At 65.0% G+C, this 57,450-nt stretch carries 51 protein-coding genes (2 of these 51 cut by a window edge); 28 read left to right on the plus strand and 23 right to left on the minus strand.

What is annotated here, in order from left to right; genetic code table 11:
- From RAD10_RS29820 to fabZ, 11 genes are all read left to right on the plus strand, one after another.
- Positions 1-897, plus strand: partial view of a 30S ribosomal protein S2 gene (locus RAD10_RS29820; protein WP_018320203.1) — the 3' portion only. It extends 99 nt beyond the left edge of the window; the window shows 897 of its 996 coding nt (coding positions 100-996); the start codon falls outside the window, past its left edge; the stop codon is at positions 895-897.
- Between the two features lie 132 nt (positions 898-1,029).
- Positions 1,030-1,953 (plus strand): translation elongation factor Ts, encoded by a 924-nt coding sequence (gene tsf / locus RAD10_RS29825; RefSeq protein WP_028141513.1) that lies wholly within the window; start codon positions 1,030-1,032, stop codon positions 1,951-1,953.
- Between the two features lie 60 nt (positions 1,954-2,013).
- On the plus strand, positions 2,014-2,730 hold the full coding sequence (gene pyrH / locus RAD10_RS29830) for a UMP kinase (RefSeq protein ID WP_028141514.1): 717 nt from the start codon (positions 2,014-2,016) through the stop codon (positions 2,728-2,730).
- Between the two features lie 70 nt (positions 2,731-2,800).
- A complete protein-coding gene (gene frr, locus RAD10_RS29835) occupies positions 2,801-3,364 on the plus strand; it encodes a ribosome recycling factor (protein WP_028141515.1) in 564 nt (187 codons plus the stop codon).
- Positions 3,365-3,465: 101 nt separating this feature from the next.
- On the plus strand, positions 3,466-4,224 hold the full coding sequence (locus RAD10_RS29840; protein WP_130366456.1) for an isoprenyl transferase: 759 nt from the start codon (positions 3,466-3,468) through the stop codon (positions 4,222-4,224).
- Positions 4,221-5,063: a phosphatidate cytidylyltransferase gene (locus RAD10_RS29845; RefSeq protein WP_461620301.1), complete on the plus strand. Its 843-nt coding sequence runs from the start codon at positions 4,221-4,223 to the stop codon at positions 5,061-5,063. Before RAD10_RS29840 ends, RAD10_RS29845 begins: the two co-directional genes overlap by 4 nt.
- A gap of 4 nt (positions 5,064-5,067) precedes the next feature.
- The gene (gene dxr / locus RAD10_RS29850; RefSeq protein WP_461620302.1) at positions 5,068-6,291 is read left to right on the plus strand and encodes a 1-deoxy-D-xylulose-5-phosphate reductoisomerase; all 1,224 of its coding nucleotides are present in this window, start codon (positions 5,068-5,070) and stop codon (positions 6,289-6,291) included.
- Positions 6,292-6,335: 44 nt separating this feature from the next.
- Entirely contained in the window at positions 6,336-7,487 is a 1,152-nt protein-coding gene (gene rseP, locus RAD10_RS29855) for an RIP metalloprotease RseP (RefSeq protein WP_038949774.1), read from the plus strand.
- Between the two features lie 177 nt (positions 7,488-7,664).
- Positions 7,665-10,202 (plus strand): outer membrane protein assembly factor BamA, encoded by a 2,538-nt coding sequence (gene bamA, locus RAD10_RS29860; RefSeq protein ID WP_461620303.1) that lies wholly within the window; start codon positions 7,665-7,667, stop codon positions 10,200-10,202.
- Positions 10,203-10,327: 125 nt separating this feature from the next.
- Positions 10,328-11,395, plus strand: a complete 1,068-nt coding sequence (lpxD, locus tag RAD10_RS29865) for a UDP-3-O-(3-hydroxymyristoyl)glucosamine N-acyltransferase (RefSeq protein ID WP_461620304.1) — start codon at positions 10,328-10,330, stop codon at positions 11,393-11,395.
- Positions 11,392-11,853, plus strand: coding sequence for a 3-hydroxyacyl-ACP dehydratase FabZ (gene fabZ, locus RAD10_RS29870; protein WP_091965774.1), 462 nt, complete (start codon positions 11,392-11,394; stop codon positions 11,851-11,853). The genes lpxD and fabZ overlap by 4 nt, the downstream gene beginning before the upstream one ends.
- A gap of 27 nt (positions 11,854-11,880) precedes the next feature.
- On the opposite strand, the gene RAD10_RS29875 is transcribed toward fabZ, so the two are convergent.
- Positions 11,881-12,204 carry a KTSC domain-containing protein gene (locus tag RAD10_RS29875; RefSeq protein ID WP_461620305.1) on the minus strand — a complete coding sequence of 108 codons (324 nt, stop codon included), beginning with the start codon at positions 12,202-12,204 and terminating at the stop codon, positions 11,881-11,883.
- Positions 12,205-12,379: 175 nt separating this feature from the next.
- Between RAD10_RS29875 and lpxA the strand changes: the two genes are divergently transcribed.
- From lpxA to lpxB, 3 genes are read left to right on the plus strand one after another with little or no spacing between them, the layout of a single operon-like run.
- A complete protein-coding gene (gene lpxA / locus RAD10_RS29880) occupies positions 12,380-13,171 on the plus strand; it encodes an acyl-ACP--UDP-N-acetylglucosamine O-acyltransferase (RefSeq protein WP_461620306.1) in 792 nt (263 codons plus the stop codon).
- A 19-nt stretch (positions 13,172-13,190) separates the two neighbouring features.
- A complete protein-coding gene (locus RAD10_RS29885; RefSeq protein ID WP_461620356.1) occupies positions 13,191-14,048 on the plus strand; it encodes an LpxI family protein in 858 nt (285 codons plus the stop codon).
- Positions 14,045-15,223, plus strand: a complete 1,179-nt coding sequence (gene lpxB / locus RAD10_RS29890; RefSeq protein ID WP_461620307.1) for a lipid-A-disaccharide synthase — start codon at positions 14,045-14,047, stop codon at positions 15,221-15,223. The genes RAD10_RS29885 and lpxB overlap by 4 nt, the downstream gene beginning before the upstream one ends.
- Positions 15,224-15,360: 137 nt before the next feature.
- Here lpxB and RAD10_RS29895 read toward each other — a convergent pair whose 3' ends face one another.
- The 8 genes from RAD10_RS29895 to gltX all read right to left on the minus strand — a co-directional run bounded on the left by RAD10_RS29895 (position 15,361) and on the right by gltX (position 24,693).
- Positions 15,361-16,128, minus strand: a complete 768-nt coding sequence (locus tag RAD10_RS29895) for an SDR family NAD(P)-dependent oxidoreductase (RefSeq protein ID WP_461620308.1) — start codon at positions 16,126-16,128, stop codon at positions 15,361-15,363.
- A complete protein-coding gene (locus RAD10_RS29900; RefSeq protein WP_461620309.1) occupies positions 16,125-17,234 on the minus strand; it encodes an ABC transporter ATP-binding protein in 1,110 nt (369 codons plus the stop codon). The genes RAD10_RS29895 and RAD10_RS29900 overlap by 4 nt, the downstream gene beginning before the upstream one ends.
- Before the next feature lie 10 nt (positions 17,235-17,244).
- Positions 17,245-18,102: a carbohydrate ABC transporter permease gene (locus tag RAD10_RS29905; RefSeq protein WP_179738723.1), complete on the minus strand. Its 858-nt coding sequence runs from the start codon at positions 18,100-18,102 to the stop codon at positions 17,245-17,247.
- On the minus strand, positions 18,095-19,018 hold the full coding sequence (locus RAD10_RS29910; RefSeq protein ID WP_461620310.1) for a carbohydrate ABC transporter permease: 924 nt from the start codon (positions 19,016-19,018) through the stop codon (positions 18,095-18,097). Before RAD10_RS29910 ends, RAD10_RS29905 begins: the two co-directional genes overlap by 8 nt.
- Positions 19,015-20,301 (minus strand): ABC transporter substrate-binding protein, encoded by a 1,287-nt coding sequence (locus tag RAD10_RS29915; protein WP_461620311.1) that lies wholly within the window; start codon positions 20,299-20,301, stop codon positions 19,015-19,017. Before RAD10_RS29915 ends, RAD10_RS29910 begins: the two co-directional genes overlap by 4 nt.
- A gap of 57 nt (positions 20,302-20,358) precedes the next feature.
- Entirely contained in the window at positions 20,359-21,537 is a 1,179-nt protein-coding gene (locus tag RAD10_RS29920; protein WP_461620312.1) for an ROK family transcriptional regulator, read from the minus strand.
- 277 nt (positions 21,538-21,814) lie between these two features.
- Positions 21,815-23,119: a citrate synthase gene (gene gltA / locus RAD10_RS29925; RefSeq protein ID WP_018320224.1), complete on the minus strand. Its 1,305-nt coding sequence runs from the start codon at positions 23,117-23,119 to the stop codon at positions 21,815-21,817.
- A gap of 146 nt (positions 23,120-23,265) precedes the next feature.
- Positions 23,266-24,693 (minus strand): glutamate--tRNA ligase, encoded by a 1,428-nt coding sequence (gene gltX / locus RAD10_RS29930; RefSeq protein WP_461620313.1) that lies wholly within the window; start codon positions 24,691-24,693, stop codon positions 23,266-23,268.
- Positions 24,694-24,860: 167 nt separating this feature from the next.
- Between gltX and RAD10_RS29935 the strand changes: the two genes are divergently transcribed.
- The 4 genes from RAD10_RS29935 (at position 24,861) to RAD10_RS29950 (ending at position 29,624) form a co-directional block, all read left to right on the plus strand.
- A complete protein-coding gene (locus RAD10_RS29935; RefSeq protein WP_461620314.1) occupies positions 24,861-26,537 on the plus strand; it encodes a glutamine--tRNA ligase/YqeY domain fusion protein in 1,677 nt (558 codons plus the stop codon).
- Positions 26,538-26,544: 7 nt separating this feature from the next.
- Positions 26,545-26,931: an SgcJ/EcaC family oxidoreductase gene (locus RAD10_RS29940; RefSeq protein WP_461620315.1), complete on the plus strand. Its 387-nt coding sequence runs from the start codon at positions 26,545-26,547 to the stop codon at positions 26,929-26,931.
- A gap of 86 nt (positions 26,932-27,017) precedes the next feature.
- Positions 27,018-27,251: a DUF2171 domain-containing protein gene (locus tag RAD10_RS29945; RefSeq protein ID WP_254119959.1), complete on the plus strand. Its 234-nt coding sequence runs from the start codon at positions 27,018-27,020 to the stop codon at positions 27,249-27,251.
- A 96-nt stretch (positions 27,252-27,347) separates the two neighbouring features.
- Entirely contained in the window at positions 27,348-29,624 is a 2,277-nt protein-coding gene (locus RAD10_RS29950) for a ComEC/Rec2 family competence protein (protein WP_461620316.1), read from the plus strand.
- A 9-nt stretch (positions 29,625-29,633) separates the two neighbouring features.
- Here the strand turns inward: RAD10_RS29950 and RAD10_RS29955 are convergent, their stop codons facing one another.
- From RAD10_RS29955 to RAD10_RS29985, 7 genes are all read right to left on the minus strand, one after another.
- Positions 29,634-30,575 (minus strand): GAF domain-containing protein, encoded by a 942-nt coding sequence (locus RAD10_RS29955; RefSeq protein WP_461620317.1) that lies wholly within the window; start codon positions 30,573-30,575, stop codon positions 29,634-29,636.
- A gap of 205 nt (positions 30,576-30,780) precedes the next feature.
- A complete protein-coding gene (locus tag RAD10_RS29960) occupies positions 30,781-31,215 on the minus strand; it encodes a hypothetical protein (RefSeq protein WP_461620318.1) in 435 nt (144 codons plus the stop codon).
- Between the two features lie 589 nt (positions 31,216-31,804).
- A complete protein-coding gene (gene lexA / locus RAD10_RS29965; RefSeq protein ID WP_091965799.1) occupies positions 31,805-32,506 on the minus strand; it encodes a transcriptional repressor LexA in 702 nt (233 codons plus the stop codon).
- A gap of 176 nt (positions 32,507-32,682) precedes the next feature.
- A complete protein-coding gene (locus tag RAD10_RS29970) occupies positions 32,683-33,894 on the minus strand; it encodes a molybdopterin molybdotransferase MoeA (protein ID WP_461620319.1) in 1,212 nt (403 codons plus the stop codon).
- A gap of 227 nt (positions 33,895-34,121) precedes the next feature.
- Positions 34,122-34,328 carry a hypothetical protein gene (locus tag RAD10_RS29975; protein ID WP_091965798.1) on the minus strand — a complete coding sequence of 69 codons (207 nt, stop codon included), beginning with the start codon at positions 34,326-34,328 and terminating at the stop codon, positions 34,122-34,124.
- Positions 34,329-34,496: 168 nt separating this feature from the next.
- Positions 34,497-35,120: an HAD-IA family hydrolase gene (locus RAD10_RS29980; protein WP_461620320.1), complete on the minus strand. Its 624-nt coding sequence runs from the start codon at positions 35,118-35,120 to the stop codon at positions 34,497-34,499.
- 13 nt (positions 35,121-35,133) lie between these two features.
- Complete coding sequence (locus tag RAD10_RS29985; RefSeq protein ID WP_461620321.1) at positions 35,134-36,267, minus strand: alpha-hydroxy acid oxidase; 1,134 nt, start codon at positions 36,265-36,267, stop codon at positions 35,134-35,136.
- A gap of 342 nt (positions 36,268-36,609) precedes the next feature.
- Between RAD10_RS29985 and RAD10_RS29990 the strand changes: the two genes are divergently transcribed.
- A complete protein-coding gene (locus tag RAD10_RS29990; RefSeq protein ID WP_461620322.1) occupies positions 36,610-37,947 on the plus strand; it encodes a S41 family peptidase in 1,338 nt (445 codons plus the stop codon).
- Positions 37,948-38,047: 100 nt separating this feature from the next.
- On the opposite strand, the gene RAD10_RS29995 is transcribed toward RAD10_RS29990, so the two are convergent.
- The gene (locus tag RAD10_RS29995; RefSeq protein WP_461620323.1) at positions 38,048-40,780 is read right to left on the minus strand and encodes a bifunctional diguanylate cyclase/phosphodiesterase; all 2,733 of its coding nucleotides are present in this window, start codon (positions 40,778-40,780) and stop codon (positions 38,048-38,050) included.
- Positions 40,781-41,091: 311 nt separating this feature from the next.
- Between RAD10_RS29995 and RAD10_RS30000 the strand changes: the two genes are divergently transcribed.
- Positions 41,092-41,256: a Flp family type IVb pilin gene (locus RAD10_RS30000; RefSeq protein WP_018320265.1), complete on the plus strand. Its 165-nt coding sequence runs from the start codon at positions 41,092-41,094 to the stop codon at positions 41,254-41,256.
- Here the strand turns inward: RAD10_RS30000 and RAD10_RS30005 are convergent.
- Both RAD10_RS30005 and RAD10_RS30010 read right to left on the minus strand, forming a co-directional pair.
- Positions 41,237-42,493 carry an MFS transporter gene (locus tag RAD10_RS30005; RefSeq protein WP_461620324.1) on the minus strand — a complete coding sequence of 419 codons (1,257 nt, stop codon included), beginning with the start codon at positions 42,491-42,493 and terminating at the stop codon, positions 41,237-41,239. The genes RAD10_RS30000 and RAD10_RS30005 overlap by 20 nt on opposite strands.
- Positions 42,490-43,905 (minus strand): amidase, encoded by a 1,416-nt coding sequence (locus RAD10_RS30010; RefSeq protein ID WP_461620325.1) that lies wholly within the window; start codon positions 43,903-43,905, stop codon positions 42,490-42,492. Before RAD10_RS30010 ends, RAD10_RS30005 begins: the two co-directional genes overlap by 4 nt.
- 139 nt (positions 43,906-44,044) lie before the next feature.
- On the opposite strand from RAD10_RS30010, the gene RAD10_RS30015 reads away from it, so the two are divergent.
- Positions 44,045-44,638: a CGNR zinc finger domain-containing protein gene (locus RAD10_RS30015; protein WP_461620326.1), complete on the plus strand. Its 594-nt coding sequence runs from the start codon at positions 44,045-44,047 to the stop codon at positions 44,636-44,638.
- A 14-nt stretch (positions 44,639-44,652) separates the two neighbouring features.
- On the opposite strand, the gene moaC is transcribed toward RAD10_RS30015, so the two are convergent.
- The 4 genes from moaC to RAD10_RS30035 are packed head-to-tail and all read right to left on the minus strand — an operon-like array spanning position 44,653 to position 48,913.
- Positions 44,653-45,153, minus strand: coding sequence for a cyclic pyranopterin monophosphate synthase MoaC (gene moaC / locus RAD10_RS30020; RefSeq protein WP_018320268.1), 501 nt, complete (start codon positions 45,151-45,153; stop codon positions 44,653-44,655).
- Position 45,154: 1 nt separating this feature from the next.
- Positions 45,155-45,976, minus strand: a complete 822-nt coding sequence (gene trpC, locus RAD10_RS30025) for an indole-3-glycerol phosphate synthase TrpC (RefSeq protein ID WP_461620327.1) — start codon at positions 45,974-45,976, stop codon at positions 45,155-45,157.
- A 7-nt stretch (positions 45,977-45,983) separates the two neighbouring features.
- Positions 45,984-46,997, minus strand: a complete 1,014-nt coding sequence (trpD, locus tag RAD10_RS30030) for an anthranilate phosphoribosyltransferase (protein ID WP_461620328.1) — start codon at positions 46,995-46,997, stop codon at positions 45,984-45,986.
- A gap of 14 nt (positions 46,998-47,011) precedes the next feature.
- The gene (locus tag RAD10_RS30035; protein ID WP_461620329.1) at positions 47,012-48,913 is read right to left on the minus strand and encodes a SurA N-terminal domain-containing protein; all 1,902 of its coding nucleotides are present in this window, start codon (positions 48,911-48,913) and stop codon (positions 47,012-47,014) included.
- A 223-nt stretch (positions 48,914-49,136) separates the two neighbouring features.
- Here RAD10_RS30035 and tpiA point away from each other — a divergent pair, with 223 nt between their 5' ends.
- The 7 genes from tpiA to RAD10_RS30070 form a co-directional block, all read left to right on the plus strand.
- A complete protein-coding gene (tpiA, locus tag RAD10_RS30040; protein WP_461620330.1) occupies positions 49,137-49,892 on the plus strand; it encodes a triose-phosphate isomerase in 756 nt (251 codons plus the stop codon).
- A 140-nt stretch (positions 49,893-50,032) separates the two neighbouring features.
- Positions 50,033-50,419 (plus strand): preprotein translocase subunit SecG, encoded by a 387-nt coding sequence (gene secG, locus RAD10_RS30045; protein ID WP_018320274.1) that lies wholly within the window; start codon positions 50,033-50,035, stop codon positions 50,417-50,419.
- Positions 50,420-50,585: 166 nt separating this feature from the next.
- Positions 50,586-52,217, plus strand: coding sequence for a CTP synthase (locus RAD10_RS30050; RefSeq protein ID WP_018320275.1), 1,632 nt, complete (start codon positions 50,586-50,588; stop codon positions 52,215-52,217).
- A gap of 79 nt (positions 52,218-52,296) precedes the next feature.
- Positions 52,297-52,623, plus strand: coding sequence for an NIPSNAP family protein (locus RAD10_RS30055; protein ID WP_461620331.1), 327 nt, complete (start codon positions 52,297-52,299; stop codon positions 52,621-52,623).
- A gap of 123 nt (positions 52,624-52,746) precedes the next feature.
- Entirely contained in the window at positions 52,747-53,595 is an 849-nt protein-coding gene (kdsA, locus tag RAD10_RS30060; RefSeq protein WP_461620332.1) for a 3-deoxy-8-phosphooctulonate synthase, read from the plus strand.
- Positions 53,595-54,800 (plus strand): MFS transporter, encoded by a 1,206-nt coding sequence (locus tag RAD10_RS30065; RefSeq protein ID WP_091965739.1) that lies wholly within the window; start codon positions 53,595-53,597, stop codon positions 54,798-54,800. The genes kdsA and RAD10_RS30065 overlap by 1 nt, the downstream gene beginning before the upstream one ends.
- A gap of 361 nt (positions 54,801-55,161) precedes the next feature.
- Positions 55,162-57,450, plus strand: the 5' portion of a protein-coding gene (locus RAD10_RS30070) for an autotransporter outer membrane beta-barrel domain-containing protein (protein WP_461620333.1). Its footprint extends 1,065 nt past the window's final position; the window shows 2,289 of its 3,354 coding nt (coding positions 1-2,289); it begins with the start codon at positions 55,162-55,164; the stop codon falls past the right edge of the window.

Here is a 57,450-nt window from a genome sequence, read left to right on the forward strand (position 1 = left end):
TTCGGCGCTCGCAACAACATTCACATCGTCGACCTCGCGCAGACCGTGCCGATGCTGCACAACGCCTTGCAGGCGGTCAGCGACACCGTCGCCAAGGGCGGCCGCATCCTGTTCGTCGGCACCAAGCGCCAGGCGCAGGACGGCGTCGCGGACGCTGCCAAGCGCTGCGCGCAGTATTTCGTCAATTCGCGCTGGCTCGGCGGCACGCTGACCAACTGGAAGACGATCTCGGCCTCGATCAAGCGCCTGCGTCACCTCGACGACGTGCTGTCGGGCGGCGATGCCAGCTCCTACACCAAGAAGGAGCGTCTGACGCTTCAGCGCGAGCGCGACAAGCTCGACCGCTCGCTCGGCGGCATCAAGGACATGGGCGGTCTGCCCGACCTGATCTTCGTGATCGACACCAACAAGGAAGACATCGCGATCCAGGAAGCCCAGCGGCTCAACATCCCGGTCGCCGCGATCGTCGACACCAATTCGGACCCGAAGGGCATCACCTATGTGGTGCCGGGCAATGACGACGCCGGCCGTGCGATCGCGCTCTATTGCGACCTGATCGCGCGTGCCGCGATCGATGGCATCTCCCGCGCTCAGGGCGATTCGGGCATCGACGTCGGCGCCTCGGCCCGTCCGCTCGCTGAAGAGCTGCCGGCGGCTTCGTCGAGCGGCTTCCAGGGTCTCGCAGGTCCGCGCGGCACCGCCGACGACCTCAAGAAGCTCCCGGGCGTGTCGGGTGCGATCGAGAAGAAGTTCAACGACCTCGGCATCTTCCACTTCTGGCAGCTCGCCGAGCTCGATCACGACACCGCGCACACGATCGGCGAAGAAGTCGGTCTGCCGAGCCGTGCGGACGCCTGGGTGGCCAAGGCCAAGGCGCTGACCGCGGAAGCGGAATAGTCAAGAGAGCGATGGGTTGGCCGGACAAGATCCGGCCACCATTTCAGTTGACGCGAATCCCTGAGATGGACCGCGGCGGGGCGCTTCGATGCCACGCCGCGGCGAACCAGCAGGCACAAAGGATTTTCAACGATGGCAACGATCACAGCTGCGATGGTCAAGGACCTGCGCGAGTCGACCGGCGCGGGCATGATGGACTGCAAGGCCGCGCTGACCGAAAACGACGGTAACATGGAAGCGGCGCAGGATTGGCTGCGCAAGAAGGGCCTGTCCAAGGCTGCCAAGAAGTCGGGCCGCGTCGCGGCCGAGGGCCTGATCGGCGCCCTGACCAAGGGCACCAAGGGTGTCGTGGTCGAGGTCAACTCCGAAACCGACTTCGTCGCGCGCAATGGCCAGTTCCAGGGCCTCGTCAAGATGGTCGCCCAGGTCGCATTCGACGCCGGCTCCGATGTCGAGAAGATCAAGGCCGCCAAGGTCGGCGACGTCACGGTCGAAGCCGCCATCAATGACGCGATCGCCACCATCGGCGAGAACATGACGCTGCGCCGCGCAGCTTCGCTCGAAGTGAGCCAGGGCGTGGTGTCGAACTACGTCCACGGCGCGGTCGTCGAGGGCGCCGGCAAGATGGGCGTGATCGTGGCGCTGGAATCGCCCGGTAAGGCCGACGAGCTCGCAACGCTCGGCCGCCAGATCGCGATGCACATTGCCGCCGCGAACCCGCTGGCGCTCGATCCGTCCGGCCTCGATCCGGCGGTCGTCAAGCGCGAGAAGGACGTGCTCGCCGACAAATATCGCCAGCAGGGCAAGCCGGAGAACGTGATCGAGAAGATCGTCGAGTCCGGCCTCAAGACCTACTACAAGGAAGTCTGCCTGCTCGAGCAGGCCTTCATCCACGACACCGGCAAGTCGGTGGCGCAGGCGTTGAAGGAAGCCGAAGGCAAGGTCGGCGGAGCCCTGAAGATCGCCGGCTTTGTGCGCTATGCTCTCGGTGAGGGAATCGAGAAGCAGGAAAGCGACTTCGCGGCCGAGGTCGCTGCGGCCAGCGGCAAGAAGTAAGCGCCGGAACGTTCCTTCCGGCGTGCCGCCGGAAGCGGCGCTCGGACAAGGAAAGTGCTCATGTCTGATCCGGTCTATCGTCGCGTCGTGATCAAGCTGTCCGGCGAATATCTCGCGGGACAGCAAGGCTTTGGCATCGATCAGCCGACCGTCGACCGGGTTGCGGACGATCTGATCGCGGCCCGCAAGCTCGGCACCGAGGTTGCGGTCGTGATCGGCGGCGGCAACATCGTGCGCGGCGTCGAGGTCTCCGCCCGCGGTGTGTCGCGCCCGACCGGCGACACCATGGGCATGCTCGCCACCATGATGAACTGCCTCGCGCTGGAAGCGGCGATCGAGCGCAAGGGTACGCCGGCGCGCACGCTGTCGGCCTTCGTCATGCCCGAGATTTCCGAGCTGTTCACCCGCACTGCGGCGCACAAATATCTCGCCGAGGGCCGGATCGTGCTGCTTGGCGGCGGGACCGGCAATCCGTTCTTCACCACCGATACGACCGCGGTGCTGCGCGCCGCCGAGATCGGCGCCCAGGCGGTCCTCAAGGCCACCAATGTCGACGGCGTCTACTCGGCTGATCCGAAGAAGGATCCGGCCGCCACGCGGTTTGACCGGCTGACCCATTCGCAGGCGATCGAGGGCGGCTACAAGGTGATGGATGCGACCGCCTTCGCGCTTGCTCGCGAGACGTCTCTGCCTATCATCGTATTCTCGATCGCGGAGCCGGGTTCGATCGGCGCGATTCTGCGTGGCGTCGGCCACGGAACCATTGTCGCCGGCTGACCGCTCATCTGTCGCGCGCCTTTAGGGAAGGTCGCGGGAGCGGTCGCCGGGATCTTGAAGGAGAAACGTGATGTCCACGGGTACTTTCGACCTCAACGAAGTGAAGCGCCGCATGCAGGGCGCCGTCCAGTCCCTCAAGCACGAGCTCGGCGGCCTGCGGACGGGGCGCGCCTCCGCCTCGATGCTCGATCCGGTGCAGGTCGACGCCTATGGCAGCCACATGCCGCTCAACCAGCTCGCCACCGTCAGCGTGCCGGAGCCGCGCCTGATCTCGGTGCAGGTCTGGGACAAGTCGATGGTCAAGGCGGTGGAGAAGGCGATCGTCGATTCCAACCTCGGTCTGTCGCCCGCGACCGAAGGCCAGGTGCTGCGCCTGCGCATCCCCGAGCTGAATGAGGAACGGCGCAAGGAACTGGTGAAGGTCGCGCATAAATATGCGGAAGCCGCCAAGGTCGCCGCGCGCCACGTCCGCCGCGATGGCCTCGACGTGCTCAAGAAGCTCGAGAAGAATCACGAAATGTCCGAGGACGACCAGAAGCGCCACGCCGACGAGGTGCAGAAGGCGACCGACGGTACGATCACCGAAATCGACCAGTTGCTGGCCGCCAAGGAAAAAGAAATCCTCACCGTCTGAAGCGCGATGAATTGTCATCGCGCTTCAGGTTATTGTAAGCGCATGATCTTTTCGGAAAACCGCTTCGCACTTTTCCGGATCATGCTTTAAGGCCACCTTCAATGTCCAACGCCGCCGCGCCCGCAACGGAAGGACCCGATCGGTCCGAGGCGCCCGCGCATGTCGCCATCATCATGGATGGCAACGGGCGTTGGGCGGCCGCGCGCGGTCTGCCGCGTGCGGAAGGGCATCGCCGCGGCGTCGAGGCCTTGCGTCGCGTCGTGCGTGCCTCGCACGAGCTCGGCATCCGCTACCTCACCATCTTCTCCTTCTCGTCGGAGAACTGGTCGCGGCCGGCGAGCGAGATCGGCGATCTCTTCGGTCTGCTGCGCCGCTTCATCCGCAACGATCTCGCCAGCCTGCATCGGGACGGCGTCAAGGTCCGCATCATCGGCGAGCGGGACGGCCTCGAGGGCGACATCTGCGCGCTGCTCAACGAGGCCGAGGAATTGACGCGCGACAACACGCGCCTCACGCTCGTCGTCGCCTTCAACTACGGCTCGCGGCAGGAGATCGCGAAGGCGGCGCAGAAGCTGGCGCGCGAGGTCGCGGAAGGTAAGCGCGATCCTGCCACGATCGACGCCGAGACGCTCGGGGCGCATCTCGATGCGCCCGACATTCCCGATCCCGATCTCATCATCCGCACCAGCGGCGAGCAGCGCCTGTCCAACTTCCTGATGTGGCAGGCCGCCTATAGCGAGCTCGTGTTCGTGCCGATCCACTGGCCCGATTTTGACAAGGCGGCGCTGGAAAGCGCGATCGCCGAATTCGCCAGGCGCGAGCGCCGTTTCGGCGGCCTGGTCGCGAAAACCGCCTCGTGAGCGAACAAGACGCCGCACCGGCGGGCGCCAAGCCCACCCCGAGCAATCTGGTGATGCGGGTCCTCGCAGCGCTGGTGCTGGCGCCGCTGACCATCGCGGTCGCTTATGCCGGCGGCTGGTTGTGGGCGCTGCTCGTCACCCTGGTGTCGATCGGGCTGTTCGCGGAATGGCTGACGGTTGTCGGCGCGGGCTCGGCGGCGCTGACCGGGGCAGGGACGATCGTCATCGCGATGATGGGGGCCGCCGTCGCTTTTGGCGGGCTGAAGACGTCCGTCATCGTCGGCCTCGTCGGCGGCGCGATCGTGACGCTGATCGCGCGCGGCAAGTTCATCTGGGCGGCGACCGGATTTGCTTATGCAGCGGCGGCGCTGCTGGCCTCGATCCTGGTGCGAAAGGATCTCGTCAACGGCTTCTCCGCGCTGATGTTCGTGCTGCTGGTGGTGTGGGCGACCGACATCGGCGGTTATTTTGCCGGTCGCAGCATCGGCGGGCCGAAGCTCTGGCCGCGCGTCAGCCCGAAAAAGACCTGGTCCGGGGCGCTGGGCGGCTTCGCCGCAAGCCTTCTGGTTGCGGTGGGCTTTGCGGCTTGCGGGTTCGGAAAGATGGGACCATTGCTGCTGGTCAGTGCCATCCTTTCGGTGGTGTCGGCATTGGGCGATCTGTTCGAATCCGCGGTGAAGCGGCGCTTCGGTGTCAAGGATTCCAGTCACTTAATTCCCGGCCATGGCGGACTTATGGACCGCCTGGACGGTTTTGTCGCCGCCATCCTGGCGGCATGGATTATCGGCTTTCTCCGCCATGGTGTGCATAGCGCCGGAAGCGGTCTTATGGTTTGGTGAGGATATGAGCGCGGTCCCATTGCGTAATAACAAGGCTGCGGCGTCCAGCGTCCGCAGCGTCACGGTTCTCGGCGCCACCGGCTCGATCGGCGACAGCACGATGGATCTGCTGCGCGCCTCGCCCGAGCGCTACCGCGTCGAGGCGTTGACGGCGAACAGCAATGTCGAAGCGCTGGCAAAGCTCGCGAAGGAATTTTCCGCGCGTTACGTCGCGATCGCCGACACCTCCAAGCTCGCCGAGCTCAAGGCCGCGTTGGCCGGGACCAGCACCGAATGCGGCGCCGGCGAAAGCGCGGTGATCGAGGCCGGCGCGCGTCCGGCCGATTGGGTGATGGCAGCGGTGAGCGGCGCTGCCGGATTGAAGCCGGCACTCGCCGCGGTCGATCGCGGCGCGCATGTGGCATTGGCCAACAAGGAATGTCTGGTCTGCGCCGGCGATTTCTTCATGCAGCGTGCGGCCAAGGCGGGCGCCTGCATCCTGCCGGCCGATTCCGAGCACAATGCGCTGTTCCAGGCCTTGGCGTCCGGGAATCGCGATGAACTGGTCCGCGTCATCATCACCGCGTCGGGCGGCCCGTTCCGCACCTGGAAGCCGGCCGACATCGAGCAGGCGACGCTCGAGCAGGCTCTGAAGCACCCGAACTGGAGCATGGGCCAGAAGATCACGATCGATTCGGCGTCGATGATGAACAAGGGGCTCGAGGTGATCGAGGCGTCCTATTTGTTCGCGCTGTCGCCTGACGAGATCGACGTCCTCGTGCATCCGCAGTCGATCATCCACGGCATGGTCGAGTTCTCCGACCGTTCGGTGATGGCCCAGCTCGGCGCGCCCGACATGCGCACGCCGATTGCGCATTGCCTCGGCTGGCCCGACCGCATCAAGGGGCCGGCGGCCAAGCTGGACCTCGCCAAGATCGGCCAGCTGACCTTCGAGGCACCGGACTTCGAGCGTTTCCCCGGACTACGGCTGGCTTTCGATTCGCTCCGGACCGGGAAGGGGGCGACCACCGTCTACAATGCGGCCAACGAGGTCGCGGTCGCCGCCTTCATTGCCGGCAAGATCCGGTTCGGCGCGATTGCGCGGCTGGTGGAGGCAACATTGGATGACTGGGTCCGCGGCGGGAACCAGGCGCCCCTGACGTCCGCCGATGATGCAATCTCCGTTGACCATGTTGCTCGAAAAAGAGCTGCCGCCCTATTGCCTCAAATTGCCTTAAAGGCATCCTAGATGGTTCGGGGCCAGGGCCTTGCGGCGCTGGATGAGGGAATTCGATGATCGACTTTTTTGTCCATAGTTTCAATACGTTGAGCCATGGGCTCCTTGGCTACGCGGTTCCCTTCCTGTTCGTCCTGACGATCGTCGTGTTCTTCCACGAACTTGGCCATTTCCTGGTCGCGCGCTGGGCGGGCGTTCGCGTGTTGACCTTCTCGCTCGGTTTCGGACCTGAGCTGGTCGGTTTCAATGACCGCCACGGCACCCGCTGGAAGATCTCGGCCATCCCGCTCGGCGGCTACGTCAAGTTCTTCGGCGATGAGAGCGAGGCCTCGACTCCCTCGGCCCAGACGCTCGCGGCCATGACGACCGAGGAGCGCGCCGGCAGCTTCCACCACAAGAAGGTCGGCCCGCGCGCGGCCATCGTCGCGGCCGGACCCATCGCCAATTTCATCCTGGGCGCGCTGATTTTCGCGGGAATGGCGCTGTATTACGGCAAGCCGAGCACGATCGCGCGGGTCGATGGCGTCGTCGCCGATGGCGCCGCGGCTGCGGCCGGGTTCAAGATCGGGGACGTCGTCGTCCAGATCGACGGCAAGCCGATCGAGAGCTTTGCCGACATGCAGCGAATCGTTGCGATGAATGCGGGTTCGGCCCTTGCCTTCCAGGTGAAGCGGGACGGCGCCATCGTCTCGCTGACTGCAACGCCGGCGCTGCTCGAGCGCAAGGATCCATTCGGCAACAGCCACCGTCTCGGTGTGCTCGGCGTGGAGCATAAATCTCAGGCCGGCGAGGCCTCGACCGCCCCGGTGGGCATCGGCGAGGCGCTCAAGATCGGGGTCGAGCAGGTCTGGTTCATCATCACCAGCACCTTCAAGTTCCTGGGCTCGCTGTTCGTCGGAAACGGCAATCCGAACGAGGTCAGCGGCGTTCTGGGCATCGCGAAGATGTCCGGGCAGGCGGCCAGCGCCGGGTTCCAGTTCGTGATCAATCTCTGCGCGGTGCTGTCGGTGTCGATCGGCCTGCTGAACCTGTTCCCGATCCCGCTGCTCGATGGCGGCCACCTGATGTTCTATGCGGCGGAGGTCGTCCGCGGCCGCCCCCTGTCGGAGCGGACTCAGGAGATGGGGTTCCGAATCGGGCTCGGTTTGGTGCTGATGTTGATGGTGTTTGCGACCTATAACGACATCCTGCGGATGGCGGCATCTTGATGGAGGCTTTTTTGTGGCGTTGCTGATGAGCAACGTCTTGGAATGAAATTGAAATTACGGCGCTTTCGGCCGTTTGCGGCGTCGGTGAAATTGGCTACAAGCGGCCTGAACTTGGGGAATCTTCCAGACCGGCGTTGGGGTTGGGTCTGGCTCGGAATGATAAGGGCGCGTTGCGCGATGAAGTTTGGACTGCGACTCCGGGGGGGCTTGCTCGCAACCCTGATCATGTTCGGCGCGCCGGTGATTGCCCCGGTCGGGGCTGTTTTTGTGTCTTCGTCTGCGCTCGCTCAGACCGTGCAGTCGATTTCCGTCGAAGGAAATCGCCGGGTCGAGGTGGAGACGATCCGCTCCTATTTCAAGCCGGGTCCGGGCGGGCGCCTGGATCAAGGCGCCATCGACGACGGCCTCAAGGCCTTGATCGAAACCGGCCTGTTCCAGGACGTGAGAATCAATCGCGGCGGCGGCGGCCAGATCGTCGTCTCCGTGGTGGAAAACCCGGTGATCGGCCGGATCGCCTTCGAGGGCAACAAGAAGATCAAGGACGAGCAGCTCACCACTGAAGTCCAGTCCAAGGCGCGTGGCACCTTCTCCCGCGCCATGGTGCAGTCCGACACGCTGCGAATCGCTGAAATCTATCGCCGCTCCGGCCGCTACGACGTGCGCGTCACGCCCGAGGTCATCGAGCAGCCGAACAACCGCGTCGACCTCATCTTTACGATCGAGGAGGGCGCCAAGACCGGCGTCAAGTCGATCGAGTTCGTCGGCAATGTCGCATTCTCGTCCTATCGCCTCAGGGACGTCATCAAGACCCGCGAATCGAACCTGCTGAGCTTCCTGGCCAGCGGTGACATCTATGATCCCGACCGCGTCGAAGCCGACCGCGACCTGATCCGCCGCTTCTATCTCAAGAACGGCTTCGCCGACGTCCAGGTGGTGGCCGCGCTCACCGAATACGATCCGGAGAAGAAGGGCTTCAACGTCACCTTCAAGATCGAGGAAGGATCGCAGTACCGGGTCGGCGCGCTCGACTTCCGCTCCAGCATTCCGAACTTCGATCCCTCGTCGATGCGCGCTTATTCGCGCGTCAATATCGGCTCGCTCTACAACGTCGAATCGGTCGAGAAGTCGGTCGAGGAGATGCAGATCGAGGCCTCGCGCCGCGGCTACGCCTTCGCCGTGGTCCGGCCCGGCGGCGACCGCAATTTCGAGGCGCACACCGTCTCCGTCGTGTTCAACATCGACGAAGGTCCGCGCACCTATATCGAGCGCATCAACCTGCGCGGCAACACGCGTACCCGCGATTACGTGATCCGCCGCGAGTTCGATATCTCCGAGGGCGACGCCTACAACCGCGCCCTGGTCGACCGTGCCGAGCGGCGCCTGAAGAACCTCGACTACTTCAAGAGCGTGAAGATCACGACGGAGCCCGGCTCGTCGAGCGATCGCGTCGTCCTGATCGTCGACATGGAAGAGAAATCGACCGGCGACTTCTCGATCTCGGGCGGTTACTCCACCACCGACGGCGCGCTGGCCGAAGTCTCGATCTCCGAGCGCAACCTGCTTGGCCGCGGTCTGTTCGCCAAGGCGTCGGTGACCTATGGACAATATGCACGCGGCTACTCGCTGTCGTTCGTCGAGCCGTATCTGCTCGACTACCGCGTCGCGCTCGGCCTCGACCTCTATCAGCGCCAGCAGCTGTCCAACAGCTACATCTCCTACGGCACCAAGACGCTCGGCTTCTCGCCGCGCCTCGGCTTCTCCTTGCGTGAAGATCTGGCGCTCCAGCTGCGCTACTCGGTCTATCAGCAGGAAATCTCGCTGCCGTACTATCTGGCGAACTGTAACAACAATCTCGGCACCTCGGCGTTCAACCCGAGCCCGGCCTTCGTCAATTCCAATGGCGGCGTTCCGGATCTGACCTCGACCAACGGTCTCGGCTGCTACAGCGACGGCGAAGCTTCGCTGCCGGTGCGCAAGGAGCTCGCCAACGGCAAGACTCTGACCTCGGCGCTCGGCTACACGCTGACCTACAACACGCTGGACAACAACAAGAACCCGTCCGACGGTCTGCTCGTCGACTTCCGTCAGGATTTCGCCGGTGTCGGCGGCGACGTCTCCTACCTGAAGTCCGTCATCGATGCGAAGTACTACACTCCGCTGGTGTCTGACATTGTCGGCCTGGTCCGCTTGCAGAGCGGCATGCTCAACAAGATCGGCAGCGATCTGCGCATGCTGGACCACTTCCAGATGGGCTCGAACCTCGTCCGCGGCTTCGCCCCGAATGGCATCGGCCCGCGCGATTTGAACCCCTTCGGTACGCAGGACGCGCTCGGTGGCACCAAGTACTGGGGTGCTTCGCTCGAACTGCAGATGCCGTTCTGGTTCCTGCCGAAGGAAGTGGGTCTGAAGGGCGCGGTCTATGCCGATGCCGGCGGCCTGTATGACTACAAGGGACCGACGACGTGGTCGGTGACCAACGAAATGACGACGCCGGGCAATTCGGGCTGTATCCCGTCGACCATCAATCCGCCGACCGCGGGAACCTGTACCGGCCTCGTCTATGACGACAGCAAGGTGGTCCGCTCGTCGGTTGGTGTCGGCCTGATCTGGCAGTCGCCGTTCGGTCCGCTGCGCTTCGATTACGCCGTGCCGCTCAGCAAGGGCAAGTACGATCGCACGCAGGAGTTCCGGTTCGGCGGCGGCACTACGTTCTAATTCGATCAGCACGGCACGATCCGGATCAGCGGAACCGGTTTCCGAAAGAGATCGTGCCAATCCAAGAGATGGAGCATGATGCGGCTCGACCGCTTCATGCCGAAGCCGGACCGCGACGGGGTGGAATGGCGCAGCCGACCTTCTTCACAAAGCCGCCTGCCTCAACGTTGGCTGACATTGCCACGCTGACCAAGGCGCAGCTGGTCGATCCCGCCAGGGGCGGCCACATCATCACGGGCCTTGCTTCGCTTGACGAAGCGGGCCCGATGCATCTGGCGTTCTTCGACAACCTCAAATACGCCGACGAGCTCAAGGCGACCAAGGCCGGCGCTTGCCTGGTGAGCCCGCGCTTCGAGCCCCAGGTGCCCGCGCACGTGGCCGTGCTGCGGGTGGCGCAGCCGTTCCGGGCCTTTGTCAGAATCGCCCGGGAATGGCACGGCGAAGCGCTGAGGCCCCAATCCTGGGTCGGCAATGACGGCATCGCGCCGTCGGCGATCATCGATCCCTCGGCCCGGCTCGAGGACGGCGTGATCGTCGATCCCCTGGCCGTGATCGGCCCGGATGTGGAGATCGGCAGCGGCACGGTGGTCGGCGTCGGGGCGGTGATCGGGCCTGGCGTCAAGATCGGCCGGGACTGCAATGTCGGCGCGCGCACCGCGATCCAGTGCGCCCTGATCGGCAACAATGTGCTGATCCATCCCGGCTGCTCGATCGGCCAGGACGGCTACGGCTTCATTTTCTTCGGCCCCGAGGGCCATCTGAAGGTGCCCCAGACCGGGCGGGTGCTGATCCAGAACGACGTCGAGGTCGGCGCCGGGACCACGATTGACCGCGGCAGCTTGCGCGACACCGTGATCGGCGAGGGTACGAAAATCGACAATCAGGTCCAGATCGGTCACAATGTCACGATCGGCCGGCATTGCCTGCTGGCCGCCCAGATCGGGCTCGCCGGCAGCCTGTCCATTGGCGACAACGTGGCACTCGGAGCGAAGGTTGGCATCAACAACCACCTCAAGATCGGGGATGGGGCCCAGGTGACCGCGATGAGCGGCGTCAAGGACGACATCCCGCCGGGCGGACGCTGGGGTGGTTTTTTCGCCAAGCCGACCAAACAATGGTTCAAGGAGATCATCGCGGTGGAGCGCTTGGTACGCGACAGCAGGGCTGATCCGAAGGATGAGGGACGGGAATGACGGAGGAATCACCTGTTAAGTTCGAGCTGGTGGACATCAATGCCATCCTCCAGACGCTGCCGCACCGCTTTCCGATGCTGCTGATCGACCGCGTGATCAACATCCGCGCCGACTATAGCGGCATCGGCATCAAGAACGTCACCTTCAACGAGCCGGCCTTCCAGGGGCATTTCCCGGAGCGACCGGTCTATCCCGGCGTCATGATGATCGAGGCGATGGCGCAGACCGCGGGCGTGATCGGCATCAAGTCGGTCGAAGGCACCGAGAAGCCGCGGGCGGTCTATTTCCTCACCATCGACAAGTGCAAATTCCGCAAGCCCGTGCTGCCGGGCGATACCATCGAGTATCACATGCGCTCGGTCGGCCGCCGCAAGGCCATGTGGTGGTTTCACGGCGACGCCAAGGTCAACGGGCAGGTGGTTGCGGAAGCCGATGTCGGCGCCATGCTGACGGACTGAGCGGCACGCGCGTCGCGCTGGGCGGGTTCACGCGCTGCAATCGTAGCGGCCACCGGGGGCCTCGCGCTTGATGTTTTGGTTGAAGAACTGACCCATGGACGGCGCGCCCAGGAGACGGTCGGCCGTCTCGGCCGCGACGCCGCAGTAGCGCGCATAGCTGCCGCCAGTCGCGACGACGAGGTCGCGCTGCGCGCGGTCGTAGCAGACACGCTGAAGCACCGTGCTGCGGCTGATGTCGCGGCATTCGAATGTCGCGAGCTCGATAGGGTGGCGTTCGCCGGTCTCGACCGTCTCGGACACGATCGGTGCGGCCGCGAGCTGTGCGAGCAGAAGTGCCAGGGCCCTGACCATGAAAGCTGAAGCTCCGCATGAAGTTGTTGAGGAGCCGGGACGACCGCCTCATCCGGTACTTGAAACAGGCAGAGATGATACGTCACTGGACAGATCGGGCATAGTCGCGCTAACCACCGGAAAACTGAGCGACTTCAATGCATAACCAGACCTTCTTGACGAGTAAGATTGCTTGATGAGCAAGATTGATCCCACCGCACGGGTCGCGGACGGCGCCGTGATCGGCGAGGGCACCGAGATCGGGCCGTATTGCATCATCGGCCCGAACGTCGTGATTGGCGCGAACTGCAAGCTGGTCGGACATGTGCACATCACCGCGCAGACGACCATCGGCGACGATTGCACCATCTATCCTTTTGCCTCCCTGGGCACGCCACCGCAGTCGCTCAGCTACCGGGGCGAGCTGACAAAGCTCCAGATCGGATCGAGCTGCACCATCCGGGAATCCGTGACGATGAACGCAGGCACGGTCGCCGGCGGTGGCATCACCACGGTCGGCGATCGCGGCTACTTCATGAATTGCAGCCACGTCGGCCATGACTGCCATGTCGGCAACGACGTGATCTTCGCGACCTCGGCGACGCTCGGCGGTCATTGCGAAATCGGCGACTTCGTCTTTATCGGTGGTCTGTCCGCGGTCCACCAGTTTACCCGCATCGGGCCGCAGGTCATGGTTGGCGGTGTGTGCGGTGTGCGCGACGACATCATCCCGTTCGGGCTGGTCAACGGCCAATATGCGGCGCTGGAAGGTCTCAACCTGATCGGCATGAAGCGGCGCAAGTTCACCAAGCAGCGACTGGCGACGGTGCGCGGGTTCTACCAAAAACTCTTCCACGGCCCCGGTACCTTCGCCGAGCGGTTAGAGGCGTCCAGGCCGCTCGCGGGCGAAGATCCGGCGATCGCCGAAATCCTCGACTTCATCGGCAAGGGCAAGCGCCCGCTTTGTCTTCCTGCCATTGCGAAGTGATTTCGGGATGGCCGCGGACATGACATCGGCGGCGTCGGACATCTCATCGCCGGTCGGCATCGTCGCCGGCGGCGGTGCGATGCCGTTTGCGGTCGCCGACTCGCTTGCCGCCCGCGGCATCACGCCGGTGCTGTTTCCGCTGCGCGGGGCCTGTGATCCCGCGCGGGTGGAGAAATTCCGCCATCGCTGGATCTCGGTCGGCCAGCTCGGTCGCGCAATGCGGCTGTTCCGCGAGGAGGGCTGCCGCGACCTGATCTTCATCGGCACATTGGTACGGCCCTCGCTCTCCGAGATCCGGTTCGACGTCAAGACGATGCGGCTGCTCGGCAATGTCATCCGCGCCTTTCGCGGCGGCGACGATCATCTCTTGTCCGGCGTCGGCCGCATCCTCGAGCAGGACGGCTTTCGCATGGTCGGCATCAAGGACCTCGCACCCGATCTCCTGATGCCCGAAGGCTGCATCAGTCGCGCCTGGCCCAGCGATGCCAGCAAGACCGACATCGCGCGCGGCCGCGCGGTGCTGACTGCGCTCGGTCCGTTCGACATCGGCCAGGCCGCGGTGGTGATCGACGGCCATGTGGTCGCGGTCGAGGACATCGAGGGCACCGATGCGCTGCTCGCGCGCGTCGCGCGGCTGCGCGAGGAGGGACGCATTCGCGCGGCCGCCGGCCGCGGCGTTCTGGTGAAGGCGCCGAAGAGCGGCCAGGATCTGCGCTTCGACCTGCCGACGATCGGCCCGCGGACCATCGAGGGCGTCGCGGCGGCCGGCCTTGCGGGCCTCGCTGTCATCGCCGGCAACACCATCGCCGCCGAGCCACAGGCGATGATCGGCCTCGCGGACGCCAAATATCTCTTCGTCATCGGTCTGCCGGCGTGATGCAGTCGCGCGATCCCAAACGCAAGATCTTCCTGATCGCCACGGAGGAATCCGGCGACCGGCTCGGCAGCGCCTTGATGAAGGTGCTGCGCCAGCGCCTCGGCGACGGCGTGCAGTTCGTCGGCGTCGGCGGCCGTACCATGGCGCGCGAAGGGCTGGAATCGCTGTTTCCGATCGAGGAGCTGTCGATCGTCGGATTTGCCGCGGTGGTGCAGCAATTGCCGAAAATCCTGCGGCTGATCCGCGAGACGGCTGACGCCGTGGCCGAGGCGGCGCCGGACGCGCTCGTCATCATCGACAGCCCCGATTTCACCCATCGCGTCGCCCGCCGCGTGCGCGCGAAGAATCCGGCGATCCCGGTCGTCGATTACGTCTCGCCGCAGCTCTGGGCGTGGCGGCCGGGGCGGGCGCGGACCATGCTCGGTTATGTCGACCATGTGCTCGGTCTGCTGCCGTTCGAGCCCGAGGAATACCGCAAGCTCGGCGGACCGCCATGCAGCTATGTCGGCCATCCCCTCATCGAGCAATTGCCCTCGCTGCGGCCGAACGCGGAGGAGCAGGCACGTCGCGACGGTGAGCCGCCGGTGCTTTTGGTGCTGCCCGGCAGCCGCCGCAGCGAGGTCAGGCACCATCTCGATGTCTTCGGCGGGGTGCTCGGCCGCTTGCAGGCGGAAGGCCGCGCCTTCGAACTGATACTGCCGACTATGCCGCATCTCGAAGCCACCATCCGCGAGGGGATCGCGAGCTGGCCGGTCAAGCCAAGGGTCGTGACCGGCGAGAACGAGAAGCGCGCCGTGTTCCGCATCGCGCGTGCGGCGCTGGCCAAATCCGGTACGGTGACTCTGGAGCTCGCACTGTCGGGTATTCCAATGGTGACGGCCTATCGCGTCAGTGCGATCGAGGCTTTCATCCTGCGCCGCGCGATCCGCGTCTCCTCGGTGATCCTTGCCAATCTCGTGATCGGCAAGGATGTCATTCCGGAGTACCTGCAGGAGGAGTGCACGCCGGAGAAACTGGCGCCGGCACTCGCCGAGGTGCTGACGGATTCGCCGCTGCGCAAGCAGCAGGTCGAGGCGTTCGCCCAGCTCGATACCATCATGTCGACCGGCAACAAATCGCCGAGCGTGCTTGCGGCCGACATCGTGCTCGAGACGATGCGCAAAGGACGGCGGTAACAGAGGTCTTGTAGGGTGGGCAAAGGCGCGTCGCGCCGTGCCCACGATTCGTCGCGATGAGAAGAATTCGTGGGCACGCTTCGCTTTGCCCACCCTACGAGACCGTGAACGTTGCGTCATTGTGGCCGGATCAAGTTCTACGCAAGTCCTGCATCCACCCGAAAGCACTGGCTGGTGATGCGCTGGCTTTCGTCGGAGGCGAGGAATAGCGCCATATTGGCGATGTCCTCGGGCGTCACTGCATCCGGAACGGCTTGGCGTGAGCGCATTTCGGCGATGACCTGCTCGTCCGGATACCACAGCCGGCGTTGACGTTCGGTGATCACCATGCCCGGCGCGATCGCGTTGACGCGGATGCGGTCGGGGCCGACCAGCCGGGCCAGCGAGTTGGTGAAACCGACGATCGCCGCCTTTGCCCCGGCGTAGACCGGCAGCGCCGGTGCACCGCGCATCCAGGCGATCGACGACATGTTGATGATCGAGCCGCCGCCGCGCGCCTGCATCTGCGGCACCACCGCTTGCGCAGCAAAGATGACGTGCTTGAGATTGACGCCGATCATCCAGTCGAACTCTGCCGGCGTCACCTCGGCCAGCAACTGGCGTTGATCATTGGCGGCATTGTTGACGAGCACTGCGGTATCGCCGAGCGATCGCTGCACCTGTGCCATGGCCGCGCGCAAGGCCTCGATGTCCAGGAGGTCGCAGGGCACGAACAACGGCGCGGTTTCGGATGCAGCGCTCACCTCCGCGACCAGCGCCCCGCCGGCTTCTTCATCCACATCGAGGAACGCAACGCGCGCCCCCTGGGCCGCGAAGGCGCGCACGAAGGCGGCCCCGATGCCGCTGGCGCCGCCGGTGATCAGTACGACGCGGTCCGCAAGTCCGGCATAGCTCGTCTTTGTCATGCGATCAGTCGCTCCGTCTCGGGGTCGAACAGGCAGATGCGGCGCGTATCCAGCGCGAAGGGGGCTGCCGTCCCCGGCGGGGGACGGATATCCGGCGTGATGCGCGCCAGCGCGGACTCGCCGCCGAGCCGCAGCAGCACGATGGTTTCGGCGCCGGTGGGCTCGACCATCTCCACCGGCGCGTGGACGACGATGGGCGCACCGCCGGAGAACACGCGGTTGCCCTCCGCGATGCATTCCGGCCTGATCCCGAACACCACCTCGCGGCCAAGATAGGGTGCCGCCGAATCGTATCCCTGCAGGCGGAGGCGAACTTCGTCCGGCCGACCCGCGCCAATCACGACCACGGGTCCGCCGGCGTCGGCCTCGAGCCGCGCCGGCATGGTGTTCATCGGCGGGGAGCCCATGAAGCGTGCGACGAACAGATTGGCGGGATAGCGGTACACGGTGTCAGGATCGGCAAACTGCTGCACCACGCCGCGATGCATCACAGCGATTCGCGTCGCCATCGTCATCGCCTCGATCTGGTCGTGGGTGACATAGATGATGGTCGCGCCGATGCGCTGGTGCAGCCGCTTGATCTCCATCCGCATCTCGACGCGCAGTTTTGCGTCGAGATTGGACAGCGGCTCGTCGAACAGGAAGAGCAGGGGATCGCGCACCAGGGCACGGCCCATCGCCACGCGCTGGCGCTGGCCGCCGGAGAGCTGCGATGGCTTGCGGCCCAGCAGCGCCTCGATCTGGAGCAGTTTGGCGACATTCGCGACCGCCTTGTCCTGCTCCGCCTTCGGCACGTGACGGCATTCCATGCCGAAGGTGATGTTCTGGCGCACGGTCATCGACGGGTAGAGCGCATAGGACTGGAACACCATGGCGATGTCGCGGTCCTTGGGCGGGACGTCATTGACCACGCGTCCACCGATTTCGACGGTCCCTGCGCTCGGATGATCGAGCCCGGCGACGATGTTGAGCAGCGTGGACTTGCCGCAGCCGGATGGCCCGACCAGCACCGTGAACTCGCCGCTTTCGATGTCGAGATCCACGCCCTTCAGCACCTCCAGATTGGCGTAGCGCTTCGACAGGGTTCGAATGCTCAGTGCTGCCATGACAACTCCATCATTTCACGGCCCCGGCAGTCAGGCCGCGGACGAAGTATTTGCCACCGAGGAGATAGATCAACAGCGTCGGGAGCGCCGCGATGATCACCGCGGCGCTCTGCACGCCGTGCTGCGGGATGTCTGCGACAGCAGCGGACAGCGCGATGAGAGCGGCCGTGACGGGCTGTTGCTGGCCGCTCGTGAACGTCACGCCGTAGAGGAACTCGTTCCAGATATGCGTGAACTGCCAGATCACGGTGACGATCAGGATCGGCGGCGAGAGCGGCAGGATGATGCGCCAGAAGATACGAAAGAAGCCGGCGCCGTCGATGCGCGCGGCCCTGATCAATTCATGGGGGATGGCGACATAATAGTTGCGGCAGAACAGCGTGGTGAAGGAGAGCCCCTGGATGGTGTGAATCAGCACGAGGCCCGCCAGCGTGTTGATGAGACCGATGTCGCGCAGCACGATGGTCCAGGGCAGCAGCCGCATCTGCTGGGGAAGGAAGAGGCCGAGGGTCACGATGCCGTAGATCCAGGTGTCGCCGCGAAAACGCCAGAGCGATACGGCGTAGCCGGCAACGGCACCGAGCAGGGTCGAGAAGATCGTCGCAGGAATCGTGACGAGGGCGGAGTTCAGCATGTACGGCCGGATGCCGGCGCAGGTCTCGGCAACGCAGAAGCCGCTCCAGGCAGCCAGGTAGTTGCTCCAGGCCCAGTGCTGCGGCCAGCCGATCATCGAGCCCTGCGCGATCTCCTCGTTGCTGCGGAGCGAGTTCAGCACGACAACAGCCAATGGCGCGAGCCATGCCGCAGCGATTAGCAGGACGATGAGGTAGATCAAGATCCGGCTTGGTGCGAAGGTTCGCTCACGCATGGGCGGCCCGCCGTCGCTGGACATATCGCCACGCCGCATACGGCAGCAGCACCGCGAGAAGAATGAGCAACATCAGCACCGCCGCCGCCGCGCCCCGGCCGAGCAGGCTGCGCTGGAACATCAGGTCGTAGACGACGAGTGCCGGCAGCTGGGTCGCGATTCCGGGCCCACCGTTGGTCAGCGCGCGCACGAGGTCGAACGTCGAAATCGCGAACTGCAACTGGATTACGACGACGGTGATCGTGATCGGCCAAAGCGACGGCAGAATGATGCGCCGGTAGATTCGGACCGGTCCCGCACCGTCGATCTGCGCGGCCTTGATGATGTCGGTGTCGACGGAGCGGAGGCCGGCGAGGAACAGCGCCATGGCGAAGCCCGAGGATTGCCAGATCGCAGCGATCACAATGGTCCAGATCGCCATGTCGCGGTCGATCAGCCAGTCGAACTTGAAGGAGGTCCAGCCGAGGTCGTGGACCAGCTTCTGGATTCCAAGACCGGGATTGAGCAGCCAGCTCCAGACCGTGCCGGTGACCACGAACGACACCGCAAGGGGATAGAGGAAGACGGATCGCAGCAGGTTCTCGCCGCGAATGCGCTGGTCGAGCAGGATCGCAAGGGCGAGGCCGGTCACCAAACTCAGCAGCACGAAAGCGCTGCCGAACAGCAGCAGATTGTCGAAGGCGATCTGCCAATTCCGCGATGCCGCGACCGCCGAGTAGTTGCGCAGCCCCACCCAGCCCGAGACGGGGATCAGCGTCGATGGTGTGAACGAGATCCAGATCGTCCACAGGGAGAACGAGACGAGGTGCGCGGCGGACAGCAGCAGCGGCACCCAGATCATCAGATATTCGGGCAGCCGGCGCACCCATTCAGGAAGCGCCGGCCGGTCCGGTCTTATCGAGACGGCATTGGTCAACGCGCGCCCTCGACGGCCTCGGCGAGGCGGGTGGCCGCTTGCTCGGGCTTGATCGTCTTGTTCTTTACGTACTCCGTGATCACGTCGATCATCGCGGCGGTCATGCCGTTTTCCTGCGCCATGTTGTGTGCGAGGCTCAGGACCGCCTGGTTGCTGGCGATCGCGTCCTTCAGAGCTGCCGCGGTCCGCCGTTGACCGTCCGACCAGCCTTCGCCGGACAGATCGACATCGGTGCGCACGGGGATCGATCCCGTGATCTGCGAATACATGGTCTGGATCGCCGGATCCATGACGAGCTGGGCCATCAGCGTCTGGCCGGCCTGCAGATCGGGCTCCTTGCGCTGCCAGAAGATGAAGGCATCGGCGTTCAACAGGAACACCGGCTTGCTGTTGTCGCTGGGGCCTGGCGCGATCATGAAGTCCTCGAACTTGAAACCGGCATTGCGCAATACGCCCTGCGCCCAGCCGCCCATGATCATCATGCCCATGTCGCCGTCGACGAAGCGCTTCAAATTGGTCGAGAAGTGCTGGGCGCCGACATTGGGGTCCATCCAGTCGGCGATCTTGCGCACCTGCGCGAACGCAGCCTTGATCTCAGGACCCTCCAGGGCCTTCTTCTCGAGATTCATAATGGCTGCGCGGTATGCGAGGGGACTGATGCCGGCCAAGGCAGCCTCGAATTTTTGCCCGTCGTCGGGGCGGGTGCCGCCGTTGGCGACGGGATAGGGGACGCCGCCCGCTTTCATCTTGTCGGCGAGGTCGTTGAAGTCAGCCCATGTGACGGGGACCTTGTCGGCCTTGGCCTTGTCCATCGCGCGCTTGGACAGGAACAGCATGTTGGTGCTGTAGATCTGCAACGGCAGTGCGATCCATTTGCCGCCCGGCTTGTGCAATTTCGCAAGGTCCGGCGCGACCACCTTCTCATAGCCGGCGGCGGCGACGACGGCGTCAAGATCGACGGTCGGGGCAATTTTCGACCAGGCCGCGATCTCGGGACCCTTGAGCTGGGAGCAGGCCGGCGGATCGCCGGCCATGATCTGAGCCCGCAGCTTGTTCATCATCTCGGTGGTGAAACCGGGGACGGGCGAGTGCTGCCAGACGCCGCCTTTCTCCTCGAACTTCTTGCCGAGTGCGGTGATGGCCGCCCCATCGCTGCCCGCGGACCATTGCGAGATCGCGGTCAGGCGCGGCTTGACCGCGCCTTGCGCGCGGGCAAAGGCCGGCAGTGCGAGCGTGGCAACGGATCCAGCGAGCAGACGGCGCCTTGTTGTCGTGATCGGCATGGCAGTTCCTCCCGGTGTGAACTCTCTTGCGCGCGAGCCGCGCAGCTTCAGGCCATCTCAGGCGGCCTCCGTCGACGCGGCCGGCATGCCGCCGCGGCAGGCAAGGCAGAACGCGGCGAAGGCCAGCGCGGCCCTGGGATCATTGCCGTTCGACGGCGGCACGAAAGCGAGCGACACCTGCGCATGCTTGCGGCCGCCGAGCAGGCAGGCATCGACGCCGTCGACCAGCGCTTTCCGATCGCCTTCCGCAAGGAGCGAGGGCCAGCCGGAGATGGCGACGCCGTGACAGGGCTTGACGTTCAGCGTGTTGCCGATCGCAAGCCCGAGGCGATACAGGCGATGCCGCAGCTCCTGACGCACGCGCGAGGAGATCGGGATCGCGCTGACCCAATCGCTGCCGAGCTGGAGCAACTCCGGCTCGGGCACGCCGAGAAGCTCAGCCAGCGCCGGAAGCGATGTATAGGCCTCGACACAGCCGAGGTGGCCGCAGCGACAGCGTGGCCCGCCTTCGCCAAACACCATGTGACCGAGCTCGATCGGCTGGAGCGCGTCGGTCTCGACGGGATCATCCATCCAGGCCCCGGCAACGCCATGGCTGACAAAGACGAACAGGTGCGTGTCATTGAATGGATAGTTTTCGGTGCGACAGCGATGGAATGTGGCGTGCGCCACGACCGAATTGGTGAATTCGACGGGCACGTCGGCGAACATCTCGCCGAACATGTCGCTGAGGCGCCCGACGTCACAGGGAATGATGGGATTGCCCGCGGCGCTGAGCCGGCCGAGGCCCGGAATGGAGACGCCGACCTGCGAAAGGACGACGCGGCGCCGCCGCGTCCAGTCGCGCAACAATGTCATCGCTTCGCGAAACGCCCGGCCGACGGTCTCGACGGTCGGCGTCTTCGGCAGCGGTACGCGCTCGGTGTAGTGCAGCTCGCCCGACAGGCCGCCGACGCCGACGCTGAGGTGCTGAGCGGTCAGCTCGAAGGCTGCGAGGGCGACCGAGCCATCGAGCGACACGAGGCCGGTCGGGCCGCCGACGTAAGGGGCAGGGCGCCGCACTTCCTCGATCAGGCCTTCGGCCTTCAGGTCAAGCAGGATGCGCGACAGGCTCGCTTCCGACAGGCGCACGGCCTTGGCCAGCGGCGGGCGAAACGAGCCGCCCGACTGGAGCAGATGGGTCAAAATGGCAGCGCGCGTCTGCCGCCGACTTCTCGGCTGCTCCGGCATTTCCATCCCTGTCGTCATTCTTACTTAGTGTAAGAATTTGCGCGCGGAGCGCTCTGACTGTCAAGGCGTTTGCGGCCGCAGGCGTGGACTTGTTGTTGTGCGCGGCAGCAAGAGTGTCACGGCCCGATTGGTCTCGTAGGGTGGGCAAAGCGAAGCGTGCCCACGACTTCGTATCTGTTGCGGAGAGGTGGTGTGCGCCTTGCCCACCCTACGGCACCGCCACAAAACAAAAACGGCGCCATCTTGCGATGGCGCCGCTTCGAAAGCCGTAACGGCTTGGATCTTACTTGCGATCCTTGATCGCGACGTAATCGCGGCGGGTGACGCCGGTGTAGAGCTGGCGCGGACGGCCGATCTTCTGCTGCGGGTCCTCGATCATCTCGCTCCACTGGCTGATCCAGCCGACGGTGCGGGCGACCGCGAATAGCACGGTGAACATCGAGACCGGGAAGCCCATCGCCTTCAGCGTGATGCCCGAATAGAAGTCGACGTTCGGGTAGAGCTTGCGGTCGATGAAGTACTGGTCGCTGAGCGCGATCTTCTCGAGCTCGAGCGCCACCTTCAGCATCGGATCGTCGCCATGGCCGGTCTCCTTGAGCACGGCGTGACACATCTTCTGCATGATCTTGGCGCGCGGATCGTAGTTCTTGTAGACGCGATGACCGAAGCCCATCAGGCGGACTTCGGAGTTCTTGTCCTTCACCTTGGCGATGAATTCGGGAATCTTGTCCACGGAGCCGATCTCGGCGAGCATCGCGAGGGCTGCTTCGTTGGCGCCGCCATGCGCCGGACCCCACAGGCAGGCGATGCCGGCGGCGATGCAGGCGAACGGGTTGGCGCCGGACGAGCCGGCGATGCGCACCGTCGAGGTCGAGGCGTTCTGCTCGTGGTCGGCGTGCAGGATGAAGATCTTGTCCAGCGCGTCAGCCAGCACCGGGTTGATCTTGTAGTCCTCGCACGGCACGGCGAAGCACATGTGCAGGAAGTTCTCGGCGAACTTGAGCGAGTTCTTCGGGTACACGAAGGGCTGGCCTACCGTGTACTTGTAGGCCATCGCCGCCAGCGTCGGGATCTTGGCGATCATGCGCATGGAAGCGATCATGCGCTGCTTCGGATCGTTGATGTCGGTGGAGTCGTGATAAAACGCGGCGAGCGCGCCGACCGCAGCCACCATGATCGCCATCGGATGCGCGTCGCGGCGGAAGCCCTGGAAGAAGCGGGCCATCTGCTCGTGCACCATCGTGTGATGGGTCACGCGGTCGTCGAAATCCTTCTTCTGCGCGGCGGTCGGCAGATCCCCGAATAGCAGGAGATAGCAGGTCTCGAGGAAGTCGCCGTTCTCGGCGAGCTGCTCGATCGGGTAGCCGCGGTATTCCAGCACGCCCGCGTCGCCGTCGATATAGGTGATCTTGGACTGGCAGCTCGCGGTGGAGGTGAAGCCGGGATCGTAGGTGAACAGGCCGGACTGGCCGTAGAGCTTGCCGATATCGATGACATCAGGCCCGACGCTGCCGCTGTGGATCGGGAGATCGTAGTTCTTGTTTCCGACCGTCAGCGTAGCGGTCTTATTGCTCGGTTTTGCGTCCATCGTAGGTCCCCGATGAAATGTGAAGCGGGCCGGAGCCGGAGGCCCCCTTGCGAGATGACGGGGCAGGCCGGATGTTCCAGAAGGTACGGGGGAGATGGGTATATTATTGCTGTGTGCGCTGCAAGATCACCGCACGCATGCTCGACTTACGTCGTAGACTGATCTTTAAGCCGGCCGAGGCTTTCCTGGCGTCCCAGGACGTCCAAAACCTCAAATATACCAGGCGACGTCGTCCGCCCGGTCAGCGCGGCCCGCAAGGGTTGGGCGACCGCGCCGAGCTTGAGACTATTTTCCTCGGCAAAAGCGCGTAGCGCAGCTTCGGTGGTGGCGCCGCTCCATGTCTCGACTTTCTCCAGCGCGGAATGAAGCTGGCCGATCAGCTTGCGGTTCTCTGGCGTCAGCAGCGCTTGCGCCTTGGGATCGAGCTCCAGCGGCCGGTCGGCGAAGATGAAATAAGTGCTGTCGATCAGCTCGATCAGCGTCTTGGCACGCTCCTTCAGGGCCGGCATGGCCTTGAGAAGCTGGGCGCGCGTAGTGTCGTTTAACTTGGCCTTAATCTCGTCGCGTGCCGGCACGAGATGGTCGAGCACGTCCTCGAACATCTTCACGAGTGATTGATCGTCGGCGTGGCGGATGTAGTGGCCGTTGAGGTTTTCCAGCTTGGCGAAATCGAAGCGGGCGGCGGCACGGCCGACGCTGGCGAGGTCGAACGCCGCGATCATCTCCTCGGTCGAGAAGATATCCTGGTCGCCATGGCTCCAGCCGAGCCGGACGAGGTAATTGCGTAGCGCGGCCGGCAAATATCCCATGGCGCGGTAGGCATCGACGCCGAGCGCGCCGTGACGCTTGGAGAGCTTCGAGCCGTCCGGGCCGTGGATCAGGGGGATGTGGGACATGCTCGGCAGAGCCCATCCCATCGCATCGTAGATCTGCTTCTGGCGCGCGGCGTTGATCAGATGATCGTCGCCGCGGATCACATGGGTCACGCCCATGTCGTGGTCGTCGACCACCACAGCGAGCATGTAGGTCGGGTTGCCATCGCCGCGCAAAAGCACGAGGTCGTCGAGGTTCTCGTTCTGCCAGACCACGCGGCCCTGGACCTGGTCCTCGATCACGGTCTCGCCGGTCTGCGGCGCGCGCAGGCGGATCGTCGGCTTGACGTTGGATGGGGCTGTCGCGGGATCGCGGTCGCGCCATAGGCCGTCATAGAGACGGGTGCGCCCTTCCGCGCGCGCCTTCTCGCGCATGGCGGCGAGTTCCTCGGCGGTGGCGTAGCAGCGATAGGCCTTGCCGTCGGCGAGCAGCTGCTCGGCGACCTCGCGGTGGCGCGCGGCGCGGCTGAACTGGTAGATGACCTCGCCGTCCCAGCCGAGCTCCAGCCATTTGAGACCGTCGAGAATGGCGCCGATCGCAGCCTCGGTGGAGCGCTCCCGGTCGGTGTCCTCGATCCGGAGCAGCATCTTGCCGCCGTGCTTCTTCGCGTACAGCCAGTTGAACAGCGCGGTGCGGGCGCCCCCGATATGGAGGAAGCCGGTCGGCGAGGGAGCGAAGCGCGTGACGACGGAATCGGTCATTCTTGGGAGGGCCTATGCTTTGGAGGCGGTGGTGTATAGCAGGAACGGGACATAAACAAAGCCCGTCGGCGGACCTGCCAGGCCCTGCCTAGGGCCTTGCTTAAGCTCTTGGCTCAGCCTTCCGAATTTGGCAGAAGAACCGCTGATTTCCCGACAGGATTTTCGTAATGACAGAACCGGTGGCAGCTGAGGTTGGGCGCGATTTCATTCGTGACATCATCCAGGCCGACCTCGACCAGGGCAAGTACAGGGAGATCGTGACCCGGTTCCCGCCGGAGCCGAACGGCTATTTGCATATCGGCCATGCCAAGTCGATCGCGCTCAATTTCGGCATCGCCCAGGAGTTTCCGGGCCGCTGCCATCTGCGTTTCGACGACACCAATCCGGTCAAGGAAGAGCAGGAATATATCGATTCCATCCAGGCCGACGTGCGCTGGCTCGGCTTCGATTGGGGCAAGAACCTGTTCTTTGCCTCGGACTATTTCGACCGCCTCTACGAATGGGCGGAGCAGCTGATCCGCGACGGGCTCGCCTATGTCGACGACCAGACCCAGGAAGAGATCCGCCTCGCGCGCGGCACGCTGACCGAGCCCGGCAAGAATTCGCCGTTCCGCGACCGCAGTGTGGACGAAAACCTGGACCTGTTCCGCCGCATGAAGGCGGGTGAATTCCCGAACGGCACGCGTGTGCTGCGGGCCAAGATCGACATGGCCGCGGGCAACATCAATCTGCGCGACCCCGTGCTGTACCGCATCCTGCATGCGCATCATCCGCGCACCGGCACCAAGTGGCACATCTATCCGAGCTACGATTATGCGCACGGGCAGTCGGACGCGATCGAGGGCATCACGCATTCGATCTGCACGCTGGAGTTCGAGGACCACCGGCCGCTCTACGACTGGTTCATCGAGAAGCTGCCGGTACCCTCGCAGCCGCATCAGTACGAAATGGCGCGGCTCAATATCACCTATACGCTGCTGTCCAAGCGCGTGCTGACCCAGCTCGTCCGCGACGGCCATGTCGCCGGCTGGGACGATCCGCGGATGCCGACCATGGCGGGGATGCGCCGCCGCGGCGTGCCGCCGGCCGCCTTGCGCGAATTCATCAAGCGCATCGGCGTTGCGAAGGCCAACAGCGTGGTTGACGTCGGCATGCTCGAGTTCTGCATCCGCGAGGAGCTCAACCGCACGTCGCAGCGGCGCATGGGCGTGCTGCGGCCGCTGAAGGTGGTGATCGAGAACTATCCGGAAGGGCAGACCGAAGAGCTCGAGGCGATCAACCACCCGGACGATCCCTCAGCGGGCACGCGCAAGATTACGTTCGGCCGCGAGCTCTATATCGAGCAGGACGACTTCATGGAGAACCCGCCGAAGAAGTTCTTCCGCCTGTCGCCGGGTAACGAGGTGCGGCTGCGTTACGCCTATTTCGTCAAGTGCACCGGCGTGATCAAGAACGACAAGGGCGAGGTGGTGGAGCTGCGCTGCACTTACGATCCCGCGACCAAGGGCGGCAACGCGCCCGACGGCCGCAAGGTCAAGGCGACGATGCACTGGCTGCCGGCAGCGAATTCGGTGCCCGCGGAGATCCGCATCTACAACCAGCTGTTCGCCAATCCGAGCCCGGACGCCTCGAACTTCGCGGCCGATCTCAATCCGCAGTCGCTGGAGATCCTCGCGGACGCGCGGATCGAGGCATCGGTCGCACAGAGCAATTCGACCGAGCCGATGCAGTTCGAGCGCCAGGGTTATTTCGTGCGCGACAAGGACTCGACGCCCGGCAAGCCGGTGTTCTCACGCACCATCGGCCTGCGCGACACGTTCGCGAAGGAAGTCGCGAAGGGGTGATGCGCACATGAGCAAGGAAGCCGACGCCATCGTTTCCGCCATCATCGCGAAATGGTGCGCCGGCTTCGCGACGCTCGACGCGGCCGCGCTGTCGTCGCTGTATGCGAACAACGCGTTCTTCTTCGGCTCCAACCCAAAACTCTATCGGGGCAGGGACGGCGTTGCCGACTATTTCAACGGCCTGCCGCGCTGGCGCAAGCCCAGTGCCGTGTTCTCCGACGTGAATGCAGCGCAGGCAGGTCCTGACCTGATCAATATGGCCGCGACCATCTCGTTCGATCTCGCCGGCGAACGTCCCGATCTCGTCGTCAAGATGAGCTGGGTCATCATCCGCGAAGACGGCGACTGGAAGATCGTCAATCACCACGCCTCGGCGCAGGCGCCGCTGATCTGAGCGAATCGCACACGGCATCGTCATCCCCGCGAGAGAACGAACGTGCGCCCAACGCGTTGGAGTGGGTCCGAACCAAGGAACCCACTATGCAGAACATCGCAGAGCATATGGAAGTGATCGGCGCCGACGGCGTCCATATCGGCACGGTCGATCGCGTCGAGGGCAACCGCATCAAGCTGACCAAGAAGGACAGCGGCGAGGGCAGCCACAAGGGCCATCATCACTTCATCGACAAGGGGCTCGTGGCCGGTGTCGAGGGGAATAAGGTGCGGCTGTCGGCCAAGGCGGATGTAGCCGTGACCATGGAAGAGGAAAAGTAGGGGGCGCGTTCTCCCGTTCCCGATCTGTACCGCTATTCGTGCAGCCGCACGTTCCGGTAGCCTCCACGCCAGTCGTGTCGCGTAAGGTGCAGGGGAATGGCGGAGCCGGGCCGGCCAGTACGGTCCCAGGGTGTTGCCGGGACGTGGCCGGTCGGCCGCGCTGCGCCTGCCGGCGGCTTCGCGCCGGCGGGCTTTGGCGCCTGGCCGGCAATCATCGAGACGCTGCGTGAATGGGCCCGCGCCGAAGCCGGCCCCGGGCGCTTGCTGCCGTGGGTGCCGGTCGCCTTCGGAAGCGGCATCGCGCTTTATTTAGCCGCCGATCATGAGCCGGTGCTGTGGGTTGTTGCCACGACGGCGGTCGCCCTCCTACTCGGCGCGATCCTGTTGCGGCGGAGCCGGCTGTTTGCGCCTGCGATCATGATCGCGGCGGTCGCTTCCGGCTTTGCCGTGGCAACCTGGAAGACGGCGCGCATCGCTCACCCCGTGCTGGCCAAGCCGCTCTATTCGGTGTCGCTGTCTGGCTTCGTCGAGGCCCGCGACATCCGCGAGCGCACCGATCGTTTCGTGCTGCGCGTCACCGCGATGGAGGCGCAGCGTAGCGAGGTCAAGCTGGAACGCGTCCGCCTGTCGGTGCGCAAGGGCACAGCGCCCGAGGTCGGCAGCTTCGTGCAGCTCAAGGCGCGGCTGATGCCGCCGCTCTCGCCGGTGCGCCCGGGCAGCTACGATTTCTCGCGCGACATGTTCTTCCAGGGCATCGGCGCCTCCGGCTTCGTGATGGGTGCGATCACGGCTTCAATCCCGCCCGATGCCGGCGGCCTGCGGCTGCGTTACGCCGCCTTCATGCAGGGTCTGCGCGATGCGATCGACGCCCGCATCCGCGCCACGCTCGAGGGTGACAACCGCGCGATCGCGACGGCGCTGCTCACCGGGCGGCGCGATGCGATTTCCGCGCCGGTGAACGACGCGATGTTCATCTCGGGGCTCGGCCATGTGTTGTCGATCTCCGGCTATCACATGGCGGTCGTCGCGGGCGTCGTGTTCTTCGCGGTGCGCGCGCTGCTGGCGTTGATCCCGGGCCTCGCCGTCGGCTTCGCCATCAAGAAATGGTCGGCCGCCGCGGCGCTGGTCGCGGCCGCGTTCTATCTGCTGCTCTCGGGCGCAGAAGTCGCAACGCAAAGATCGTTCTTCATGACGGCGGTGGTGCTGATCGCGGTGATGGTCGATCGCCGGGCCATCACTTTCCGAACGCTGGCCGTGGCGGCGATGATCGTACTCGCGGTTGCGCCGGAGGCGCTGGTGCATCCGAGTTTTCAGATGTCCTTCGCCGCGACGCTGGGGCTCGTCGCGCTGGTCCAAATCGGCATGCCGAACCTGTTTGCCTCGCCCGATCATTCCGCGACGGCGCGCATCGCGATGTGGGGTGGCCGCGAGATCGCGATGCTGTTTCTGGCCTCGCTGATCGCGGGGCTTGCGACCACGCCCTATGCCGCCTTCCACTTCCACCGCGTCACGCCTTACGGCGTGCTCGCCAATCTCGGCGCGATGCCGGTGGTCTCGGCGCTGGTGATGCCGGCGGGGCTGCTGGGCCTGCTCGCGGCGCCGTTCGGGCTCGACGGCATGTTCTGGTGGCTGATGGGGATCGGGATCGACTGGATGGTCGCGGTCTCGCGTTGGGTGGCGGCATTGCCGGGCGCGGTCGGCCGGATCCCGGCGTTTGGCATCGCGCCGCTGATCGCAGCGAGCCTGGGGATCATCGTGATGAGCCTGTTGCGCACGCCCTTGCGCTGGTGCGGTGCCATGGTGCTGCTGGTTTCCATCGGCTGGGGGCTGTCGGTGCGGCAGCCCGATATCCTGATTGCCGGGGATGGCGCGAGCGTCGCGGTGCGGGGCGGAGACGGGCGTTTGCATCTGATCAGGGCGGGCAAGGACAATTTCCTGCTCAAGGAGTGGTTGTCTGCCGACGCCGATCCGCGCGATGCCGGCAGTAACGCGCTGGCGAGCGGCATATCGTGCGACGAGTCCGGCTGCGTGACGCCGCTCGCGGACGGACGGCTGGTCGCGCTGGCTTCGCGCATCGACGCGTTGGCGGACGATTGCAGCCGGGCCGCACTGGTGGTGACGTCACGGCCCGCGCCGCCCGATTGTGCGGCGATGGTGGTGGATCGGCAGCGGCTCGCTCGCCAGGGCGCGCTGGCATTGACCCAGCGTGGCGACGGCTTTTCGGTTCAGGCGGTGAGGGCGAGGGGCACGCACCGCCCGTGGTCACCGGCCGGTGCCGGCGAAGGTGATTTCGACGGCAGCCTTGTGCCGAGGGCGGCTCCCCGCAGCCGCGACGCAACGCCATCGGAGACCGACTTGCAGGCTGACGATTGACGCGGTCGGTTACAGATACCAGGCCAGCACGGCTTCGAGCCTTGCGTTTCCGATGACCGGCAGGGCCACCATCCGGCTCAACCCCGCTGCGCAGGCGTCCGAGCTGGCGACCGAGCCGTCATGGGTGAGATCGTCGTTGAGCGCCGGCATGCCGGTGGCCCAGGCGCCGCCGATGCTGCCTTCGCCTCGGGAGATGAATCTGGTCGCATAGAGCGCGTCAAGGTCGGTGTGCGCGCTGCAATCGCCGGCGCGAAAGACCAGCGCCGAACGGGCCTCGTTCGGGACCCAGATCTCGAAGCGTCGCGCAATCGGCGTTGCCTGCGCGGAGAGGAATGTCAGGACCCAGGTCTGGTCGGTGCCGGTTCGGTAGGGCACGCCGACGCCGAGATTGATCCCGACCTTGGCTGCGTCCTCCCAGCGCAGGAAGCTCTTGGCGTCGTGCAGGTCTCTGATGATCAGCGGCAGGCCCGCCTTCCAGGTGCGTCCGGGCAGGCCGAAGCCGCGAGGAAATCTGGTGTGGCGGGAGTTGAATTCGAACATGTCAGCTGCGCCGTAATAGCCGTCGACGAGGCCCATCTCGTAGGAGAGATCAGGATCGTTGTGCCAGAGTTCGATCGCGCCGACATGCGCCTCGTCGTCGCCGCAGAACAGCACCATCACCGCTTGCAGGAATTCGCCTGCGAACACCGGCACCGCCACGCCGCAGGTGAGGCCGGCCGCGACGGCCTGATCGGTCCGCTTGAAATAGGAGTTGGCGAATTTCGTGAGGATGACGGGATGGCCGCAGGCCCAGGCCTTGCCTGGAAGCCCCTCGTCATATCCGAAGTGCAGCTCTTCGCTGACGGCCTTGAACGCGGACAGCCCTTCATCGTAGAGGCCGCCGCCGAATTCCAGCCGCATGCGCGTCCGGTCAGGCACCCAGAGTTCAACGACGCGAATGAAGGTTTTCATCGAGCGTGTCCGCCGCCTCAAATCACGACAGCATCGGTCATTTGGCTGCGGAGCGGAGGTTCAAAATTCAGGCAGGACGGCCCAAACTTCGTGCGGCGACGAGGTTCGCCGCTCGAATTTCGAGAAGCAAAAACCCACCGGGCTCGCCGGCCTCGGCCGGCGACGGCATTTCAATCCTGGCCCTCGACCTCTCGGCCGGAGGGCGTCAGCCGATCGGCAGTCGCGTGACCGTCGGGCGACTGTCGGCGATGATCTTCGGCTTGTGCTCGCGCTCGCCGATCGGTTGAGTCACCGGCAGTTGCAGCACGGTTGCGCGCTGGCCCTCGACGAGCTGCGTCACCAGCACGGATTTGCCGTCCGGGAATTCGATCGCGTCATGATGGCGATCGGGAATGTGCGGATCGATCTTGCCGAACTTGCCGACGCGGGAGTTGACGGTGCGCGTCCAGATCCAGCGGTTATCGTAACGGACGTTGTCGGCGAAGGCGAGCTCCGTTCCCGGCAGCAGGCAGACCGCGACGGAGAGATCGGCTTCGGAGGCGAAGCCGCGCGTCGAGGTGCCGCGGAATGTTGTCGTGACGATCGTCTCGCCGACTTCTGCGGGGCGCGTCGCGACGGCATGCAGGCTGTAGTCACACATCGGGTGCTCCTCAATGCAGAGATAGCGACCCGCACCTCTTTCGGAGGCGCAGGCCCCTACCAGAGTGGAAGCACGTGACGGTCTGCTTGGTTGTAGGCAAATCTGCGGCTGGGATCCGCGAGCCCCGATCACATTATCTTTTCCATCTTTTCCGAATTCGATAGGAACAAAGTCGGCTTCCGTGCATTTGGCAGGCGCGCGTCAACGACCAGCGAAACCAGCCAGTCCTAGTATCGTCAGCTCGGCTGCGTACGCGCTGCATTGCGGTCGTTGCGGATTTTCTAGATCACGGCGGTGTCCTGGCCGACATGATGATGCGATCAGCGTTGCTGCGGCTGCGCTCAAACGATCTGGCGCATTTGGGCTGTCCCCCTCGAACTCGAAAGGCCGCGAAGCGATGTTGCTTCGCGCGGCCCGCCGGGGATGTCGCGGACGAGGAGGGGCCAGATAATCTGTGCAGTACCAGAAAGACCATCCAGCCGGAGCGGACCATCATCCGCTCCAATCTCCGATCGGCGATGCCGATCGCAGGCGCGCGCGGCACTGAGTACTTCCGGTATGAGTACTTCCGGTATGAGTACTTCCGGTATCAGTACTTGCGGTAAAGCCCGATCAGCTTGCCCTGAATCTTCACGCGGTTCGGCGGCAGGATGCGCACCTCATAAGCGGCATTGGCGGGCTCCAGCGCGATCGAGGCGCCGCGGCGGCGGAAGCGCTTGAGCGTGGCTTCCTCGTCGTCGATCAGCGCCACAACGATGTCGCCGGTATCGGCGCTCTCGTTGCGCTGGATCAGCGCCATGTCGCCGTCGAGGATGCCGGCCTCGACCATGGAATCGCCGCGCACTTCGAGCGCGTAATGCTCGCCGGAGCCGAGCATGTCGGGCGGCACGCTGATGGTGTGGCTGCGGGTCTGCAATGCCTCGATCGGGGTGCCGGCTGCGATGCGGCCCATCACCGGCACCGCAACGGGCCGCTCGCCCTCGTCCGCGGACGGGCTGGAGCTCGCACGCACCTTGCCGAGATTGCCCTCGATGACGCTTGGCGTGAAGCCGCGTCGGTTGCCGGCCGCAGCCTGGAGCTCCGGCAGCTTGATCACTTCGATGGCCCGGGCGCGGTTGGGCAGGCGGCGGATGAAGCCGCGCTCTTCGAGCGCGGTGATCAGGCGGTGGATGCCTGACTTCGAGCGCAGGTCGAGTGCATCCTTCATCTCGTCGAAGGACGGCGGCACGCCGCTTTCCTTCAAGCGTTCGCTGATGAACCGCAGAAGCTCGTATTGTTTGCGCGTTAACATCTCGACCAAAGTCCCCCGGTTGATGTCGTTCGATTCCGAGACGATGAATTCAGCGATAAGCCGCTACATCCTCGAAACAAATCATGAACGGACACTATATGTTCGATACATGTTCCGCAACTGCTTAATTTTGCGTGAACAGAACGAAGCGCGCGGAATGCGTGTGGCCGCGCAGGTCAGACGGGGAGCCGCAGCACCTCGCAAGGGCTGCCGGCCTCGGCCTTCGGCGCGAACGGTGGGCGCACGAGAAGTACCTGTGCTGCAGCAAGATTCGCAAGCAGAGAGGAGTCTTGATGGCTGACGGGAAGGGCGACGAGCGTGCCGTCGTCGCGCAGCTCCAGGCGCGCGCGCAGATAATCCTCGCGCTGGTCGTTGACGCCGAGATCGCGGCCCAGCACGGCGCGCTCGCGATGGTGATGAATCACCGAACGGCCCGACAGCGCGCGAATCAGCGGCACCATGAACAGGAAGGCGCAGACATAGGACGACACGGGATTGCCGGGCAGGCCGATGACGCCCATCGTCCCTAAGCGTCCGTGCATCATCGGCTTGCCGGGCCGCATCGCGATCTTCCAGAACGCCATCGCGATGCCTTCGTCCTTGAGCGCCTGCTGGACCAGATCGTGGTCGCCGACCGATGCGCCCCCGGTCGTGACCAGGATGTCGGCGCCGCTTTCGCGCGCGCGGCGGATGCCGGCGGTGGTGGCCTCCAGCGTATCGGCGGCAACGCCGAGGTCGATGGTCTCGGCGCCCTCGCTGCGGGCGAGCGCGTGCAGGGCATAGCCGTTGGAATAGACGATCTGGCCGTGCCCGGGCGTTGAGCCCGGCATCACCAGTTCATCGCCGGTGGCGAGAATCGCGACCTTCGGACGGCGGCAGACGGCGAGTTGCGGGTGATTCATTCCGGCGGCGAGGGCGAGATCGCGCTCCGTCAGACGGGTTCCCTTGCGCAGGAGGACGTCGCCCTCGCGGAAATCGACCCCGGCGGGGCGGATGTGCCGACCCACGATCGCGGCTTCCTTGATCGTTATTTGCTTGCCTTCGGCGATCGTGTCCTCCTGGATCACGACCGCGTCGGCGCCGTCGGGAACGACGCCGCCGGTGAAGATCCGCACCGCTTCGCCGGCGCCGACCTTTCCCGTGAACGGACGGCCCGCTGCGACCTCACCGATCATCGTCAGCCCTGAATCGATTGTCGCCGCGTCGGCCGCGCGCACGGCATAGCCGTCCATCGCCGACATCGCCTGGGGCGGTTGGGTGCGCCGCGCAGCGACGTCATGGGCGAGCACGCGATGGTAGGCTTCGTCGAGCGAAACCGTCTCTGCAGGCAGCGGCGCTGCACCCGCCAGCACCGCAGCAAGGGCGTCGGAAACCGGCATCAAGGCCACGGCGAAACTCCTGCTCGGCACGTTCGGACGAAATGTTCCGACAGTCTTCTAACCGAGCGCGGGAGCAGAGGCAAAATTGCGGAGCCGGCACGATTTATCCTGCCGCTTCCGGCCCGGTACGAAAAGCGGGCTCAGGCCTGGCGTGGCATGATCCAGAGAGCGAGACCGATCGGCAGGAGGGTGGCCATGGCGAGGACGAGAATGACGAGCGCCACGGCCAGCACCGCTCAACTCCCGCTCGGCCGGTCCGGCCCGTCGTCCAGCGCGACGTCGGGAGCCTTCGGGCCTTGATCCTTGTCGGGCAGCGGATCGGCCTGGGATTTCAGGTCGGCGGCCTTGCTGATCAGCTTGGCGGAAAGGTCCGAATCCGAGGTGGTTCTTGCGAATTCAAGCAGGAGAGAGGCTTGCTTGGTGAGATAGGTTTTGCCCAGCACGTCCATAAGTCCGGTGTAGAAGTCCCAACGGACTCAAGAGTCCGGAAGGGGCCATTCCGTTCCCGGAACTCCGTACAAAAATGCACAAAGCGCTCTGGTTCCTCATTTTGGGCAAAATTGGTTCCGGGAAGGCTGCCCGACGTTGCGCCGCCCGCTGAGCGGAGATCGTCAGATGCCCAATGCCTTCAAGGCGTTCCCGACGTCGCGCGGCGACGTCACATGCACCGCCGTCAGCCCGCGCGACCGCGCGCCTTCGATGTTCTCGGCGAGATCGTCAAAGAACACGATGCGTCCTGCGGGCACGCCGATCGCGGCGACGACATGGTCGAAAGCCTCCGCGTCCGGTTTTCGCAGGCCGATGCTGGACGACAGATACAGCGCGCGGAAATGGCCGAGCAGCTCGCCATATTCCTTCGAGAAATAGTCGACATGCGGCCGGTTGGTGTTGGAGAAGGCGTAGAGCGGAATCTGTTTCGCCGCGCGCGGCAGCAACTCGGCGATATCAGGCATCTCGCCGGCGAAGATCGCGTTCCAGCCTTCCAGGAACTGCGCGTCCGAAATGCCGATGCCGAGCGAAGCACGCAGCGAAGCGAAATAGTCCTCGTCGCTGATCTTGCCGACCTCATGCAGCCGGTAGGCCTCGTCGCGCACATAGCGCGCGACGATGGATTCGGGCTGGCAGCCGGCATGTCCCGCCCAGCAGGCGATCGCCTTGGAGAAGTCGATGTCGAGCACCACGCGCCCGAGATCGAACAGCAGCGCATCCGCGCTGCCGGGAGAGAGCGAAGTCATTGCGTCCTTTCACTCAGTATCGATACGGATCGTGGTCGAACAGCGGGAATGCGCTGAACACGCTCGGCGCGTTGGTGGCGGTCGCCGGATGCAGGCAGGATTTGTCCACCTCGGCAAATGACGTGGCGCCCAAAAGGCCGAGGCAGCGCAGCACCTCGTCCTCCAGCAGCTCCAGCATTCGCGCGACACCGGCCTCGCCAGCCGCCGCCAGCGCCCAGCATTGCAGCCGGCCGATCCCGACCATGTCCGCGCCCGCCGCGATCGCCTTGACGATGTCGGTGCCGCGACAGATGCCGCCGTCGACCATGATCTTGGCGCGGCCCTTCACGGCCTCGACGATCTCGGGCAGCACATGCATGGCGCCGCGGCCGTGGTCGAGCTGGCGGCCGCCATGGTTGGAGACGTAGATCCATTCGACACCGTGATCGACCGCGATCAGGGCGTCCTCGGCGGTGGCGATGCCCTTGAGGATCAGCGGAATCCTGAACTTGTCCTTGATCATCTTCACGGTCCGCCACTCAAGGCCCTTCTGGAAATCGCCGCCGGTGGCACGCAGGCGGCTCTCGCGAACGTAGCGCTTGGCGATGTCGCGTTCACGACGGCTGTAATGGGCGGTGTCGACGGTCAGGCAGAAGGCGGCATAGGCGCTCTTCTCGGCCCGGCTGACGACATCGGCGACAAAGGCGTCATCGCCGCGGACATAGAGCTGATAGAGCCGCAGCGCATCCGGCGCGGCTTCGGCGGTCTGCTCCAGGCCGGGCTCGGACACCGAGCTCAGCATGTGCGCCGCACCGAAGGTGCCGGCAGCACGCGCGACGCTCGCCGCGCCATCCGGGTCGAAGATCTCGAGCGCACCGACGGGGGCGAGCACCACCGGCAGGCGCATCTTGCGGCCGAACTGCTGAACCGAGCCGTCAACCTTTCGGACGTCGCGCAGCACCCGCGGGCGGAAGGCGATTTCGTCCAGCGCCATGCGGTTGCGGCGCATCGTGGTTTCGGTCTCGGCGGCGCCCACGATGTAGTCCCAGGCGTTCTGGTTGAGGTTGGCCCGCGCTTTCCGAATGAATTCGTGCAGGTTCTGGAACGGCTCGTTGCTGGCACCGAGTTCGACGTTCCGTTCCGGCCGGATCCGGGGTGCTTCGTTCATTGTTATCCTCCCGAGAATTTGAAGCCTTGTGTCATCGCCTAACCCGTCCAGCGCTCCAAAACCATCCTAAAATGGCATGGCTGCGCGGCGTGGACGGGCGCACCGATTCCCCCTTGGGGCGGGCCAGTCCGGCAACGTTGCCAAAAGTTTAGGCCCGAACGAAGCGTTTTTTGCGGTGTACCGGTCGGCGGTGCATCCCGGCCTTGAAGAAACCAGAATGGTATTGTGAGAAGTGGATTGGATCGCCAATTGCATGGCGCCTCCCAAGTCTGCTTCCCAAGTCTCGAGAGACGAGCCCAAGCAAGCTCAAGCGAACCGCCAAGCAAAAAGGCAAGCCCATCCATGCGGAAAACCCTGCTGTTCCCTCTGGGCGCGCTCACCGGAGCGTGTCTCACCCTTCTGGTCGCCAGCCCGCACGGTGGTGTATGGGCGGCACGGGCGGCAGCGAGCGCGGACGATGCCTATTCCCAGCTCAACCTGTTCGGCACGGTGTTCGAGCGCGTCAAGGCAAGCTATGTCGAGAAGCCCGACAACGCCAAGATGATCGAAGGCGCGATCACGGGCATGGTGACCTCGCTCGATCCGCATTCGCGCTACATGAACGCGAAGGCCTGGACCGAGATGCAGGAGACCACCTCGGGCGAGTTCGGCGGCCTCGGCATCGAGGTCACGATGGAAGACGGTCTCGTGAAGGTCGTTTCCCCGATCGACGATACGCCCGCCTCGAAGGCCGGCCTGATGTCCGGCGACCTCATCAGCAAGATCGACGGCGAGGCCGTGCAGGGCATGACGCTCGAGCAGGCCGTCAACAAGATGAAGGGCCCGGTCGATACCAAGACCAAGCTCACCATCGTGCGCAAGGGCGCGGAAGCGCCGCTCGACGTCGCGATCACGCGCGAGATCATCCATGTGCGCCCGGTGCGCTTCCACGTCGAGAACGGCGACATCGGTTATATCCGCGTCACCTCGTTCAACGAGCAGACCACCGACGGCCTGAAGAAGGCGATCGCCGCGATCTCCAAGCAAGTGCCGCAGGAGAAGCTCACCGGCTACGTGATGGACCTGCGCAACAATCCGGGCGGCCTGCTCGACCAGGCCGTCTCGGTGTCGAGCGCCTTCCTCCAGCGCGGCGAGGTCGTCTCGACCCGCGGCCGCAGCCCGGAAGAGACCCAGCGCTTCACCGCGCATGGCGGCGACCTCACCAGGGGCAAGCCGCTGGTGGTCCTGGTCAATGGCGGCTCGGCCTCGGCTTCCGAGATCGTGGCCGGCGCGCTGCACGATCACAAGCGTGCGACCATCATCGGCACGCGCTCGTTCGGCAAGGGTTCGGTGCAGACGGTCATTCCGCTCGGTGCCGGCAATGGCGCGCTGGCGCTGACCACCGCGCGCTACTACACGCCGTCCGGCCGCTCGATCCAGGCCCAGGGCATCGCCCCCGACATCGAGATCCTGCAGGACGTGCCGCCGGAGCTGAAGGGCCGCATGGATACCATGGCGGAGTCCCAGATGCGCGGGCATCTCTCAGCCGGCGAGGGCGGCGAGCAGACCGGATCGCAGTCCTACGTTCCGCCGAAGGAGGAGGACGACAAGGCCCTGCATGCCGCGTACGACTTCCTGCACGGCGTCACCGCCAATGCGGTGGCCGCAAAGCCCGCGTCGAAGGCCGCAGTGCCGAACTAGGTCTGACGACCTCCAGACATCGATCGCCCGGGAGTGGATGTCCACTCCCGGGCGAATTTGTTTAGGACGCCGTCTCAATGATCCGGGCTGCGCTCGTGGCCTAACTCGCCTCGCGGCGGCGGGCTTTCGCGCCGCCGCGCTGGGCGAGGCGGCTGCGATGCAGCGCGAACAGCTCCAGCACCTTGTCGGCGGGCTTCGCGGCGCTGAACAGATAGCCCTGCATCTCGGAACAGCCGAGCGCGCGGAGCAGACGCTGTTGCTCTTCGGTCTCGACGCCCTCGGCCGTGGTGGTCATGCGGCGCGCAGCCGCCAGATTGACGACGGCCTGGACGATGCTGGCCGAGCCGTCGGGACCGGCGATGTCGTCGACGAAGCAGCGGTCGATCTTGATCTTGTCGAACGGGAAGCGGTGCAAATAGCTCAGCGACGAGTAGCCGGTGCCGAAATCGTCGAGCGCGATGCGCACGCCGATGGCGCGGAGCTGGTGCAGGATCGCCAGCGCCGTGTCGTCGTCGCGGATCAGCACCGCCTCGGTGATCTCGAGCTCGAGCCGGCTCGCCGGCAGGTTGGAAGCAGCGAGCGCCGCCATGATCTTCAGCGCCAGCGTGCCGCTCTTGAACTGCACCGGCGAGACGTTGACGGCGAGGCGGATGTCGTCGGGCCAGTTCGCAGCGTCCCGGCAGGCTGTCGCCAGCACCCATTCGCCGATCTCGTTGATCAGGCCGGTATCTTCGGCGATGGGGATGAACTCCGCCGGCGAGACCATGCCGCGCGCGGGATGACGCCAGCGCACCAATGCCTCGCAGCCGGTGATGCGATCATCCTTCAGGCTGAGGCAGGGCTGGTAATAGACCTCGAGGCCGCCATCGCGCCCGCCTTGGGCGATGGCGTGGCGCAGGTCGCTCTCGAGTTGCCGGCGCTCGCGGACCTTGGCATCCATCTCCGGCTCGAAGAAGCGATAGGTGCGGCGTCCGGCGGACTTGGCGGCGTACATCGCCATGTCCGCGTTCTTGAGGACCTGGTCGAGCGCCGTGCCGTGTTCCGGCGCGAGCGCAATGCCGATGCTGGCGTCGGTGGTGAGATGATGGCCCATGCAGTCGAACGGCGCGCGGATGGCGGCGAAGACCCGCGCGACGAGCTCGTTGACCTGGTCGAGCGACGCCACCGCGCTCTGGACGATCGCGAATTCGTCGCCGCCGAGCCGCGCCACAAAATCCGCCGGGCCGGCACAGCGGCGCAGGCTTCCGGCAATCGATTTCAACAGCTCGTCGCCGACGAGATGGCCGAGCGCGTCGTTGACGCCCTTGAACTCGTCGATGTCGATGTAATGCACCGCGATCTGTTCGTCGTTGCCGACGGCGGCCAGCTCTTCGCGCAGATGCTCGTGGAACATGGTGCGGTTGGGCAGGTCGGTCAGCGCGTCGTAATGGGCGAGGTGGGTGATGCGCTCCTCGATCCGGCGGCGCTCGGTGATGTCCTCATGGGTCGCCACCCAGCCACCGTCCGTGAGCGGCTCGTTGAGGATGTGGATCGAGCGGCCGTCGGAGGTGTCGACCACCATGGAATTGCGCGTATGGACGCCCTTCAGCACGCGCACGACATAGTCGTCGACGTCGCCCGTGAACGAGCCGGTCGCCTTGCGATGGGCGATGATGTCGTGGAAGCTCGAGCCGGGCTTCACGATCTCGGCCGACAATCCGTACATTTCGAGATAGCGCTGATTGCAGACCACCAGCCGCTGCTCGGCGTCGAACAGCAAGAGGCCCTGCGTCATGTTGTTGACGGCACGATCGAGCCGCTGCTTTTCCAGCGTCAGCCGTTCCCGCGAGAGGCGGTGCTGCTCCAGAAGCTTGCGCACGACCGCGATCAGCACGCCTGCGATGGCGAGTGCGGAAGAGGCGGCCACCGAGATCAGGATGCCGATCTGCTCGCGCCAGTCCGTCAAGGCGGAGGCGCGCGTCGTGGTGGCCATCATCAGGATCGGGAAGTGGGGCAGGGCGCGCGAGGAGATCAGCCTGTCTTCGCCGTCGACGGGGCTCATGAATCGTCCGGCGAAGTGATCGAGGTCGAAGACTCTCTGCTGCGCAGTCGTGCCGGACTTGAAATTCCGCCCCATCAATTCGCTGGAATGGGGATAGCGGGCGAGCAGCGTGCCGTCCCGATGCAGCATCGAGATCGTCGCGCCCTCACCGAGCACGACGGAGGCGAAGAACTTCTCGAAATTGGCGGGTTCGATGCCGCGCCCGACGACACCCAGAAACTCGCCGTTCGGCCCGACGATCCTGCGCACGATCAGGACGGTCCAGGCGCCGGAGACGCGACTGTGCAACGGCTCGATCAGGATATCAGGCGAATAGGGATCGTATTTGAAGGTGCGAAAATAGGCGCGGTCGGCAACGTTCACTTTCGGAGCGGGCCACGCCGTCGACGAATTGATCAGATTGCCTTCGGCATCGATGATGTTGACGCCGCCGATGTAGGGCAGCGCCTCGATCTTCGAGCGCAACATCCGGTGGACGTCCTCGCCGGCGAGGCGCTTGCGATAGTCCTCCACGGTCCTGATTCCGGTCGTGCGGACGTGATCGACGAAGTCCTTCTGGATGACCGCGAAATCCTGCAATTGCTGATCGAAATGATGGGCGAGCAGCAGCGCCGTGTTTTCCAGCTCGCGGCTGGAGTTGCGCAGCGCCCGCTCGCGGAAGTTCTGTGCCATCAGGACCGAGCCTATGGCGATGGCCGCGATCAGCAGGGCGCCGCCCACCACCAGCCAGCGGATCGGTCCGCTGCGCACGAAGGCGTGGTCAAAGAGGCGACTGCCGAATCTCGTCATCATGCTGGATCATTGCCGTGCACACGTCAGGATCAATTCTTGGCCCCGAAGACACCCGTTGGTTTACGGGAACGGTGTGGAGGCGAAGTTAGGAAGCGCGGTTAACGCTGTGTGAACGGTCGCGCGCAAATGCAATCGAGGTCCGGCGATATCGGGGGCAGGAATTGCCGAAAGCATTCCAGGGTGCCGGTCAATTCCTGCCGGCGACGCCACAATCAACCAAGGCCTAACCATCTAACATGTTGGGGATCCTCACGTCGGGATTGGCACGTGATTTGCGAGATGCCTGCTGACGACACAGAGAGGACGCAACGATGAAAAACACCCTGAAGAACTTCCTTGCCGACGAGCGTGGGGCAACGGCGATCGAGTACGGCCTGATCGCGGCCGGCATCGCGCTGGCCATCATCACCGTCGTGAACGGCATGGGCGCCAAGCTCAACAGCAAATTCACCGCGATCAGCGCGTCGCTGCGCTGATCGCGCGGGTTCCGCTGCGCGCCAGTATCATCACCACGATCAGCGCCGCGACGATGTTCGCGGCGGCTCCGATCAGGATCGGCATCGTATAGCTGTGGTTGACGTCGTAGGCGAAGCCGGCCGCACTCGGGCCAATCAGCGTGCCGAACGCCACGCTGGTGTAGAGAATGCCGATGATTCCGCTGACATTGCGTCCGCCGAAATAGTCCATGACCACAGAGGGCAGCACCGCGACCCAGCCGCCGTAGAACACGCCGTAGACGAAGGCAAAAGCGGCGAGGGTCCAGACATCAGCGGCAATCGCCCAGATCGCCATCGCGAGCGCCATTCCGGTCAGGACCATGATCAGCGAGCGGTCGCGGCCCATCCGGTCGGCGAGTGCGCCGAGAAAGAAGCGGCCTGCGGTGCTGCCGGCCCCGATCACGCCGAGCAGCAGCACGGCAGAGGACGCCGCGACCCCGTGGTCGCGCGCGTAGGGCACGAGATGGACGAACGGGACGAAGGCTCCGAACGAGCAGACCAGACACGACAGGTAGAGAGCGACAAACCGCGTCGACCGGATGGCCTCGCGCACGGATGCGCCGCCGGCGTTGTTGGCGCCCGCGGCATCGCGAGGCGGATCGCCATCGGGTCCGAGGCCGCGGTGCTTCGGATCGTTCTCGATGAGCAGCGACATCCCGCCGCCCAGCACCAGCGCAATCGCGCCCAGCACCAGATAGGCTCCGCGCCAGCCCACCGAGGCGATCAGCAATGAGGCGAGCGGCGGCATCGCCAGCGTACCGAGCCCGATGCCACTCACCGCGAGCCCGGAGGCAAAGCCGCGGCGCCTGACGAACCAGCGTTGCACCGCGCCGATGGCCGGAACATAGGCGCAGCCGACGCCGAGCCCGACGCCGAGCCCGTAGGCGAGATAGACCTCGACGACGGACCGGGCAGCGCTCGCGGCCGCAAGTCCGAACGCGACCAGGATCATGCCGACGACGGCCAGGGGACGCGAGCCGAACCGGTCGGCGAGGGGACCGCTGACGAGGCCGAGCGCGAAGTACAGAAAGCCCGCGATCGAGAACACCAGCGAGATCGACCCGCGCGAGGCGCCGAAATCCCGCTGGAGCGGCTCGAGGAATGCGCTGAACGTGTAGGCGGAGCCGAAGCCGACGAACATGACGGCAAACGCCGCCGCGACGACGAACCAGCCATGGAAAATGCTTCGCTGAGCGAGCGTGGATTGAATGGTCAATGCTGCCTCCGCGAGGTGAGGGAAGGATGGCGACGATGCCAGGACGTGGCCCGCTGGAAGGCCGCGCCGGCGCGCACCAGCGTGGCCTCGCCGAGATGGGCGGCGATAAGTTGGAACGCGATCGGCAGCCCGTCTGCGGACGCACCACCTGGCAGCGTGATGGTGGGATGACCGGTCATGTCGAACGGGCAGGTGTAGCGCTGCAGCTTCGCGATCAGATCCGGTTGTTCGCCGAGCGTCTGGATCATGGCAAGCGTCACTGGCGGGAACGGATGCACCGGGATCAGCAGCATGTCGATGGTCTCGAACAGCGCGGTCACCCGGCGGCGTAGCGCCAGCCGCCGCAGCAGGATCTTTTGATAATCGAGAGCAGAGAGAGCGCGGCCGGTCTCGATCACGGAGGCGAGGATCGGACCATACTCATCCTTGCGGGCGGGATAGGTCGCCTCATGAGCGACCGCAGCTTCCACCGCACAGTTCGGCGTCCAGTCGGCGATCGCCTGCGTGACGTCGGGAAATCGGACATTGACGGTGTCGGCGCCAAGCGCGCGGAAAACATCGATGGCGTCCGCCAGCACGCGCTGGGTCGCAACGTCCACGTCGTCGCTGTTCCAGGCGGGATCGACGCCGATCCGCAAGCCCCGCACGTCCTGTGCGGCGGCGGCCAGATAGTCGGGCACCGGATCGGCCAGCGACGTCGGGTCGCTCGGATCGTGTCCGGCGATGACGCCGAGCAGCGCACCGGCGTCGGCCGCGCTGCGGCCGATCGGTCCGACATGGTCGAGCGTCGCGGCAAGCTCGAAGGTGCCGTGGCGGCTGACGCGGCCCCAGCTCGGCTTCAATCCGGTCAAGCCGTTGGCGGCGCAGGGCCAGCGGATCGAACCGCCGGTGTCGGAGCCGAGCGAGCCGAAGCAAAGTCCGGCAGCCGTCGCGACCGCCGAGCCGCTGGACGAAATACCCGGCCAGTAGCTCGCATTCCACGGATTCTTCGGCGGCTTCACCAGCGGATGGTGATCGGCATAGGCACCCTCGGTGAGTTGCACCTTGCCGAGGATCACGGCGCCCGCGTTCTTGAGCCGGCGCACGACGGTTGCGTCTTCACTGGGACGAAAGTCGCGATGAAGCGTGGTGCCTGCCGCCGTCGGAACGCCCTCGGTCCAGAACAGGTCCTTGAGCGCAATCGGCACGCCATGCAGGGGGCCCCGATACCGGCCCTGCGCGATGTCGGCGTCCGCGGCTTCCGCCTCGGCCATGGCCGTTTCCGCCATCACGTGAACGTAGCTGCCGAGATCGCGGTCGATGGAGTCGATCCGGTCGAGTTGCGCGCGCGTCACATCCAGCGCCGAGATTTCGCGCGACTTGAGGCGTGCCGCGAGCGCAGTGAGTTCGAGATAGTGCAGGGCGTCGGCCACGGCTCGGTTCTCCATTCCGGTGATCGCAGAGGCGCTCGACCCCGAGGGATCGTTCGACACAGGTATAACTGGAATACAGGTGTCGATTGCTGTCAACCAGTAAATCTGTTTTACTGGTGTTCAAATCTTTGGTGTTCCGATGTCGAAAGAGTCGCGCAAATTCCAGGTTCCCGACGCGTTGGCGAACCTCTACGATTTCGCCAACACGCTTGATGTTCGCCACTTCACGCATTTCGGCGTGGAGCACCCGGAGAGCGATGCGCTTGGCAGCCCGAAGGACCTGGCGGACTGGATGCGGGAACGCGGCCTTGGCGCCAAGGGCGGCCACGTCACGCCCGCAATGTTCGAGACTGCGCTGAGGATGCGCGAGGCCTTGCGCGCCTATCTGCAGTGTGAGCCGAGCGAGCGGCTCCGGAACAAGAGCGTTCTCGGCGCGCTCAATGACGCGCTGGCGCCGTTTCCGTTGCGGGTGGAGGCGCACGCAGGCCGTGGCGCAACGCTGTCAGCAGCGCGCGAGGATGCGCTCGCCGGCCTGTCGGCCATCGCGATCGAGCTTCATGACGCAACTCTCGTGGGAACGCTGGACCGGCTGAAGATGTGCTCGTCGGAGGAATGCCGCCGGGTGTTTTTCGACCGGTCGAAACCGTCGACGCGGCGGTGGTGCATGTCGACGCTATGCGGCAACCGGATGAAGACGCGCGCTTATCGCGAGCGGCAGCGCGAGGCGAAATAGAACGGATTACGCAGTCAGGCGCGGTAGTGGCCGGACTTGCCGCCGAGCTTCTCGACCAGATGGATGCCCTCGATGCGCACGCCGCGCTCGACCGCCTTGATCATGTCGTAGATGGTGAGGCAGGCGACTGACACGGCCGTGAGGGCCTCCATCTCGACGCCGGTCGGACCCGTCACCTTGACGCTGGCGCGGACGAGGCAGCCCGGCAGTTTTGCGTCGGGCTCGATGTCGAGCGTCACCTTCGACAGCGCCAGCGGATGGCAGAGCGGGATCAACTCCGAGGTACGCTTGGCGGCCATGATGCCGGCGATGCGGGCGGTCCCGAGCACGTCGCCCTTCTTGGCGTTGCCGGATACGATCAGATCGAGCGTCGCCTTGGTCATGACGACCCGGCCTTCCGCGACCGCAAGCCGCTCGGTCGCCGGCTTGTCGGACACGTCGACCATCCGCGCCTCGCCGGAGGCGCCGATATGGGTGAGGGCCGGGACGGCCTTCTTGGCCGGCTTGCGCGCCATGTCAGCGCGTGCCCGTCGCGCGCGCCGTCGTCTCGCGCGCGAGCAGCGTGCGCGTCGCGGCGGTGACGTCGTCCTGCCGCATCAGGCTCTCGCCGACCAGGAAGGTCGACATGCCGACGCGCTCGAGCCGGGCGAGGTCGGCGGGCGTGAAGATGCCGCTCTCGCCGACCATCAGCCGATCCCCGGGGATCAGCGGCGCCAGTGTTTCGCTGGTCGCGAGCGTGGTCTCGAAGGTGCGAAGATTTCGGTTGTTGACCCCGATCATGGGCGAGCGGAGCCTGAGTGCGCGGTCGAGCTCGGCGCGGTCGTGGATCTCGATCAGCACGTCCATGCCGTAGGTGATCGCGGCGTCTTCGAGGTCTTTTGCCGTGGCATCATCGAGCGCGGCCATGATGATCAGGATGCAGTCGGCGCCGTGCGCGCGCGCTTCGGTCACCTGATAGGTGTCGAACATGAAATCCTTGCGCAGCACCGGCAGTGCCGTCGCTGCACGCGCCGCCACCATGAAGTCGAGATGGCCCTGGAACGAGGGCGTGTCGGTCAGCACCGACAGGCAGGCCGCGCCGCCGGCCTCATAGGCTTTCGCGAGCGCGGGCGGATCGAAATCGGCGCGGATCAGCCCCTTCGACGGCGAGGCCTTTTTCACCTCCGCGATCAGCGCGTAGTCGCCATTGGCGTGCTTGGCCTTGATCGCGCGCACGAAGCCGCGCGGTGCGGCTTGCGCCTTGGCCTTCGCCTCCACCGCCGACAGCGGCTGCGCGCGCTTGGCGGCGGCGATCTCTTCGCGCTTATAGGCTTCGATCTTGGTCAGGATGTCCGACATGTCAGGTTTAGCCGTTCGAGATCGCGATCAGGTGCTTCAGCTTCGCGTTGGCGGCACCGCTGTCGATCGACTTCATGCCGATCGCGACGCCCTCCTTGAGGTCCTTGGCGCGGCCGGCCACGACCAGCGCGGCGGCGGCGTTCATCAGCGCGACGTCGCGGTAGGCGCTCGGCTTGCCGTCGAGCACGCCCTGCAGGGCGATTGCGTTGGCGTCGGCGTCACCGCCTTTGAGCGCGCCGGCCTCGCAGCGCGGCAGGCCGGCATCCTCCGGCGTCACCTCGAAATTCCGGATCTCGCCGTTGTGGAGCGCTGAGACGAAGGTCGGGCCGGTGAGGGTGATCTCGTCGAGGCCGTCGGAGCCGTGGACGACCCAGGCGGATTCGGAGCCGAGGTTCTTCAGCACCTGCGCCAGCGGCTGCACCCATTGCCGCGAGAACACGCCGACCATCTGCCGCTTCACGCCGGCCGGGTTGGACAGGGGGCCGAGCAGATTGAAGATCGTGCGCGTCGCAAGCTCGACCCGGGTCGGGCCGACATTCTTCATGGCCGGGTGATGGGCGGGAGCGAACATGAAGCCGATACCGCATTCGCGCACGCAGTGGCCGACCTGCTCGGGCCTGAGGTCGATCTTCACCCCGAGCGAAGCCAGCACGTCGGCCGCGCCCGAGCGCGACGACAGCGCGCGGTTGCCATGCTTGGCCACCGGCACGCCGGCGCCGGAGACGATGAAGGAGGCGCAGGTCGAGACGTTGACCGAGCCGGAGCCGTCGCCGCCGGTGCCGACGATGTCGACGGCTTCAGGCGGTGCCGTCACGCTCAGCATCTTGGAGCGCATCGCCGTAACAGCGCCGGTGATCTCGTCCACGGTCTCGCCGCGCACCCGCAGCGCCATCAACAAGCCGCCCATCTGCGAGGGCGTGGCCTCGCCACTCATCATGGCGTCGAAGGCGGAAGCCGCTTCCTCACGCGACAGGCTGGCGCCGGTCGCCACTTTTCCAATGATCGATTTCAGGTCGTCCATCGCGTGCTTTCAACTTACTGCTGGTTCGCGCCGGTCACCTGCGCGAAGGCGGCCTGATTAATGGTGGTCCCGATGTCGGTTTCAAGCTTGTTGACGTAGGAAGCGACCTGCTCCTCGGTCTGGGCACGGTCGAGGCTTTCCTTCAGCTTCTTGACCGCGTCGGAGGCGGCGTCGACCGCGGGTTCGACGATGTCGGTGACGCGGAAGACGATCACCTCGGTGCCCCCGGTCACCGGCGTCTGTCCGACGCCGTCCTTGGCGGTGCGGAAGGCGGCCGATACGACGGCTGCGGGCACGCCGGCGGGCGTATCGTCGCGCTTGAAGCCGGTTGCAGTCTCGACCTTGGCGCCGATCGCTGCGGCTTCATCGGCAAGCTTGCCGCCGGATTCGAGCTTCTGCACCATCTCGGTCGCCTTGGCCTTGAGCTTGGTGGCGATCTGGTCCTGGCGCCAGCGCGCCTCGACCTGGTCGCGGACCTCGTCGAGATTGCGGTCGCGCGAAGGCGTGATGGCGAGCACGTCGTACCAGACGTAGCCGCCCTTGAACGAGATCGAGTCGTTGTCGACGCCGACATCGGTGTTGAAGGCCTGCGACACCACGTCGAGGCCCTGCGGAATGTTGGCGACCGGCTGGCCGTTCGGGGCGCGGCCGGAGCGGTCGACCGCGTCGATGGTCACGGCGGTGAGGCCGAGCTTCTGCGCCGCGTCGATCACGCTGGCGCCGCCGCCGCGCTCGTCTTCCATCTTGTCGCGGAGGTCGGCGACCTTGACGCGCGCGCGCTCGGTGGCGATCTCGCGCTTGATGTCGCCGGCAAGGCTGGCGTAGTCGGCCTCTTTGCCCGGCTCGATCTTGTCGACCCTCACGATCGCGACGCCAAGCCCGCCCTGGATCGGCTGGCTGATCTCGCCGGCGGGGAGCGCGAAGGCGGCATCGCCGACTGCGGCAGCGAGCGAAGACTTGGTCACGAGCCCGAGGTCGACGTCGGAGGCGCTCAGCCCGCGCTCCTTGCCGAGGTCCTCGAACGACATTCCGCCGACGAGGCGCTCGCGTGCGGCCTGCGCGTCGGTCACGTTGGGAAACACGATCTGCTGGATCTGGCGCTTCTCCGGCGTGCCGAGCCGGTCCTTGCGTTGCTCGAACACCTTCTTGGCGTCCTCGTCGGAGACTTCGCTCCACTTGCCGATTTCTTCCGGCGAGACCACGACGAAGGAGATCTTGCGGTATTCGGGCGCGCGGAACTGGACCTTGTGGTCCTCGAAATAGGCGGCGAGCGCCTCGGGCGAGGGCGCGTCGATCTGGCCGGCCTGGGCGGCATCGAGCCTGACGAATTCGATGGCGCGCTGCTCGTTCTGGAAGCGCGTCAGCACGTCGATCATGGCCTTCGGCGGCTCGAGGCCGGCGCCGATCGTGCCAGTGATCTGCCGGCGCAGCGACACCTTGCGCTGCTCGGCGACGTAGCGCTGCTCGGTATAGCCGAAATTGCGGATCACGGCCTGGAACCGGTTCGCATCGAAGCTGCCGCCGACGCCCTTGAAGTTGGGGTCGTTCATGATGACCTGGCGGATCTGGTCGTCGGACTGGCCGAGCCCGAGCCGGCGCGCCTCTTCGTCGAGGGCAGCTTCGGCGATCGTCTGCTGCAGCACCTGGCGGTCGAGGCCGAAGGCACGCGCCTGGTCGGGCGTCAGCGGACGGCCGAACTGGCGGCTGATCTGTTGCAGGCGGTCCGTGTAGATCTGGCGGAACTCGTTCAGCGAAATCTCGGTGCTGCCGATCTTGGCCACCGTGGACTGCCCGAAGCCCTTGAAGATGTCGGCGATGCCCCAAATGCCGAAACTGACGATCAACACGCCCATCACCACGGCCATAATGGTCTTGCCGAGCCAGTTTGATGAGGCCTTGCGCATTCCTCGAAGCATTTGGTCCAACTTGTTTGAGCAGGAGGGGAACGGGATCGCGTCTTAATGCAGATTCAGCAAAAGCGCGTCACCAAATTGATCAATCATCATAAAGTGGTGGCTTTCCCCCCGCAACCTCGGGTCCGGCGACCGTTTGCGGCTGCGGTTAAAAGCCTCTGGTCTCTGGAACTGCAGCAGGTCCTCTGCTAGCGCATGCACAAACCTCATTTTGCTGGAAATTGACATGACCGACGCCATCCGCCCCCTGATCGCCGGCAATTGGAAAATGAACGGCCTGAAGGCCCAGGCTGCCGAGTTCGACGCCATGCTCGACGGTGCGGCCGAGGTGAGCGGCAAGGCCGATCTGCTGGTCTGCCCGCCTGTGACCCTGATTGCCACCTTCGCCGACAAGGCGCGCGGCAAGAAAGTCGGGGTCGGCGCCCAGGATTGCCACCCCAAGGCCTCCGGTGCCCATACCGGCGATATCGCCGCCGAAATGCTGGCTGATGCCGGGGCAACGGCCATCATCGTCGGCCATTCCGAGCGCCGCGCCGACCACGGCGAGGGCGATGCCCTGATCCGGCAGAAGGCCGAGGCTGTCTGGCGCGCCGGTGCGACGGCGATCGTCTGCATCGGCGAGACCCAAGCCCAGCGCGACGCCGGCCAGACCCTGGACATCCTGCGCGGGCAGCTCGCCGGCTCGCTGCCTGAGGGCTCGACGGCCGCGAATCTCATCGTGGCCTATGAGCCGGTCTGGGCGATCGGCACCGGGCTCACCCCCACAGCGAAGGATGTCGAGCAGATTCATGGGTTTATCCGGGAGGTCCTGACCTCCCGGTTCAAGACCGACGGGGCGAAGATGCGCATCCTCTACGGCGGCTCGGTCAAGCCCTCGAATGCGGCCGAGCTGATGGCGGTCAAGAACGTCAACGGCGCCCTGGTCGGCGGCGCCAGCCTGAAGGCGGCCGATTTCCTTGCGATCGCGAAGGGCTGCTCCTAGCTAACCTCAAGCGGCTGATCCGGACCCGATCGGGGGTGGCAATGCCCCCTCTGATCGTGTAACACCGCGCAACTTCAGGAAAACCCGCGAAGCGCGATCGGCCGCCGTCAGGCGCCGCCCGCTTGTGACGGAAGGATACTATGCAGACCGTTGTCATCGTCATCCACCTCATGATCGTCGCCGTCATGATCGGCGCCGTCCTGCTCCAGAAGTCGGAAGGCGGCGGCCTCGGCATGGGCGGCGGTGCAGGCTTCATGTCGAGCCGCGGCACCGCGAACCTCTTGACGCGGACCACCGCGATTCTTGCCGCCGGCTTCTTCCTCACCAGCATGTTCCTGTCCTGGCATGCGGGCTACAGCCGCGCGCCGTCGTCGATCATCGGCACGCCGGCGTCACAGGGCCAGCCGGCCGGCGGATCGCCGATCGCGCCGCCGACCTCGGGCGGCATCCTGGATTCGCTGAAGAAGGCCGACGAGCAGCAGCAGGCGCCGGCTCCGAGCGGCCCGCAGGTGCCCCGTTCGCAATAAAGCAGGGGGGCCATGCAGGGCGGCGGCTACCGTCCTGCATCAACAATCCCCATCAAGGCACTGTCACCACTCTTAGTTTTGGCTCACCCACAGGCCCGCAAAATTTTTGGGGCGGAATACGAATCGCTTTGGCGAATCGAATTCGAGGGATTAGAGGTTAAGTCCCATGGCGCGGTACATTTTCATCACCGGCGGCGTGGTTTCTTCGCTCGGCAAGGGTCTGGCTTCAGCGGCACTCGGTGCGCTGTTGCAAGCCCGGGGCTACAAGGTCCGCCTCCGCAAGCTCGACCCCTATCTCAACCTCGATCCCGGAACGATGTCGCCGTATCAGCACGGCGAAGTGTTCGTGACCGATGACGGCGCGGAGACCGATCTCGATCTCGGTCACTACGAGCGCTTCACGGGCCGGCCTGCGACGAAGCAGGACAACATCACCACGGGACGCATCTATCAGGACATCATCTCCAAGGAGCGCCGCGGCGATTATCTCGGCGCGACCATCCAGGTGGTTCCGCACGTCACCAACGCCATCAAGGAATTCGTCCTCTCCGGCAATGACGATTACGATTTCGTTCTGGTCGAGATCGGCGGCACCGTCGGCGACATCGAGGGCCTGCCGTTCTTCGAGGCGATCCGCCAGCTCAAGAACGAGCTGCCGCGCGATCACGCCATCTACATTCACCTCACGCTCCTGCCTTACATTCCGAGCGCCGGTGAGTTGAAGACCAAGCCGACGCAGCACTCCGTGAAGGAGCTGCGCTCGATCGGCATTCAGCCGGACATCCTGCTCTGCCGCACCGACCGCGAGATTCCGAAGGAAGAGCGGCGCAAGCTGGGTCTGTTCTGTAACGTGCGTGAAAGCGCCGTGATCGAGGCGCGCGACGCCGACAGCATCTACGCCGTGCCCGAAGCCTATCACGCTGCGGGCCTCGACGACGAAGTGCTTGCCGCCTTCGGCATCGAATCGCGCATCCCGCCGGTGCTCAAGAGCTGGCACCAGATCAACGAACGCATCCGCAATCCCGAGGGCGACGTCACCATCGCCATCGTCGGCAAATATACCGGCATGAAGGATGCGTATAAGTCGCTGATCGAGGCGCTCTCGCATGGCGGCATCGCCAACAAGGTCAAGGTCAACCTCGACTGGATCGAGAGCGAGATCTTTGAGAAGGAAGATCCCGCGCCGTTCCTCGAGCACGTCAACGGCATCCTGGTGCCCGGCGGATTCGGTCAGCGCGGTGCGGAAGGCAAGATCCGCGCGGCGCAGTTCGCGCGCGAGCGCGACGTGCCGTATTTCGGTATCTGCTTCGGCATGCAGATGGCGGTGATCGAGGCCGCGCGAAATCTCGTCGGCATCGAGGACGCCAACTCTACCGAATTCGGCCCGACCAAGGAGCCGCTGGTCGGCCTGATGACGGAGTGGCTGCGCGGCAACGAGCTGGAAAAGCGCTCGCAGGCCGGCGATCTCGGCGGCACGATGCGGCTTGGCGCCTATCCCGCCGCGCTCAACCGCGGCAGCCGCGTCTCGCAGGTCTATGGTGGCGCAACCGAGATTTCCGAGCGGCACCGCCACCGCTACGAGGTCAACACCGCCTACAAGGACCGCCTCGAGCAGCATGGGCTGAAATTCTCAGGCCTGTCGCCCGACGGCGTGCTGCCTGAAATCGTCGAGTACGAGGACCATCCCTGGTTCATCGGCGTCCAGTTCCACCCCGAGCTGAAGTCGCGGCCGTTCGAGCCGCATCCGCTGTTCGCGTCCTTCATTCGGGCGGCGATGGTGCAGAGCCGGCTGGTGTAGCGCACGCTCTCCCTTTGACGATTGCGCGTTTTGTTGCGACAAGCTCCCTGCAAGAACAACAATGCAGGAGTGAACTCCAATGATCTACGAAATGCGCGTCTATCGCTGTGTCCCCGGCCGGCTGCCGGCGCTGTTGAAGCGGTTCGAGACCGCAACGCTGAAGATCTGGGAGAAGCACGGCATCAAGCAGGCCGGGTTCTTCACGACCGTGATCGGTGAATCCAACCAGGAGCTGACCTATTTCCTGGCCTGGGACTCCCTCGCCGAGCGCGAGAAGAAGTGGGGCGCGTTCATGACCGATCCGGACTGGATGAAGGCGCGCGCCGAGAGCGAGGCCGACGGCCAGATCGTCGGCAACATCGTCAGCCAGATCCTGACGCCGACCGCCTTCTCCTCGGTCAAGTAGCAGCTCCTGCAAGGGAGGCGCCGGGGAGCCCCGGCGCAACCCTGTTATTCAAGCAGCCCGGCCCGAATAGGGTTGATCCGCCCCTCATCGCGGCTATGGTCACGCCGAAACGAGGGATTGGCCTTGAGCTCTTCAAATTCAGCAGCGCCCGTCGTCACCATCGGCACAGTCAAGTTCGGCAATGATCTTCCGATCTCGATCATTGCCGGACCCTGCCAGCTCGAAAGCCGTCAGCATGCGCTGGAGGTCGCCTCCGCGCTGAAGGAGATCGCGGCACGGCTGAACATCGGCCTCGTCTACAAGACCTCGTTCGACAAGGCCAACCGCACCAGCGCGTCGGCGGCGCGCGGGCTGGGCCTCGCGCAGTCGCTGCCGATCTTCGCCGAAATCCGCTCCTCGCTCGGCCTGCCTGTCCTGACCGACGTGCACGAGGCCACGCAATGCGCCGAGGTCGCGCAGGCCGTGGACATCCTGCAGATCCCCGCTTTCCTCTGCCGGCAGACCGATCTGTTGCTGGCTGCTGCCGCAACCGGCAAGGCCGTCAACGTCAAGAAGGGGCAGTTCCTGGCGCCGTGGGACATGGCGAATGTCGTCACGAAGATCACCAGCGCGGATAATCCCAACGTGCTCGTCACCGAGCGCGGGGCGTCCTTCGGCTACAACACGCTGGTCTCCGACATGCGCGCGCTGCCGATCCTGGCGCGCACTACCGGTGCGCCCGTCATCTTCGACGCCACGCATTCGGTGCAGCAGCCGGGCGGGAAGGGGACCTCGTCGGGCGGTGAGCGCGAGTTCGTGCCGGTGCTGGCGCGCGCGGCCGTGGCGGTCGGCGTTGCCGGCGTCTTTATCGAGACCCATCCCGACCCCGACAGTGCGCCGTCCGACGGACCCAACATGGTGCCGCTGCGCGAGTTCGAGGGGCTGATCGCCAGACTGAAAGCGTTCGACGCGCTGGCAAAGAACCCGCGCTGATGCAGCAAGGCGAGGCGCGGCCGCACGATCACGGCCTGCCGGCCGCCCTCTACGTCATATCAGGAGCGAGCTTCGCCGCGGCGCTTTCGGCGCGCGCACTCGACCCGGTGCTGCCGCACGTCGCCGAGGATTTTGGCGTCAGCATTGCCACCGCCGCGGGCTTTGCCGCGGTGTTCGCCTTCACCTTCTCGATCATCCAGCCCATTGTCGGCGCCGCCGCCGATCTGTTCGGCAAGACGCGGCTGATGATCGGCTGCCTCGCGCTGCTTGGGCTTGCCAACATCCTTGGCGCGCTCTCGTCCTCGTTCTCGGTTCTGTTTGCGACCCGCATCCTCGCCGGCATCGGCTCCGGCGGCGTGTTTCCGGTGGCGCTGAGCCTGACCAGCGATCTCGTCGGGCCCGAGAAACGTCAGGTGGCTATCAGCCGCACGCTTGCCGGCGCCATGACCGGCAATCTGCTCGGTGCCTCGGCCTCCGGCCTGATCGGCGACTTTCTTGGCTGGCGCGGCGTGCTCGCGGTGCTCGGCGCGCTCGTGATCGTGGCGTCGATCGCGGTTGCCGCCGGCTTTCGCGGCGCCAAAGTCAAGCACCCGCCGAAGACGAGCCTGTCGGCGCTGAAGGCCGGCTATCGCACCATCTTCACCAATCCGAACGCCTATGTCTGCTATTCGGCGGTGTTCATCGAAGGCTGCTGCGTGCTCGGCCTGTTTCCCTACATCGCCTCGTTCTTGTTCGAGCTGGGGCAGACCTCGCTGTCGATCGCCGGCATGGTCATCGCGGGCTTTGCGGTCGGCGGCCTGTTCTACACGCTGACGGTGTCGCGTCTGCTGCCGTGGCTCGGCGTCAAGGGCATGATGATCGCAGGCATGACGCTGGTCGCCTCGCAGCTCGTCGCCGTCGCGTTCGGTCCGCGCTGGGAAGTGCAGGCGCTGAATCTCATCGTGATGGGATGGGGCTTCTACATCGCCCATGGCTGTCTGCAGGTGTTCGCCAGCGAGCTCTCGGTCGAGGCGCGCGCCACCGCGTTGTCGCTGCATTCGTTCTTTTTCTTCATGGGGCAGACCGTGGGACCGCTCGCCTATGGCTTCGGGCTCCAGCATGCCGGCAAGATGCCGACCCTGTTCGCGAGCGCAGCGATCATGGTCGTGCTGGGCTTCGTCTGCGCTCAATTGCTCAAGGCGCGGGCACCGTCTGACGCGCGCTGACGTGCATTCGGTGACCTAAGCGGCCTCGGCCCCCACCACGACACACACACACACGAAAGTCGATCTGCTGAGCGCGTATTCCAGTGCGATATCGCCGGGTGCCTGGTAAATATGCAACCTTCTGTTGCCTTACAATCACACCGTAGTGGAAATCGCCGACTCATCCGCCGACGAAACCGATCATCGGTGGCTCGCTGGCGGCGAAGCAGCTAAATTTTTCTCGTTTGAAATATCTGGCGATTGAGGGCAGCGCAGGGCCCCAGCGGAATTTTTGATGATCCGGGCGGATGGGGTTGGGCCCACGCGTGTGGCGCTGTTCAGCAGGGCTTTTCTAGCCGGCACAGCTCTTGCGGCGGTTGTATTGCTGCCGTCCCTGGCGCGAGCGCAGGTCTGGCAGGATGGCGGCGTCGCCAACGGCAATTACAACGAGCCAACCAATTGGTCGACTAACACCGTCCCCGACACCGCAGGCGAAACCGCGACCTTTTCCGCCACGGGCACGACGGCCGTCACAATTCCCCTTGGCCCCATCTCACCCCAGTCCTGGATTTTCGACGCTGCGTCCCAGAGCTACGCGATAAGCGGTCAGGCAGTGAATTTTGCCACCGGCATCACCAACAATGCCGTCGGCGTCGGCACTTTCATCTCGATCAGCAACAACATGACGGGCGCCACGATCTCGCAGGCGGGGTCCAGCAGATTGACGCTGTCCGGCACCAACTCGTTCACCACCACGAGCGTTACCGCCGGGACGTTCGTCAACACGGGCACACTGACGACGTCGCTGACCGTCAGTGCGATCGCGACCAATCAAGGTACCCTGATCGGCGACATCACCACCACCACCAGTTTCTCCAATGTCCCAGGCGGCATCATCTCCGCCACGACGATTGCCAACAACGGTGGCACGTTCTTCAACAATGGCTCGATCACGACCACCGGAGGCACGACCAATGCCGCCGGCGCCACCTTCAACACGACGGGCACGGTCAACGGCGGGCTGACGAATTCGGGCACGGCCAACGCGAGGGGCGTGTTCAATGACGGCATCACCAACCAGGGCGGCGGCTCCTTCGCGCTGATCGGCGATCTGACCACCAATGGTGCGGTGACCAACAACGCGACATCGAGCCTGGCCGTGCAGTTCGGCAGCTTTACCGGCATCACGGCGCTGACGAACAATTCGACCTCGGCCACCGCGGTCCAGGTCTCGGCGGGCCGGACGCTGAGCGCGGCCAGCATCGCCAACAACGCTGGCACGTTCACCAACGGCGGTACGGTGACGACAACTGCCGGGACGACGAACGCAGCCGGCGGCACCTTCACGACAACTGGAACGGTCAATGGCGGACTGACGAATTCCGGCACGGCGAACGCAGCCGGCACGCTCAACGGCAACGTCGACCATCAAAGCGGTACCTTCACGGTGACCGGTGCGCTCACCGTCAACGGTACCCTCACCACCGGCGCGACATCCGACCTCTTCGTTTCCGGCGGCGATCTCAATGTCACCACGCTGATCAATCAGTCCAACGCGATGGTTCACGCGGTCTGGATCGACGCCGGGCGTACCGTCAATGCCACCACCTTCACGAACTCCGCGGGCCAAGTCAGCGTTTCTGGAGTACTGAACGCCACCAATACCATCTTGAACGACGGCAAGATGATCATCGACGCCACCGGCACGGTCAATGCATCGATCAACAGCATCTCCGAATACATCGCGCTCAACGGAACGATCAACGGGAACGTCACGATTTCGGCCCCTAGCCAGTTGAGCTCGGGAGGCGGCAGCGTGTCGGGACGCGTGACCCTCGCCACCGCCGGCGCGATCGCCGACGTTACCGGTGTCGGCGCGAGCTTTGGATCGGTAGCCGGCGTGGCGGGCAGCGTGCTCGATACCGGTGCCTTCACCATGACGGCGGGCGGCGACAATTCGTCCTCGACCTTCGCGGGGTCCTTGACCGGGAGTGGCGCCTTCGTGAAGACGGGCTCCGGCATCATGAGCCTGACGGGCGACGGCAGCGCCTATACGGGCACGACCACGGTCAACGGTGGCACGCTCGTTGTCGATGGCTCGATGGCGTCATCGAGCCTCACCACGGTGAACGCGACTGCAGCGCTGGCCGGCATCGGCACGGTGGGGGCGCTCCAGGTCACCGCGGGTGGCATTTTCTCGCCGGGTGGTGCGGGGGCGCCGGGAACATCCATGACCGTGGCAAGCCTCGCGATGCAATCAGGGGCCCTGTTCAGTGTTTTCGTCGATCCCGTAACCTCGAGCTTTGCCAATGTGACGGGAAGCGCAACACTTGGCGGCGCCACCGTCGGTGCGCATTTTGTCGCTGGCTCTTACGTCGCCAAGCAGTACACGATCCTGAATGCGGGCAGCATCAGCGGCCATTTCGATCCCATCGTGGCGAACACCGGCCTGCCGTCGGGCTTCCACACGACGCTGAGCTATGACACCACCCATGCCTATCTGAATCTTGCGCTGAACTTCGCGCCGCCGTCCGGTAGCCTCAATGGCAACCAACAGAGCATCGGCAACGCCATTATCAACTATTTCAACAGCAACGGCACGATCCCGATGGCGTTCGGTGGTCTCACGCCGGTCGGTCTGACCCAGCTCTCCGGCGAGGTCGGCAGCGCC

It is taken from the genome of Bradyrhizobium sp. 23AC (genome assembly GCF_054863025.1).

Excerpts from the sequence above, each read along its gene's own strand:
- RAD10_RS29935 (WP_461620314.1), top strand. The coding sequence starts at position 24,861 with ATGACAGAACCGGTGGCAGCTGAGGTTGGGCGCGATTTCATTCGTGAC.
- RAD10_RS29915 (WP_461620311.1), bottom strand. The coding sequence starts at position 20,301 with ATGCCGATCACGACAACAAGGCGCCGTCTGCTCGCTGGATCCGTTGCC.
- RAD10_RS29985 (WP_461620321.1), bottom strand. The coding sequence starts at position 36,267 with ATGAACGAAGCACCCCGGATCCGGCCGGAACGGAACGTCGAACTCGGT.
- RAD10_RS29945 (WP_254119959.1), top strand. The coding sequence starts at position 27,018 with ATGCAGAACATCGCAGAGCATATGGAAGTGATCGGCGCCGACGGCGTC.
- gltA (WP_018320224.1), bottom strand. The coding sequence starts at position 23,119 with ATGGACGCAAAACCGAGCAATAAGACCGCTACGCTGACGGTCGGAAAC.
- RAD10_RS30055 (WP_461620331.1), top strand. The coding sequence starts at position 52,297 with ATGATCTACGAAATGCGCGTCTATCGCTGTGTCCCCGGCCGGCTGCCG.
- lpxA (WP_461620306.1), top strand. The coding sequence starts at position 12,380 with ATGAGCAAGATTGATCCCACCGCACGGGTCGCGGACGGCGCCGTGATC.
- lexA (WP_091965799.1), bottom strand. The coding sequence starts at position 32,506 with ATGTTAACGCGCAAACAATACGAGCTTCTGCGGTTCATCAGCGAACGC.
- lpxD (WP_461620304.1), top strand. The coding sequence starts at position 10,328 with ATGGCGCAGCCGACCTTCTTCACAAAGCCGCCTGCCTCAACGTTGGCT.
- RAD10_RS30050 (WP_018320275.1), top strand. The coding sequence starts at position 50,586 with ATGGCGCGGTACATTTTCATCACCGGCGGCGTGGTTTCTTCGCTCGGC.
- RAD10_RS30035 (WP_461620329.1), bottom strand. The coding sequence starts at position 48,913 with ATGCTTCGAGGAATGCGCAAGGCCTCATCAAACTGGCTCGGCAAGACC.
- tsf (WP_028141513.1), top strand. The coding sequence starts at position 1,030 with ATGGCAACGATCACAGCTGCGATGGTCAAGGACCTGCGCGAGTCGACC.
- RAD10_RS29920 (WP_461620312.1), bottom strand. The coding sequence starts at position 21,537 with ATGGAAATGCCGGAGCAGCCGAGAAGTCGGCGGCAGACGCGCGCTGCC.
- RAD10_RS29980 (WP_461620320.1), bottom strand. The coding sequence starts at position 35,120 with ATGACTTCGCTCTCTCCCGGCAGCGCGGATGCGCTGCTGTTCGATCTC.
- secG (WP_018320274.1), top strand. The coding sequence starts at position 50,033 with ATGCAGACCGTTGTCATCGTCATCCACCTCATGATCGTCGCCGTCATG.
- RAD10_RS30000 (WP_018320265.1), top strand. The coding sequence starts at position 41,092 with ATGAAAAACACCCTGAAGAACTTCCTTGCCGACGAGCGTGGGGCAACG.
- rseP (WP_038949774.1), top strand. The coding sequence starts at position 6,336 with ATGATCGACTTTTTTGTCCATAGTTTCAATACGTTGAGCCATGGGCTC.
- frr (WP_028141515.1), top strand. The coding sequence starts at position 2,801 with ATGTCCACGGGTACTTTCGACCTCAACGAAGTGAAGCGCCGCATGCAG.
- trpD (WP_461620328.1), bottom strand. The coding sequence starts at position 46,997 with ATGGACGACCTGAAATCGATCATTGGAAAAGTGGCGACCGGCGCCAGC.
- gltX (WP_461620313.1), bottom strand. The coding sequence starts at position 24,693 with ATGACCGATTCCGTCGTCACGCGCTTCGCTCCCTCGCCGACCGGCTTC.
- moaC (WP_018320268.1), bottom strand. The coding sequence starts at position 45,153 with ATGGCGCGCAAGCCGGCCAAGAAGGCCGTCCCGGCCCTCACCCATATC.
- pyrH (WP_028141514.1), top strand. The coding sequence starts at position 2,014 with ATGTCTGATCCGGTCTATCGTCGCGTCGTGATCAAGCTGTCCGGCGAA.
- RAD10_RS29840 (WP_130366456.1), top strand. The coding sequence starts at position 3,466 with ATGTCCAACGCCGCCGCGCCCGCAACGGAAGGACCCGATCGGTCCGAG.
- RAD10_RS29955 (WP_461620317.1), bottom strand. The coding sequence starts at position 30,575 with ATGAAAACCTTCATTCGCGTCGTTGAACTCTGGGTGCCTGACCGGACG.
- RAD10_RS29885 (WP_461620356.1), top strand. The coding sequence starts at position 13,191 with ATGACATCGGCGGCGTCGGACATCTCATCGCCGGTCGGCATCGTCGCC.
- RAD10_RS29960 (WP_461620318.1), bottom strand. The coding sequence starts at position 31,215 with ATGTGTGACTACAGCCTGCATGCCGTCGCGACGCGCCCCGCAGAAGTC.
- fabZ (WP_091965774.1), top strand. The coding sequence starts at position 11,392 with ATGACGGAGGAATCACCTGTTAAGTTCGAGCTGGTGGACATCAATGCC.
- RAD10_RS29950 (WP_461620316.1), top strand. The coding sequence starts at position 27,348 with ATGGCGGAGCCGGGCCGGCCAGTACGGTCCCAGGGTGTTGCCGGGACG.
- RAD10_RS30065 (WP_091965739.1), top strand. The coding sequence starts at position 53,595 with ATGCAGCAAGGCGAGGCGCGGCCGCACGATCACGGCCTGCCGGCCGCC.
- RAD10_RS29905 (WP_179738723.1), bottom strand. The coding sequence starts at position 18,102 with ATGCGTGAGCGAACCTTCGCACCAAGCCGGATCTTGATCTACCTCATC.
- RAD10_RS29940 (WP_461620315.1), top strand. The coding sequence starts at position 26,545 with ATGAGCAAGGAAGCCGACGCCATCGTTTCCGCCATCATCGCGAAATGG.
- RAD10_RS29895 (WP_461620308.1), bottom strand. The coding sequence starts at position 16,128 with ATGACAAAGACGAGCTATGCCGGACTTGCGGACCGCGTCGTACTGATC.
- RAD10_RS29875 (WP_461620305.1), bottom strand. The coding sequence starts at position 12,204 with ATGGTCAGGGCCCTGGCACTTCTGCTCGCACAGCTCGCGGCCGCACCG.
- RAD10_RS29900 (WP_461620309.1), bottom strand. The coding sequence starts at position 17,234 with ATGGCAGCACTGAGCATTCGAACCCTGTCGAAGCGCTACGCCAATCTG.
- tpiA (WP_461620330.1), top strand. The coding sequence starts at position 49,137 with ATGACCGACGCCATCCGCCCCCTGATCGCCGGCAATTGGAAAATGAAC.
- bamA (WP_461620303.1), top strand. The coding sequence starts at position 7,665 with ATGAAGTTTGGACTGCGACTCCGGGGGGGCTTGCTCGCAACCCTGATC.
- RAD10_RS29995 (WP_461620323.1), bottom strand. The coding sequence starts at position 40,780 with ATGATGACGAGATTCGGCAGTCGCCTCTTTGACCACGCCTTCGTGCGC.
- dxr (WP_461620302.1), top strand. The coding sequence starts at position 5,068 with ATGAGCGCGGTCCCATTGCGTAATAACAAGGCTGCGGCGTCCAGCGTC.
- RAD10_RS29990 (WP_461620322.1), top strand. The coding sequence starts at position 36,610 with ATGCGGAAAACCCTGCTGTTCCCTCTGGGCGCGCTCACCGGAGCGTGT.
- trpC (WP_461620327.1), bottom strand. The coding sequence starts at position 45,976 with ATGTCGGACATCCTGACCAAGATCGAAGCCTATAAGCGCGAAGAGATC.
- RAD10_RS30015 (WP_461620326.1), top strand. The coding sequence starts at position 44,045 with ATGTCGAAAGAGTCGCGCAAATTCCAGGTTCCCGACGCGTTGGCGAAC.